At 39.9% G+C, this 57,671-nt stretch carries 52 protein-coding genes and 1 riboswitch (1 of these 53 running past the window's edge); of the genes, 41 read left to right on the top strand and 11 right to left on the bottom strand.

Going from position 1 to position 57,671, the window contains the following annotated elements:
* The 3 genes in view from lpxK to kdsB are tightly spaced (each overlapping or abutting the next) and all read left to right on the top strand, a layout consistent with a single transcriptional unit that may run on beyond the window.
* A protein-coding gene (gene lpxK / locus A923_RS0113655) for a tetraacyldisaccharide 4'-kinase (RefSeq protein WP_017222236.1) crosses the window boundary here: on the top strand, positions 1-424 show its final stretch. 569 nt of this gene lie to the left of the window's left edge; 424 of the gene's 993 nt are visible here — the last part of the coding sequence; its start codon lies beyond the left edge, outside the window; it ends in the stop codon at positions 422-424.
* Positions 408-596 (top strand): Trm112 family protein, encoded by a 189-nt coding sequence (locus tag A923_RS0113650; RefSeq protein ID WP_017222235.1) that lies wholly within the window; start codon positions 408-410, stop codon positions 594-596. The genes lpxK and A923_RS0113650 overlap by 17 nt, the downstream gene beginning before the upstream one ends.
* Positions 593-1,351 (top strand): 3-deoxy-manno-octulosonate cytidylyltransferase, encoded by a 759-nt coding sequence (kdsB, locus tag A923_RS0113645; RefSeq protein WP_017222234.1) that lies wholly within the window; start codon positions 593-595, stop codon positions 1,349-1,351. Before A923_RS0113650 ends, kdsB begins: the two co-directional genes overlap by 4 nt.
* A gap of 201 nt (positions 1,352-1,552) precedes the next feature.
* On the opposite strand, the gene A923_RS0113640 is transcribed toward kdsB, so the two are convergent.
* Positions 1,553-3,289, bottom strand: coding sequence for a sodium:solute symporter family protein (locus tag A923_RS0113640; protein WP_017222233.1), 1,737 nt, complete (start codon positions 3,287-3,289; stop codon positions 1,553-1,555).
* Positions 3,290-3,541, bottom strand: a complete 252-nt coding sequence (locus A923_RS0113635) for a DUF4212 domain-containing protein (protein WP_017222232.1) — start codon at positions 3,539-3,541, stop codon at positions 3,290-3,292. It abuts the gene before it with no gap.
* A gap of 313 nt (positions 3,542-3,854) precedes the next feature.
* Between A923_RS0113635 and A923_RS0113630 the strand changes: the two genes are divergently transcribed.
* The 5 genes from A923_RS0113630 to A923_RS0113610 all read left to right on the top strand — a co-directional run bounded on the left by A923_RS0113630 (position 3,855) and on the right by A923_RS0113610 (position 11,137).
* A complete protein-coding gene (locus A923_RS0113630) occupies positions 3,855-5,699 on the top strand; it encodes a DUF294 nucleotidyltransferase-like domain-containing protein (protein ID WP_017222231.1) in 1,845 nt (614 codons plus the stop codon).
* 70 nt (positions 5,700-5,769) lie between these two features.
* Complete coding sequence (locus A923_RS0113625) at positions 5,770-6,474, top strand: exonuclease domain-containing protein (RefSeq protein ID WP_017222230.1); 705 nt, start codon at positions 5,770-5,772, stop codon at positions 6,472-6,474.
* Positions 6,475-6,578: 104 nt separating this feature from the next.
* A complete protein-coding gene (locus A923_RS0113620) occupies positions 6,579-7,241 on the top strand; it encodes a response regulator transcription factor (protein ID WP_017222229.1) in 663 nt (220 codons plus the stop codon).
* A 4-nt stretch (positions 7,242-7,245) separates the two neighbouring features.
* Positions 7,246-7,677 carry a hypothetical protein gene (locus A923_RS0113615; RefSeq protein WP_017222228.1) on the top strand — a complete coding sequence of 144 codons (432 nt, stop codon included), beginning with the start codon at positions 7,246-7,248 and terminating at the stop codon, positions 7,675-7,677.
* 19 nt (positions 7,678-7,696) lie between these two features.
* Complete coding sequence (locus A923_RS0113610) at positions 7,697-11,137, top strand: PAS domain-containing hybrid sensor histidine kinase/response regulator (protein WP_017222227.1); 3,441 nt, start codon at positions 7,697-7,699, stop codon at positions 11,135-11,137.
* 220 nt (positions 11,138-11,357) lie between these two features.
* On the opposite strand, the gene A923_RS0113605 is transcribed toward A923_RS0113610, so the two are convergent.
* Positions 11,358-12,647 carry a citrate synthase gene (locus A923_RS0113605; protein ID WP_017222226.1) on the bottom strand — a complete coding sequence of 430 codons (1,290 nt, stop codon included), beginning with the start codon at positions 12,645-12,647 and terminating at the stop codon, positions 11,358-11,360.
* 383 nt (positions 12,648-13,030) lie between these two features.
* Between A923_RS0113605 and sdhC the strand changes: the two genes are divergently transcribed.
* From sdhC to A923_RS0113535, 14 genes are all read left to right on the top strand, one after another.
* On the top strand, positions 13,031-13,417 hold the full coding sequence (gene sdhC, locus A923_RS0113600; RefSeq protein WP_017222225.1) for a succinate dehydrogenase cytochrome b556 subunit: 387 nt from the start codon (positions 13,031-13,033) through the stop codon (positions 13,415-13,417).
* Positions 13,411-13,755 (top strand): succinate dehydrogenase, hydrophobic membrane anchor protein, encoded by a 345-nt coding sequence (sdhD, locus tag A923_RS0113595; RefSeq protein ID WP_017222224.1) that lies wholly within the window; start codon positions 13,411-13,413, stop codon positions 13,753-13,755. The genes sdhC and sdhD overlap by 7 nt, the downstream gene beginning before the upstream one ends.
* On the top strand, positions 13,756-15,537 hold the full coding sequence (gene sdhA, locus A923_RS0113590; protein WP_017222223.1) for a succinate dehydrogenase flavoprotein subunit: 1,782 nt from the start codon (positions 13,756-13,758) through the stop codon (positions 15,535-15,537).
* Positions 15,538-15,551: 14 nt separating this feature from the next.
* A complete protein-coding gene (locus A923_RS0113585; RefSeq protein WP_017222222.1) occupies positions 15,552-16,268 on the top strand; it encodes a succinate dehydrogenase iron-sulfur subunit in 717 nt (238 codons plus the stop codon).
* A 117-nt stretch (positions 16,269-16,385) separates the two neighbouring features.
* Positions 16,386-19,202, top strand: a complete 2,817-nt coding sequence (gene sucA / locus A923_RS0113580; protein WP_017222221.1) for a 2-oxoglutarate dehydrogenase E1 component — start codon at positions 16,386-16,388, stop codon at positions 19,200-19,202.
* Positions 19,203-19,223: 21 nt separating this feature from the next.
* Positions 19,224-20,411 (top strand): 2-oxoglutarate dehydrogenase complex dihydrolipoyllysine-residue succinyltransferase, encoded by a 1,188-nt coding sequence (gene odhB / locus A923_RS0113575; RefSeq protein ID WP_017222220.1) that lies wholly within the window; start codon positions 19,224-19,226, stop codon positions 20,409-20,411.
* A gap of 92 nt (positions 20,412-20,503) precedes the next feature.
* The gene (gene sucC / locus A923_RS0113570) at positions 20,504-21,670 is read left to right on the top strand and encodes an ADP-forming succinate--CoA ligase subunit beta (protein ID WP_017222219.1); all 1,167 of its coding nucleotides are present in this window, start codon (positions 20,504-20,506) and stop codon (positions 21,668-21,670) included.
* Positions 21,671-22,540, top strand: coding sequence for a succinate--CoA ligase subunit alpha (gene sucD / locus A923_RS0113565; protein ID WP_017222218.1), 870 nt, complete (start codon positions 21,671-21,673; stop codon positions 22,538-22,540).
* Between the two features lie 162 nt (positions 22,541-22,702).
* Positions 22,703-23,038, top strand: a complete 336-nt coding sequence (locus A923_RS0113560) for an STAS domain-containing protein (protein ID WP_017222217.1) — start codon at positions 22,703-22,705, stop codon at positions 23,036-23,038.
* 22 nt (positions 23,039-23,060) lie between these two features.
* On the top strand, positions 23,061-24,194 hold the full coding sequence (locus A923_RS0113555; RefSeq protein WP_017222216.1) for a hypothetical protein: 1,134 nt from the start codon (positions 23,061-23,063) through the stop codon (positions 24,192-24,194).
* Positions 24,191-26,311: an SLBB domain-containing protein gene (locus A923_RS0113550; RefSeq protein ID WP_017222215.1), complete on the top strand. Its 2,121-nt coding sequence runs from the start codon at positions 24,191-24,193 to the stop codon at positions 26,309-26,311. The genes A923_RS0113555 and A923_RS0113550 overlap by 4 nt, the downstream gene beginning before the upstream one ends.
* Entirely contained in the window at positions 26,308-27,027 is a 720-nt protein-coding gene (locus A923_RS0113545; protein WP_017222214.1) for a tyrosine-protein kinase family protein, read from the top strand. Before A923_RS0113550 ends, A923_RS0113545 begins: the two co-directional genes overlap by 4 nt.
* Positions 27,027-28,514 (top strand): SpoIIE family protein phosphatase, encoded by a 1,488-nt coding sequence (locus tag A923_RS0113540; protein WP_017222213.1) that lies wholly within the window; start codon positions 27,027-27,029, stop codon positions 28,512-28,514. The genes A923_RS0113545 and A923_RS0113540 overlap by 1 nt, the downstream gene beginning before the upstream one ends.
* Before the next feature lie 57 nt (positions 28,515-28,571).
* On the top strand, positions 28,572-28,916 hold the full coding sequence (locus A923_RS0113535) for an Hpt domain-containing protein (RefSeq protein WP_017222212.1): 345 nt from the start codon (positions 28,572-28,574) through the stop codon (positions 28,914-28,916).
* Here A923_RS0113535 and A923_RS0113530 read toward each other — a convergent pair.
* From A923_RS0113530 to narQ, 4 genes are all read right to left on the bottom strand, one after another.
* The gene (locus A923_RS0113530) at positions 28,888-29,799 is read right to left on the bottom strand and encodes a gluconeogenesis factor YvcK family protein (RefSeq protein ID WP_017222211.1); all 912 of its coding nucleotides are present in this window, start codon (positions 29,797-29,799) and stop codon (positions 28,888-28,890) included. The genes A923_RS0113535 and A923_RS0113530 overlap by 29 nt on opposite strands.
* Positions 29,800-29,951: 152 nt before the next feature.
* Positions 29,952-30,527, bottom strand: coding sequence for an LON peptidase substrate-binding domain-containing protein (locus A923_RS0113525; protein WP_017222210.1), 576 nt, complete (start codon positions 30,525-30,527; stop codon positions 29,952-29,954).
* Between the two features lie 155 nt (positions 30,528-30,682).
* Positions 30,683-31,330: a two-component system response regulator NarL gene (gene narL / locus A923_RS0113520; RefSeq protein WP_017222209.1), complete on the bottom strand. Its 648-nt coding sequence runs from the start codon at positions 31,328-31,330 to the stop codon at positions 30,683-30,685.
* On the bottom strand, positions 31,323-33,041 hold the full coding sequence (gene narQ, locus A923_RS0113515) for a nitrate/nitrite two-component system sensor histidine kinase NarQ (RefSeq protein ID WP_017222208.1): 1,719 nt from the start codon (positions 33,039-33,041) through the stop codon (positions 31,323-31,325). Before narQ ends, narL begins: the two co-directional genes overlap by 8 nt.
* Before the next feature lie 159 nt (positions 33,042-33,200).
* Positions 33,201-33,347, top strand: a riboswitch (molybdenum cofactor riboswitch).
* Between narQ and moaA the strand changes: the two genes are divergently transcribed.
* The 12 genes from moaA (at position 33,335) to moaE (ending at position 41,844) form a co-directional block, all read left to right on the top strand.
* Positions 33,335-34,312 carry a GTP 3',8-cyclase MoaA gene (gene moaA / locus A923_RS0113510; protein ID WP_017222207.1) on the top strand — a complete coding sequence of 326 codons (978 nt, stop codon included), beginning with the start codon at positions 33,335-33,337 and terminating at the stop codon, positions 34,310-34,312. It overlaps the preceding riboswitch by 13 nt.
* A 401-nt stretch (positions 34,313-34,713) precedes the next feature.
* Complete coding sequence (napF, locus tag A923_RS0113505) at positions 34,714-35,196, top strand: ferredoxin-type protein NapF (RefSeq protein ID WP_017222206.1); 483 nt, start codon at positions 34,714-34,716, stop codon at positions 35,194-35,196.
* A 55-nt stretch (positions 35,197-35,251) separates the two neighbouring features.
* A complete protein-coding gene (locus A923_RS0113500; protein WP_017222205.1) occupies positions 35,252-35,524 on the top strand; it encodes a chaperone NapD in 273 nt (90 codons plus the stop codon).
* Complete coding sequence (napA, locus tag A923_RS0113495) at positions 35,521-38,007, top strand: periplasmic nitrate reductase subunit alpha (protein ID WP_017222204.1); 2,487 nt, start codon at positions 35,521-35,523, stop codon at positions 38,005-38,007. Before A923_RS0113500 ends, napA begins: the two co-directional genes overlap by 4 nt.
* An 88-nt stretch (positions 38,008-38,095) precedes the next feature.
* Positions 38,096-38,563, top strand: a complete 468-nt coding sequence (locus A923_RS0113490; RefSeq protein WP_017222203.1) for a nitrate reductase cytochrome c-type subunit — start codon at positions 38,096-38,098, stop codon at positions 38,561-38,563.
* Positions 38,564-38,581: 18 nt separating this feature from the next.
* Positions 38,582-39,154: a NapC/NirT family cytochrome c gene (locus tag A923_RS0113485; protein WP_017222202.1), complete on the top strand. Its 573-nt coding sequence runs from the start codon at positions 38,582-38,584 to the stop codon at positions 39,152-39,154.
* A 21-nt stretch (positions 39,155-39,175) separates the two neighbouring features.
* Positions 39,176-39,313 (top strand): TIGR02808 family protein, encoded by a 138-nt coding sequence (locus A923_RS22805; RefSeq protein ID WP_017222201.1) that lies wholly within the window; start codon positions 39,176-39,178, stop codon positions 39,311-39,313.
* Positions 39,314-39,504: 191 nt separating this feature from the next.
* Positions 39,505-40,020 (top strand): RNA methyltransferase, encoded by a 516-nt coding sequence (locus A923_RS0113475; RefSeq protein WP_017222200.1) that lies wholly within the window; start codon positions 39,505-39,507, stop codon positions 40,018-40,020.
* Between the two features lie 88 nt (positions 40,021-40,108).
* Positions 40,109-40,615 carry a molybdenum cofactor biosynthesis protein B gene (gene moaB / locus A923_RS0113470; protein WP_017222199.1) on the top strand — a complete coding sequence of 169 codons (507 nt, stop codon included), beginning with the start codon at positions 40,109-40,111 and terminating at the stop codon, positions 40,613-40,615.
* Between the two features lie 30 nt (positions 40,616-40,645).
* Positions 40,646-41,122 (top strand): cyclic pyranopterin monophosphate synthase MoaC, encoded by a 477-nt coding sequence (moaC, locus tag A923_RS0113465; RefSeq protein ID WP_017222198.1) that lies wholly within the window; start codon positions 40,646-40,648, stop codon positions 41,120-41,122.
* 17 nt (positions 41,123-41,139) lie between these two features.
* Complete coding sequence (moaD, locus tag A923_RS0113460; RefSeq protein ID WP_017222197.1) at positions 41,140-41,385, top strand: molybdopterin synthase sulfur carrier subunit; 246 nt, start codon at positions 41,140-41,142, stop codon at positions 41,383-41,385.
* Positions 41,386-41,388: 3 nt separating this feature from the next.
* Complete coding sequence (gene moaE, locus A923_RS0113455) at positions 41,389-41,844, top strand: molybdopterin synthase catalytic subunit MoaE (protein WP_017222196.1); 456 nt, start codon at positions 41,389-41,391, stop codon at positions 41,842-41,844.
* Positions 41,845-41,962: 118 nt separating this feature from the next.
* Here moaE and A923_RS0113450 read toward each other — a convergent pair whose 3' ends face one another.
* Positions 41,963-43,942, bottom strand: a complete 1,980-nt coding sequence (locus tag A923_RS0113450; RefSeq protein WP_017222195.1) for a flavohemoglobin expression-modulating QEGLA motif protein — start codon at positions 43,940-43,942, stop codon at positions 41,963-41,965.
* Positions 43,926-44,954, bottom strand: a complete 1,029-nt coding sequence (gshB, locus tag A923_RS0113445; protein WP_017222194.1) for a glutathione synthase — start codon at positions 44,952-44,954, stop codon at positions 43,926-43,928. The genes A923_RS0113450 and gshB overlap by 17 nt, the downstream gene beginning before the upstream one ends.
* Positions 44,955-45,123: 169 nt before the next feature.
* On the opposite strand from gshB, the gene A923_RS0113440 reads away from it, so the two are divergent.
* Positions 45,124-45,987: a LysR family transcriptional regulator gene (locus A923_RS0113440; RefSeq protein ID WP_017222193.1), complete on the top strand. Its 864-nt coding sequence runs from the start codon at positions 45,124-45,126 to the stop codon at positions 45,985-45,987.
* 155 nt (positions 45,988-46,142) lie between these two features.
* Here A923_RS0113440 and A923_RS0113435 read toward each other — a convergent pair whose 3' ends face one another.
* Entirely contained in the window at positions 46,143-47,462 is a 1,320-nt protein-coding gene (locus A923_RS0113435; RefSeq protein ID WP_017222192.1) for a DEAD/DEAH box helicase, read from the bottom strand.
* Between the two features lie 207 nt (positions 47,463-47,669).
* On the opposite strand from A923_RS0113435, the gene A923_RS0113430 reads away from it, so the two are divergent.
* From A923_RS0113430 to tamB, 3 genes are all read left to right on the top strand, one after another.
* Entirely contained in the window at positions 47,670-48,308 is a 639-nt protein-coding gene (locus A923_RS0113430; protein ID WP_017222191.1) for a deoxynucleoside kinase, read from the top strand.
* Positions 48,309-48,443: 135 nt separating this feature from the next.
* The gene (locus A923_RS0113425) at positions 48,444-50,177 is read left to right on the top strand and encodes an autotransporter assembly complex protein TamA (protein WP_017222190.1); all 1,734 of its coding nucleotides are present in this window, start codon (positions 48,444-48,446) and stop codon (positions 50,175-50,177) included.
* Positions 50,177-53,974, top strand: a complete 3,798-nt coding sequence (gene tamB, locus A923_RS0113420) for an autotransporter assembly complex protein TamB (protein ID WP_017222189.1) — start codon at positions 50,177-50,179, stop codon at positions 53,972-53,974. The genes A923_RS0113425 and tamB overlap by 1 nt, the downstream gene beginning before the upstream one ends.
* A gap of 64 nt (positions 53,975-54,038) precedes the next feature.
* On the opposite strand, the gene cspD is transcribed toward tamB, so the two are convergent.
* Complete coding sequence (gene cspD, locus A923_RS0113415; RefSeq protein ID WP_017222188.1) at positions 54,039-54,260, bottom strand: cold shock domain-containing protein CspD; 222 nt, start codon at positions 54,258-54,260, stop codon at positions 54,039-54,041.
* Between the two features lie 265 nt (positions 54,261-54,525).
* On the opposite strand from cspD, the gene clpS reads away from it, so the two are divergent.
* From clpS to A923_RS0113400, 3 genes are all read left to right on the top strand, one after another.
* Positions 54,526-54,840 (top strand): ATP-dependent Clp protease adapter ClpS, encoded by a 315-nt coding sequence (gene clpS, locus A923_RS0113410; protein WP_017222187.1) that lies wholly within the window; start codon positions 54,526-54,528, stop codon positions 54,838-54,840.
* A 48-nt stretch (positions 54,841-54,888) separates the two neighbouring features.
* Positions 54,889-57,162 carry an ATP-dependent Clp protease ATP-binding subunit ClpA gene (clpA, locus tag A923_RS0113405; protein WP_017222186.1) on the top strand — a complete coding sequence of 758 codons (2,274 nt, stop codon included), beginning with the start codon at positions 54,889-54,891 and terminating at the stop codon, positions 57,160-57,162.
* An 83-nt stretch (positions 57,163-57,245) separates the two neighbouring features.
* Positions 57,246-57,611, top strand: coding sequence for a hypothetical protein (locus tag A923_RS0113400; RefSeq protein WP_017222185.1), 366 nt, complete (start codon positions 57,246-57,248; stop codon positions 57,609-57,611).
* Positions 57,612-57,671 lie beyond the last annotated feature (60 nt).

The following is a 57,671-nucleotide window of genomic DNA, read 5'->3' as shown; positions in this document are numbered from 1 at the left end:
AACGGCTGATTTTGTTATTTGTAATGGAGGTAATGGTTTAGCTGGTGAGGCTAATATGCACTTAGTTGCCGCGCCATTACGTAAAGTGATTAATAACGACATTGCCACGCTAAATACTGACGTCGCCTATGTTGCGATTGCCGGTATTGGTAATCCACAGCGGTTTTATAACACATTAGAAAAACACCATTATGTGATTGAAGAACATCTTTCATTTCCCGATCATCATGCTTTTACTGCCGCAGACATTACGCAGTTTGCAGCGGGGCGAACCGTTATTATGACTGAAAAAGATGCTGTTAAGTGTCAGTCTTTCGCTCAGGATAATTGGTATTATTTACCGGTAAACGCAAGTTTAGATAGCGATTTTTTACCGCAGTTATTATTAACATTAAAGGAATTAAACCATGACTTTGGATCATAACTTACTTGAAATTATTGCTTGCCCTGTATGCAAAGGTAAATTACATTTTGATAAAAGTAATAATGAACTTATCTGTAATGCAGACCGTCTTGCGTATCCAATCACGGAAGGTATCCCGGTATTACTAGAAGTGAAAGCACGTTTGTTAACGTCTGAAGAATTAGCTAAATGAGTTTTATCGTTGTGATCCCATCACGCTATCAGTCAAGCCGTTTACCGGGTAAGCCGTTAGTTGATATTTGTGGTAAAACAATGATCCAACGTGTTGCCGAACAAGCATTACAAAGTGGCGCATCACGGGTAGTGATTGCGACTGATGATGCTCGTATCGAACAAGCGGTGACGGCATTAGGCTATGAAGTGTGTATGACCTCACCGGACCATAATTCGGGTACTGAACGTTTAGCTGAAGTATGTACTAAGCTCGGTTTTAATGACGATGATATCATTGTTAACGTACAAGGTGATGAACCATTAATTCCACCGCGTATTATTGAGCAAGTTGCCACAAATCTTGGCAAGCAAAGTGAAGCACGTATGGCGACATTATCAGTTGCTATTACCGATGTGGAAGAGGTTTTTAACCCGAACGCGGTTAAAGTTGTGACGGATAAACAAGGTTATGCTTTGTATTTTAGTCGTGCACCGATCCCTTATCACCGTGATAACTTTATGCACGAGCCTGTGACTGAGATTAAACCTGTTTATCAACGTCATGTTGGTATCTACGCATACCGTGCTGGTTTTATTCTTGATTACGTGCAGTGGGCAGAGACTGAACTTGAACAGATCGAATCACTAGAGCAACTACGTGTACTTTGGCATGGTGAGAAAATTCACGTTGAAGAAGCGCTTGAAGCACCCGCTGCCGGTGTTGATACACCAGAAGATCTTGTTGTGGTACGTAATATTGTTAGTGCTCAGTAAGTCATCACTGCTTAGCCGAACAGTGGATAGTAACAAGTTATCAAATTGCTATACTAGTTTGAGTTAAAATGTAAATACAAAAATGCCGTTCATCAATTGATGAACGGCATTTTTATTATCTACGATTTACTTACAATCAATAGTCTAACCGACAGTCTAAATAGCGCGATTGGATTGTTTCAATCGCGATGTAGTGGGTTATTAGTGGTCTGCTGCTGCACCTGCGCCACGTGGGTAACGTAAGTTTTCAACTAGCTGTTGGATATGCAATGGCGCATCACCGGTTACTTTGGTGACAACAAATGCCACGGTAAAGTTAACAAGTGCACCTACAGAACCAAATGCGTTAGGTGAGATACCAAAGAACCAGTTTTCTTCCATGCCGCCTAGGAACGAAGTACCTGGGATAAACATGATGCCTTTATGTTGGAATACATACAGCATAGTAATACCTAAACCTGCACACATACCCGATACGGCAGCTGTACCATTAATTTTCTTCGAAAAGATACCCATCATTAACGCTGGGAATAACGATGAACCTGCTAAACCAAAGGCGAGGGCAACGGTACCGGCGGCGAATCCAGGCGGATTTAAACCAAGGTAGCCAGCGATGATGATAGAAATAGTCATCACGATACGGCCTGCTTTGAGTTCGGCTTTCTCGGTCATGTTTGGTGTTAGTATACCTTTCATTAAATCATGTGAAATAGCGGATGAAATGGCCAGTAGTAAACCTGCGGCAGTTGAGAGTGCAGCGGCTAGACCACCTGCGGCAACCAATGCAATCACCCAGTTTGGTAGGTTTGCAATTGCAGGATTCGCTAATACCATGATGTCACGGTCAACTTTAACCATTTCATTTTTAACAGGGTCAGCAACATAATTAATTTTGCCATCACCATTTTTATCTTCAAATTTTAATAGACCTGTACCTTCCCAGTCTTTAAACCATTGTGGACGTTTCTCATACTCAAGTTGTTGACCTGCAGATGGCTCAATCGTGTTGATAAGATTGAAGCGAGCCATTGCACCAACAGCTGGTGCGACTGTATAAAGTAAGGCAATAAATACTAATGCATAACCTGCCGATGCACGAGCCGCTTTCACTGTTGGAACAGTAAAGAAGCGCATAATAACGTGTGGTAAACCCGCTGTACCAATCATTAATGACAGCGTGTAAGCGAACATGTTTAATGTGCCGCCCATGTTATCAGTTGTGTATTGGTTAAAGCCGAGGTCGGTGACAACCATATCGATTTTATCAAGCAGATAAACACCGCTACCATCGGCAAGGGTACTACCCAAACCAAGTTGTGGAATTGGATTACCTGTTAGTTGTAACGAAATGAATACTGCTGGGATAGTATAAGCAAAGATAAGTACACAGTACTGTGCGATCTGCGTGTAAGTAATACCTTTCATACCACCAAGTACAGCATAAACCCATACCACAACCATACCTATGCCTAGACCTAGGTCATAATCAACTTCTAAGAAGCGAGAGAAGGCAACACCAACACCTTTCATTTGGCCAATAATATAGGTCACAGAAGCGACAATTAAGCAGACAATTGCCACCACACGCGCTGTTTTTGAGTCATAGCGGTCGGCAATGAATTCTGGCACGGTAAACTTACCGTGTTTACGCATATAGGGGGCCAGTAAGGTCGCTAGCAGTACAAAACCACCCGTCCACCCCATTAAGAACACTGAACCACCGTAACCAAGAAAGGCAATAAGACCAGCCATTGATAAGAACGACGCGGCGCTCATCCAATCGGCGCCGATCGCCATCCCGTTTTGTAATGGGGTAATACCACCGCCAGCGGCATAGAAGTCACTGGTTGTTTTAGCGCGAGCAAACCAAGCAATGGCAAAATATAAAGTAAACGAACCGAATACGGCGATATAGGTATAGAGTTTTAATTCGGTCATTTATTCTTCCTCAACATTGTGTTTTTTGTCCAGCTTATTCATCTGTACGGCATACCAAAAAACTAAACCAACGAAGGTATAAATAGACCCTTGTTGTGCGAACCAGAAACCAAGCTTATATCCACCGAGTCGAAACTCATTCAATTGTTCGACGAATAAAATGCCACAGCCAAATGACACTACAAACCAAATTACTAAACAGGTTAATATAAGTCGTATATTGGTTTGCCAATAGGCGTTTTCTTGTTCCATATCCTTTCTCCCAAAAAAAACGATTAAATCTTAATAAGTAAAATTAGTTAGTTATTGATCACCGACATAAGTTGTCCTTAACTTGCATGACAAGTCGTTGGCGTTCGCACTAGCATGTTGTAAATTTAGCAACCTTTAAAAAATAACCCTATACAACTTTCGTCTATATATTATTTTATGATGTTGACGATTTAGAGGTATAGGGTTAAAACTGAAGATACAAAGTGAATTATCAATACAAGGTGATTTACGACTATTAGTATCGATACAAGCACAGATTCAAGTGCAGAACAGTAGAGGCTAGAGTGAACATATGAATGCAGCGTTAAATGATATTGTTGATTTTATTAAAGTCATTCCACCATTTAATTTATTAAATGATCAGGATTGTCATCTTATTGCCAAACGAACTTCAATCGGTTATTACCGCAATGAAACCATTTTGAATGTTCATCAAAACGACCAGGTTATGCTGTATATCGTTAAAAAAGGTGTCATTGCCTATTACGATAACGCGGGTGAATTACAGGGTAAATTCTCAGAAGGGGATTTATGCAGTGTACTATGCCGACCAGATACCGAAAGGTTACAGATAAGCTTACGTGTTGAAGAAGATTGTTTGCTATATGCTATTGATTTTAATGAGTTAGAAGAGTTACTTACTGAGCAGCCCACTGCCTTACAGTTTTTGTTACAAACCGCACCACAGCGACTGCAGAATACCATGGGCGCGATAACGGAATCGGCATTAATCGCGTCGAGTTTAACCAATGCGCCGATAACTGATTATTACAACAGCCCAGCTATCACAATCACCACGCAAGCGAGTATTAAAGATGCCGCTAAATACATGACCGAAAAAGGCGTCTCGTGTCTGGTTATCATGGCAGATGAACAGCCGGCCGGTATTGTTACGGATAAAGACATTCGCCGACGTTGCGTTGCTGAAGGATTAAATATTCAACACGCGGTGACAGATATTATGACCGCCAATATGGCGACAATTGATATCAATCTTTGTGGTCATGATGCGCTCGCGTTAATGATAAGTCAGCGTATACACCACTTACCTGTGACGAAATATGGGGCATTGGTTGGCATGCTGACGGCGACGGACTTAATGAATCAAGAAGGTCATCATGCGGTTAATTTAAGTTCGGTGATCCATAAAGCCAGTTCTGTCGATGTCTTGGTTGAGTTAAGTTTGATGTTACCCAAACTACAAGTAAGCATGGCCAAGTTGGGGGCCAGTGCGGATTATTTAGGTAAAAACATCAGTGCACTGACCATGGCATTTACCATTCGCTTAATTGAGTTAGCAGAGCAAAAATTGGGTAATGCACCTGTTGGTTACGCTTGGTTATGTGCCGGTTCACAAGCGCGGCAAGAGCAGTTAGTTTATTCGGATCAAGATAATGCCCTGATCATTGATGATAGTGCGACCCCCGAGCAAGAAGCGTGGTTTGAAGCATTTGCGCATTTTGTTTGTGATGGTCTAGCGGCTTGTGGTTATATTTATTGTCCGGGTAATATTATGGCGACTAACACCCAATGGCGGCAGAAAAAGCGCGTATGGCAAGGTTATTTTAATGATTGGGTCACACAGCCAGATCCGCAAGCATTGTTAAACAGTAGCGTGTTTTTTGATCTTGCTACCGTCTATGGTGACAGTTCTTTGTTGCAAGATGTGCGTCGTAATATGTTAGCGAAAACGCAAAAGAATACCTTGTTTCAAGCGCATCTATCACGCAATGCGTTGTTACAGAAACCGCCATTAGGATTCTTTCGTGATTTTGTTTTGATCCAAGATGGTAACAACAAAAAAGGCTTGGATCTTAAGCATAATGGCTTAGCGCCGATCATTAATCTTGCGCGTATTTATGCTTTGGCTGAAGGTATCGAAGATGTAAATACTATTATGCGCTTAAGACTCGCGGCGGGCACGCCATCGCTGAGTCGTACTGAATCTGCTAATTTGATTGATGCATTTGAGCTGTTAGGCATGTTACGTGCCGAGCATCAAGCCAAGCAATTAATCAAAGGTGAAGAGGCTGATAGCTATCTGTTACCAAAAGAGATCTCTCGATTGGAACGTGAACATTTAAAAGATGCGTTTAAGGTAATTAAAGCCATGCAAAGTTATCGACAGATGGTGTAGTTGGTCGTTAATTTGTAGTTTGTAATAGATAGAAGTAGACACTGGATAAACTGATGAGTAAGGACATAGTATGAATCTTATAAAATCGTTTTTTAGTTTAGAGAAACAACGTAAACGCTTGCTGAGTAAAGCGCCTGAAGGGGCGTTGAAACAATATTTAAGTGTGCCGATTATCGATCTTGAACAACCTATTATGGACAGTGATATTTTAGCTGTGGATTTTGAAACAACCGGGTTGAATGCGAAACAAGATAATATTTTGAGTATTGGTTACGTCGCGCTGGCTGCTAGCCAAATTAGATTGGATAGTTGTTATCATCAAATTGTCGCTGCGCACTGCCAACTTGAAGATGATAATGTGACTATTCACACCATCACAGATCAGGAAAAAGCCAGCGGACGACCCTTGGCAAGCGTCGTCGAGGACTTGTTAACGGCATTAGCGGGAAAAGCTATGCTGGTTCATTATGCTCAGATAGAAAAAAACTTTCTCGAACAAGCTTGTATTAAGTTGTATGGCATGGCGCCTGTATTTCCGATCATTGATACATTAGCCTTGGCTAAAAAGCGGCACGACAGGTGTAGTCAGGCTTACTCGCCATCGACGCTGCATTTGACGAGCTTGCGTGATGAGTATGGATTACCACACTATGCAGCGCACAATGCATTAAACGATGCGATTGCCACTGCTGAGTTGTTTATGGCTAAAATACAACATTCAGAATTAAAGGGTGATACAAAACTTAAGTCTTTGATCACAAGTGCTTTCAGTTAGCTAAGTCGCATGTTGTGCGTGAACCGAGTTAACTTGGTCACAGTTTGGCAACATGGTGTCATGTATAGTAGGGGTTAATTATTTGTAGTCATACATGGATGAATATGCACGTAATGCCAGAAAAAATCATCATTGCTGATGATCACCCTCTTTTTCGCCAAGCATTGTTGATTGCCTTAAAAGAACAATTTAATACTACACAATGGCTTGAGGCCGAAACGGTTGAAAGCCTTAGTGATTGTTTAGTTAAAAATACCGATGTTGATTTGTTATTACTGGATCTTAATATTCCCGGTGCGCATGGCTTTGATCATCTCATTCGTATTCGTAAGCAATACCCAGACATTCCGGTTGTGGTTATCTCTGCCTACAGTGACGAGACCATTATCGGTAAAGCGATGCAGCACGGTGCATCAGGTTTTGTGCCCAAGTCAGAATCTGTGCCGACAATTATTACCGCTATCAATAAAGTATTATCTGGACAGTTGTGGGTACCAGGTTCGTTTGAAAAAGCGCAAGAAACAGTGAGCAATGTTGCTGACGAGGCGATAGCTAAATTAACCGTACAAGAATATCGCATATTAATGATGTTTTCTGAAGGCCTGTTGAATAAACAAATTGGTGACAAACTTTGTGTTGCTGAGGCGACAGTTAAAGCCCATGCAAGCGCTATTTTTCGTAAATTGAATGTGCGTAATAGAACGCAAGCTGCAATGATGTTGGGGCAACTCGATGTAGCGGATTACAGTGATAATTTAAAGGAATAAATTAATGAATAAGCATACTAAAGTTGCCGTACTGGTCGCGCCATTATTAGCCGTATTTGGCTATATTGCATCGGATTACTTTATTGAAAATGATGCAGACGAAACTAAATTAATCACCTTAATACCTGAATCTTCTTGTGCAGTACTTGCAGGCGAGTGCGTATTGGTAAGCGGTGATTTTAAAGTTAATGTATTTGATAAAGCCGGTTCAACGGTTATTAATTCTACCTTTCCACTTGATGAAGCAGTGTTATTTTTGGTCGATGGCAATAATAATGCGACGCCATACCCTCTGACTCAAGTTCAAAGTAACTATTATTGGCAAGCGCAAACACCACTGCGTGAGTTAGCCGCTACCTCGGCAAGTTATAAATTAAGATTGATCGCTTCGATTAAAGGCGGTAATTACATCAGCGAATTTGAAACGTTGCTCTAGTTTTTTAGTAGGTTATATTATGTTCGCTAATTGGCAGTTAATGCTATTAAGTTTTTTTTATATCGCGTTATTATTTTTGATTGCTTATTTAGGCGATAAATATCGTCATCTTATTCAAGGAAAACGGCAAGCGTTAATTTATGCGTTTGCCGTTTCTGTTTATTGTACCTCATGGAGTTTTCTCGGTACCACGGGGCAGGCTGCAACCAGTGTTTATTCGTACTTGCCCATTTATTTAGGTCCTATCTTACTGCTTGTCTTCGCATGGCCTTTTCTACAACGTATTATTCAGACCAGTATTAGTTTTAATTTAACCTCTATCGCCGATTTACTTGCGGCGCGCTTTGGTAAATCACATGCCTTGGCTATCTTGGTGACGATGGTCTCGTTACTTGGGACTATGCCTTATATCGCCTTACAAATTAAAGCGATTGTTTATTCCTTCCAGCAATTACAAATCCAACAAGATTTTATGCCATGGCAACTGGGGCTAGTGACTAGTTTTGTACTGGCTGGTTTTAGTATTCTATTTGGTATTCGAAATATTGATGTCACAGAACGTCATCCCGGTATTATGCTGGCGATTGCGTTTGAGGCCTTGGTTAAAATCATTGCTTTTGCCAGTGTCGGTATTTTCATTTGTTATATTGTCTTTGATTCACCACAGGATATCTGGCAACAAGCCAGTGCCAATGCTGACTTAGCCAGTGCATTGCAATTTCCAGATCTAAGCGCGATGTTTGGTATGATCATTATTGTGATGGCCGCATTTTTTGTGTTACCGCGGCAATTCCACGTCATGATTGTGGAGTTACGTGATGAACAAGATGCTTGGTTGAGTCGTCGTATTTTTCCCTTGTACCTACTGGTGTTTGCGTTTTTCTCTGCACCACTGGGGCTAGCGGGTTATTTACTACTCGGTAACAGCGTACCTGCGGATATGTATGTATTGGTGTTACCTTGGTATCAAGATCAAATGTGGTTAACACTGTTTGCATTTTTAGGCGCGATCTCAGCAGCAAGCTCTATGGTTATCGTTTCAACGATTGCCTTGAGTACCATGCTCAGTAATGAGATCGTATTCCCGTTTCTATTCAAGAAAAATAAACATCCCACGCAATACCATGCGTTTAGATTAAAGCTGCTTAACATTCGTAAAGTGTTAGTGATGTTTGTTATTTTTCTGAGTTACTTGGTGTTCTTGTTTATTCCTCCGACGGCATTGGCTAGCTTAGGTGCGACGGCATTAGGTGCATTAGCACAACTTACACCCGCCTTAATTGCGTCTTTTTATTGGCGTCGCGCTACATTGAAAGGGGTGTTTACTGGTATCAGTCTGGGCTTTTCATTGTGGACTATATTCAACTTTTTACCGCAGTTGGGTTTATATCAAGGGCCACTCGAAGGCACTTTTTTTGCAAGTTCAACGGCAATCAACTTACTTTGCTTGACCATTAATATTGTCGCGATGATCCTAATATCCTTAGTCACCCGTTCGAGTATTCAAGAACGGATACAGGGGGCGTTGTTTTTAAAGCGCCAGTTAACGCCATCATTAGTGGAAAGTAAGCGCAAAGCGAAGTCAAAACGACAAGCGATATCAATCGATGAGTTACTGTTATTGACCGCGCAGTTTGTCGGTGACGATAAAGCATCTAAAAGCTTCCAGGCTTTTGAACAGGTCGCGATTACTTTAGGCTATTCCGCCAAGGAAAAATCGGAATATGCACTTGAGCATGCCGAGAAAGTCTTATCTAGTGTGATGGGCTCGTCATCTGCACGCTTAGTACTCAATTCAGCATTGGATGGACATGATTTTGCGTTGGATGAACTCGCTACATTAGTCGGTAACGCATCAAGTCATCGCCAAGAATTTAGTCAGAATTTGTTAAAAAGTGCGATAGAAAATACCAGAGATGGGATCTCGATTGTAAATGATGAACTCGAACTGGTTGCTTGGAACAAGCAATATGCGATGTTGTTTGATTATCCTGATGATATTCTGAGTGTGGGTTGTTCGGTTGAGTCATTAATTCGCTTTAATGCCGAACGCGGTTTGTGTGGTGCAGGTGATACTGAGTTTCATGTAAAAAAACGTCTCGATTTTCTACGTTTAAGACAGTCGCATAACTCCGAACGCTTACGTGAAGACGGTAAGGTTATTAGAATTGAAGGCAACCCATTACCTGATGGTGGCTTCTTGATGGTTTTTTCCGATATTACCGTATTTAGACAAGCAGAGCAGGTATTAAAAGAAGCTAATCAAGATCTAGAAACCAGAGTTACTGAGCGCACCAATAAACTCGAAAAAGCCAATAAAGAGTTAGCCAAGGCGAGGGTAGTTGCAGATGAAGCACTGAGTAAGAAAAGTCATTATTTACAAGTGTGTAGTCATGACTTATTGCAGCCACTAGAAGCGGCACGTTTGTTCACATCGGCACTGGCAAGCCAGTCAACGTTAAATGAACATCAGCAGCGCCAAGTGAAGAGTATCGACTTGTCGTTAAAAGTCGCGAATGAAATGATTGTTAATTTAGCCGAAGTTGCTCGTATTGAGAGTGGCAGTATTAAACCGCATATTGAAACATTCGCGCTAAATGATCTCTTTAGCCAACTTGCTAACGAGTTTTCTGCAGCGGCGAAACAACATGGGGTGAGTTTTACTATTATGCCGACAAAGCATTGGGTTAATACCGATAAACACCTGCTACGTCGCATATTACAAAATTTAATTGGTAATGCCTTTCGCTATGCCAGTCCTGGACGAGTATTGCTCGGTTGTCGCCGGAAAAGTGGTCAGATCAGTATTCAGTTATTAGACAATGGACCCGGTATTGCGGCAAAAAATCAAGCTAAGGTATTCGAACAATTCAGTCAATTAGAGGACAATAATGGTTCGAATGATGGCTTGGGGTTAGGACTTAGTATTTGTAATAGCCTATCGGTATTACTGCAGCATCAATTGAGTCTTGATTCTATTGAAGGTCGAGGTTGTCGTTTTAGTCTACAACTGTGCGAGGCGACCGCGTTACAGCAAGATAATATTGTACCGATTCTTGCTCCGACGGACCTGACTGGGACCGCTGTACTGTGTATCGATAACAATCCGGCTATTTTGGAAGGCATGTTAGAGCTGATGAGCAGTTGGGACTGTGAGGTTTACGGTGCTAATTCAATCACCACGGCGAAAGCATTATTTAAGCAGTGTGATTTCGATATTTTGTTAGTGGATTATCAATTAGATAATGGTGAGGATGGATTAACGTTAATTTCAGCGTTAAGAGCAATTAATCCCACTACGCCTGCAATCCTTATTACCGCGACGACTGAAGCTGGCATTGCAGATAAGGCCGCTGCGGCTAACGTAGGTTTATTACGTAAACTGGTTAAGCCTGCTGCGCTCAGAGCGATGATGAGTGCGCAATTAACTGAATCACTACAAACACAGTTTAGTCGTTAATCTTCATTATGGGGCGATTTACGACTGTGCTCGTGAGTAATTAGAATCAGGAGTACGAGTAGGGAAGTGTCTTGTAAGCTTATCCTAAAATAGCTGTGATTTGCGAATGCCGAACTATATTGTAGTGATTGAGTGATTGTAGAAATAATGATCGTAATAAAAAAGGCTTCTGAATAAATCCAGAAGCCTTTTTGCTATATACATAAAACGTTTATATTAGTTAGTCGCGGTCAGCAAGTGACTCAAACGGACGGTGCGCTTCACCAGTATATAACTGACGAGGACGACCAATTTTCTGTCCAGGTTGACTTAACATTTCGTTCCAGTGAGCGATCCAGCCTACAGTACGGCCTAATGCAAAAATAACCGTGAACATAGAAACAGGGATACCAATAGCACGTAACGTAATGCCTGAGTAGAAATCTACATTTGGATATAGTTTCTTCTCGATGAAGTAAGGGTCTTCAAGCGCAATACGCTCAAGTTCCATTGCTACATCTAATAGTGGATCAGAAATGTTTAATTCACTAAGCACTTCGTGACAACTCTTACGCATTACTGTTGCACGTGGATCTTTGTTTTTGTAAACACGATGACCAAAGCCCATTAGACGGAACGGGTCATCTTTGTCTTTCGCACGAGCGATAAATTCAGGAATACGATCAACGCTGCCAATCTCTTCAAGCATTGTTAGACAAGCTTCGTTTGCACCACCGTGAGCAGGCCCCCAAAGTGACGCAATACCTGCAGCAATACATGCAAATGGGTTAGCACCTGATGAACCAGCAAGACGAACAGTAGATGTTGATGCATTTTGTTCATGATCAGCATGTAGTGTAAAGATACGGTCCATCGCTGTTTCAACAACAGGATTAACAACATATTCTTCACATGGTACTGAGAACATCATTTTTAAGAAGTTACCAGCATACGACAAGCTGTTGTCTGGATATACAAACGGTTGACCGATTGAATATTTGTAACACATAGCAGCAATTGTTGGCATTTTTGATAATAAACGGAATGCCGAGATTTCACGGTGACGTTGGTTAGTAACATCAAGTGAATCATGATAAAAGGCTGCTAGTGCGCCAGATACACCACAAAGAATAGACATTGGGTGAGAATCGCGACGGAAACCTTTAAAGAATGATGCGAATTGCTCATGCACCATTGTATGCTTGTGTACAGTTGCTTTAAATTGCTCGTATTGTTCTTTAGTTGGTGCATCACCATAAAGAATAATATAACAAACTTCTAAATAATCTGCATTAAATGCTAAATCATCAATAGCGTAACCGCGATGTAGTAGGATACCTTCTACACCATCAATATAAGTAATTTTAGACTCACACGATGACGTTGCCATAAAACCTGGATCATGGGTGAAATATCCTTTACTACCTAGGGTACGAATGTCGATAACATCGTGACCAGCTGTACCAGATAAAATTGGAAGTTCAACTGGCTCTTGACCGGGTAGGTTTAACGTGGCTTTTTGATTAGCCATAGCACGTCTCCTTTGCTTATTTATAGTTAGATTTCTTCATGAAATTCGAAGCTAAAGCTACCTTTAATATTTACTAATGTCAATTTTGTTACAGAATAATCAAAGAAAAAACACTAAAAGGTTAACCTATGTTTCAATTTTAACGTAAATGTTGCGAGAAGACCTTTTATAATTGTAAATAAATTGTGATATAGGTATACTTATACGCGGATTAAGAGTCCTTGTTTTAATTTTGTTCAAATGATGTAAGTGCTTATAATCGTTATTTTATTTGAACTTTGAACAAGAAATAAACAAGGGCTTTCATTTGAAAGGAATTTGTTATGAAAATAATACAATTCTGTGATCCGAATCATAATAATAATAATGCTCAATGGAGCTGAGTGAGCGATATCGTGAAAAAGCAAAGACCTGTAAATTTAGATCTGCAGACTATCAACATGCCAATCACAGCAATCGCATCGATTCTACACCGTATCTCTGGTGTAATAATGCTGTTTGCTGTGGGTATCCTGTTGTGGTTACTAGCAGAATCATTATCTTCTGAACAAGGTTTCCAAAACGCCCAAGAAATTGTGTCTGGTTTCTTTGGTACATTCATTCTTTGGGGAATCCTAACAGCACTTGCATATCATATTGCAGGTGGTATCCGTCATCTATTGATGGACATGGGTTACTTTGAAGAACTTGAATCGGGTGCATTAAGTGCGAAAGTATCTTTTGTTGCAACCGTTGTTTTATCAATCCTAGCGGGGATAATGGTATGGTAACTAACGCAGCAAGTTATGGCCGCAGTGGTACACATGATTTTATCATGATCCGTGCAACCGCCATCATTATGGCACTTTATACATTTTATTTTGTTGGTTTTGTAGCATTTAATGATCTTACATATCAAGTATGGACAGATTTTTTTGCAAGCACTGGCAATAAAGTATTCACCCTTCTTACCCTTATCGCTCTCGTCATCCACGCGTGGATTGGTGTATGGCAGGTATTAACTGACTATGTTAAATCAACCGGTTTACGTGGTGCATTACAGTTTGTTCTAACAACCACTGCATTTATTTATGCGCTTGTTGGTTTTGTTGTTCTTTGGGGGTTATAAGTGAGTATTCCAGTTCGCGAATTTGATGCAGTAGTTATTGGCGCCGGTGGTGCTGGTATGCGTGCTGCGCTATCAATATCTAAGTCAGGTAAAAGTTGTGCACTTTTATCTAAAGTTTTTCCAACTCGTTCACATACCGTATCTGCTCAAGGTGGTATTACCGTTGCTTTAGGTAATTCACACGAAGACGATTGGACGTGGCACATGTACGATACTGTTAAAGGTTCTGATTATATCGGTGACCAAGACGCTATCGAATTTATGTGTAAAACGGGTCCAGAAGCAATTTTAGAACTTGAGCATATGGGTCTACCATTCTCTCGTTTTGAAGATGGTACTATTTACCAACGTCCATTTGGTGGTCAGTCACTTGCATACGGTGGCGCACAAGCGGCTCGTACTGCTGCTGCTGCCGATCGTACTGGTCATGCATTACTTCATCTTCTGTATCAACAAAACATTAAGAATGAAACGAAAGTTTTCTCTGAATGGTATGCGTTAGACCTCGTTAAAAATGACGAAGGTATCATCACTGGTTGTACAGCGATGGACATTGAAACAGGTGAAATTTGCTACTTCAAGTCTAAAGCGACTGTATTTGCTACAGGTGGCGCAGGTCGTATCTATTCTTCTACAACGAATGCACACATTAATACTGGTGACGGTGTTGGTATGGCTATTCGTGCTGGTATCCCAGTACAAGATATGGAAATGTGGCAGTTCCACCCGACCGGTATTGCAGGTGCAGGTGTACTTGTAACTGAAGGTTGTCGTGGTGAAGGCGGTTACTTACTAAATAAAGATGGCGAACGTTTCATGGAACGTTATGCGCCAAACGCAAAAGATCTTGCTGGTCGTGACGTTGTTGCTCGTTCAATGATGACTGAAATTCGTGAAGGTCGTGCGTGTGATGGTCCTTGGGGTCCACACCTTAAATTGAAACTTGATCACCTTGGTGAAGACGTACTTGAATCTCGTCTACCAGGTATTTGTGAGCTATCTCGTACGTTCGCTCACGTTGATCCAGTTAAAGAACCAATTCCAGTAATTCCAACGTGTCACTACATGATGGGCGGTTTACCTGCGAATGTTAACGGTGAAGTACTAACACGTAATGAAGAAGGTAACATGGAAGTTGTTGCTGGTTTATTTGCTGTTGGTGAAATCGCTTGTGTATCAGTACATGGCGCGAACCGTTTAGGTGGTAATTCACTGCTTGATTTGGTTGTATTTGGTCGTGCTGCTGGTAACTATCTTGGTACTGCGCTGGATACTATTCCAGAGCCACAAGAAGCAACTGACGCAAACGTAGATGCATCACTTGAACGTTTAAACCGTTGGGAAAATAATCAAGACGGTGAAGATCCTGCGCAAATCCGTAAAGATTTACAACAATGTATGCAACTTAACTTCTCGGTATTCCGTGAAGGTGATTCAATGGCCGAAGGTCTTGAAGAGTTACGTACAATTCGTAAACGTTTACAAAATGCACGCTTAGATGACACATCTACAGAATTCAATACTCAACGTATTGAATGTCTAGAGCTGGATAACCTGATGGAAACTGCATATGCAACTGCGCATGCTGCAAACTTCCGTACAGAAAGCCGTGGTGCGCACAGTCGTTTTGATTACCCAGATCGTGATGATGTGAACTGGTTATGCCATTCACTGTATCAACCTGAATCAGAAACAATGGTTACGCGTGAAGTGAACTTATCACCTAACTTATTGACTGAAGAACAGTTGAAACACTTTGTGCCGAAAGCACGTGTTTATTAACCTAAGGGATACCTATGCAAGTTAAATTTTCAATTTATCGCTATAACCCTGATGTTGATAGCAAACCTAAAATGAAAGAAATGAGCCTTGAAGTACCTGAAGGTTCTGACATGATGGTGCTTGATGCGCTAATTCTGTTAAAAGAAAAAGATGCATCATTATCTTTCCGTCGTTCTTGTCGTGAAGGTGTGTGTGGATCTGACGGTGTTAACATGAATGGCAAGAATGGCCTAGCATGTATCACGCCTTTGTCTGATTTAAATATGAACAATACGATCGTTATTCGCCCGCTTCCTGGTTTACCAGTGGTCCGAGATCTCGTGATTGATATGTCGCAGTTTTATGATAACTACGCACGTATTAAACCGTTCTTAATTACAGACGAAAGTGCTATTCCACCGTCTCGCGAAAACCTTCAGTCACCTGAAGATCGTGAGAAGTTAGATGGTTTATATGAGTGTATCTTATGTGCATGTTGTTCAACATCATGCCCATCATTCTGGTGGAACCCTGATAAGTTCGTGGGTCCTGCTGGTTTATTAGCGGCTTATCGTTTCTTAGTTGATAGTCGTGACACAGCAACAGACCAACGTTTATCAGAATTAGACGATGCGTTTAGTGTATTCCGTTGTCACGGTATTATGAACTGTGTAAACGTGTGTCCTAAAGGTCTAAATCCTACAAAAGCAATCGGTAATATTAAATCTATGTTACTACAACGTGCGGTGTAGCAATGTTTTTTGTTAGTTTTTAGTTACAATGGTCATTCCGTTGGGAATGGCCTAGTAATTTGAAATCTTTGCTACCATCTCTGGCGCGGTGGACATTTAAAGTAAAAAGGGCAGAGAATGCAGAATAACGTCATGAAAGCCTGGTTAGAATCCTCTCATCTAGCCGGTGCGAACCAGACATATATTGAAGATTTATATGAGCAATTTTTAGCAGATCCTGATTCAGTTGGCGAAGAATGGCAAACTGTATTTTTAGGTCTACCTAAAGTTGATAATGCGACTAAAGAAGTTCCACATGGTCCAGTTAAGGACTATTTCATTCGTCTTGCGAAAGACACCTCTCGCTATGCAGCGCAAGTCAGCGACCCGCATAACGATGCGAAACAAGTTAGAGTATTACAATTAATTAATGCTTTCCGTTTCCGTGGTCACCAGCATGCCAACTTAGACCCATTAGGTTTATGGGCACGCGATCGTGTACAAGACCTAGACCCTGCATATCACACTCTTTCTGATGCCGATTTTGATGCCAATTTTAATGTTGGTTCATACGCGATTGGTCAAGAAAGCATGAAACTAAGTGACCTTTATGCTTCGCTACAAAAAACTTACTGTGGTTCAATTGCTGCTGAATATATGCACATTGTCTCTACAGAAGAAAAGCGTTGGATTCAAAGTCGTTTAGAGTCTGTTGAAAGCAGTCCAGAATTTGAAAAAGAAGATAAATTACGATTTTTAGACAGCTTAACCGCTGCCGAAGGTCTTGAAAAATATCTTGGTGCTAAGTTCCCTGGTGCAAAACGTTTCTCCCTCGAGGGTGGTGATGCACTAATTCCAATGATGAAAGAATTAATTCGTCGTAGTGGTGAACAAGGTATCAAAGAAGCAGTTATTGGTATGGCGCATCGCGGCAGACTGAATATGCTGGTTAACGTACTTGGTAAAAAACCAGCTGATCTGTTTGATGAATTTGCCGGTAAACACAGTGACGTATGGGGAGCGGGTGACGTTAAATATCACCAAGGTTTCAGCTCAGATTTTAATACCCCAGGCGGTAATGTACATTTAGCTCTTGCGTTTAATCCATCGCATTTAGAAATTGTTAACCCAGTAGTCATGGGATCTGTTCGTGCACGTCAAGAACGTCTTGGTAGCACAAATGGTGACGAAGTACTGGCTATCACAATTCATGGTGATTCTGCAATTGCTGGTCAAGGTGTTGTGGCTGAGACATTTAATATGTCGCAAACACGCGCTTATGGTATCGGTGGTACTGTACGTATTGTTGTTAATAACCAAGTTGGTTTTACAACGTCGAATCCAAAAGATATGCGCTCTACAGAATACTGTACGGATATCGCAAAAATGGTTCAGGCTCCCATCTTCCATGTAAATGCAGATGATCCTGAAGCTGTTGTATTGGTTACTCAAATTGCGCTTGATTACCGTAATACATTTAAGCGTGATGTGGTTATCGATTTAGTTTGTTATCGCCGCCACGGCCATAATGAAGCCGATGAGCCGAGTGCAACACAGCCATTAATGTACAAAAAAATTAAGCAACACCCAACGCCACGTAAGATCTACGCTGAGCAGTTAGTCAATGAAAACGTGATTGATGCCGCTGAAGCGACAGGTTTCATTAACGAATATCGTGATCTGCTTGACGGTGGTGAATGTGTCGTTAAAGAATGGCGTCCAATGCAGCAGCACTCAGTTGATTGGAACCCATACTTAAAACACGAATGGGATATGCCTTATCAATCACAAGTGCCTCAAGATAAACTTGCTGCGCTTGCATTGAAAATGACAGTTGTACCTGAAGGACATAAGATTCAATCTCGTGTGCAGAAAATTTACAACGATCGTATTTCAATGGCAAACGGTGAGAAACCGTGTGATTGGGGTTTTGCTGAAACATTGGCATATGCAACATTGCTTGATGATAACTATAAAGTACGTATTACTGGGCAAGATGTTGGCCGTGGTACTTTCTTCCATCGTCATGCTGTTGTACACAACCAAGAAAACGCAAGTACGTATACACCATTAGCCAATTTAAAACCTGATCAAGGTGAGTTAACTATCCACGATTCAGTATTATCTGAAGAAGCGGTATTAGCGTTTGAATATGGTTATGCGACAACTGAACCAAGTGGTTTGACTATTTGGGAAGCACAATTCGGTGATTTCGCCAATGGTGCACAAGTTGTATTTGATCAATTCCTTTCTTCTGGTGAACAGAAATGGGGTCGTATGTGTGGTCTAACAGTGATGTTACCACATGGTTATGAAGGACAAGGTCCTGAGCATTCATCTGCACGTCTAGAACGTTATATGCAAATGTGTGCTGAGCATAACTGGCAGGTGTGTGTACCGAGTACACCAGCGCAAGTTTATCATATGCTTCGTCGCCAAACTGTACGTCCTATGCGTCGTCCATTAATCGTTATGACACCTAAATCATTGTTACGTCATCCACTCGCTATTTCCGACTTGTCTGAGCTAGCTGACGGTACGTTCCAAAATATCATTGGTGAAATTGATGTACTTGACTCAACGCAAGTTAAACGTGTTGTGATGTGTAGCGGTAAAGTGTATTTCGATTTACTCGAAACACGTCGTAAAACAGGTCAAACTGATGTTGCTATTGTGCGTATTGAACAGCTTTATCCTTTCCCACATGCGGAAATTGCAGCTGTCTTCGCTGAATATCAACATGTTGAACAGTTTGTTTGGTGTCAGGAAGAACCTCAGAACCAGGGTGCTTGGTATTCAAGTCAGCATCACTTCTGGGAAGCTATCCCGCAAGGCGCTAAGCTAAGTTACGCTGGACGTGCTGCATCAGCATCACCAGCAGTCGGTTATATGTCTGTACATACAAAACAACAGCAAGCACTTATTGAAGATGCTCTTACTGTTGCGCAGAAATAGTTTATTAAAGGAATTATGAAAATGACAATTGAAATTGTGGTACCTGTACTACCAGAATCAGTAGCGGACGCAGCGGTAGCAACTTGGCACAAACGCCCTGGCGATGCTGTTGAACGTGATGAAGTAATTGTAGAGATTGAAACCGATAAAGTTATTCTAGAAGTTCCAGCAGTTGAATCTGGTGTTCTTGTTGAAATTCTTGAAGAAGAAGGCGCAACGGTTCTTGGTCAGCAAGTGATTGGTCGATTAAAAGTTGGCGCTGTCGCTGGTGAAGAAACAAAAGATAAACCTGCTGCAGCAAGCGAAGAACCAGTAGACGCAAGTCCTGCTGTTCGTCGTCTTATTGCAGAGAACGGTTTAGACGCTGCGAAGATCACTGGTACTGGCAAAAATGGCTTAATCACCAAAGAAGATGTTGAAAAAGCATTAGCAGCACCAGCTGTAGCGCCAGTTGCAAAAGCCGCTGCGCCAGCACCTGTTGTTACTGCACCAGTAGAACTTCAAGCGGGCCGTAGTGAAAAACGTGTTGCGATGACACGTCTTCGCAAGCGTATCGCTGAGCGTTTATTAGAAGCTAAAAACTCAACGGCAATGCTAACAACGTTTAACGAAATCAACATGAAACCTATCATGGATATTCGTAAACAGTATAAAGACGTATTTGAAGAACGTCACGGCATCCGTTTAGGCTTCATGTCTTTCTATGTGAAAGCCGTTGTTGAAGCACTAAAACGTTACCCTGAAGTGAACGCGTCAATCGATGGTACTGACATCGTTTATCACAACTACTTTGATGTGAGCATCGCTATTTCAACACCACGTGGTCTAGTTACACCGGTATTACGTGATTGCGATACGATGAGTCTTGCTGATATCGAAAAGAACATTCGTCAATTAGCCCTTAAAGGTCGTGACGGTAAACTGTCAATTGAAGATCTTACTGGTGGTAACTTTACGGTTACAAACGGTGGTGTATTTGGTTCATTGATGTCTACACCTATCATCAACCCACCACAAAGCGCAATCTTAGGTATGCACAAAATCCAAGATCGCCCAATGGCCGTTGATGGTCAAGTTGTTATTCAACCTATGATGTACCTAGCACTTTCTTACGATCACCGCCTAGTTGATGGTAAAGAGTCTGTTGGTTTCTTAGTAACAATCAAAAACTTATTAGAAGACCCAACTCGTCTTCTTTTAGATGTATAATTTTTAGTTTACTTATTTAGTTGCTTACGCCTTATCTTGAGGCGTAAGTTCTTAGGACAAGCCCTTGTGGCTATTAACATGGATATACGAGCATGAATCTGCATGAATATCAGGCAAAACAACTTTTTGCTGAATATGGTTTGCCAGTTCCAGAAGGTTACGCTACAAACGTACCTCATGAAGCTGCAGCTTTCGCTGACAAAATTGGTGGCGATAAATGGGTTGTTAAATGTCAAGTGCACGCGGGTGGCCGTGGTAAAGCAGGTGGCGTTAAGCTTGTAACATCGAAAGATGAAATTACTGCATTTGCTGAACATTGGTTAGGTAAGAACTTAGTTACTTTTCAAACTGATGAACATGGCCAACCAGTTTCACAAATTTTAGTTGAAGCTGCGGGTGATATCGCTAATGAACTTTACCTTGGCGCGGTTATCGACCGTGGTTCACGTAGAGTTGTATTTATGGCATCAACTGAAGGTGGTGTTGATATCGAGACTGTTGCTGAAGAAACTCCTGAGTTAATTCACAAAGCAGCAATTGATCCACTTGTTGGCGCTCAACCTTATCAAGCACGTGAACTTGCATTCAAACTTGGTTTACAAGGTGCTCAAATCAAACAGTTTACACAGATCTTTATGGGTCTAGCTAAAATGTTCACTGATTCAGATATGGCACTGCTTGAAATCAACCCACTGATCGTTACTGGTGCCGGTGATCTAGTTTGTTTAGATGGTAAAATTACTATCGATTCAAATGCACTGTATCGCCAACCTAAACTACGTTTAATGCAAGATATTACTCAAGAAGATGCACGTGAAGCTCACGCTGCTAAATTTGAGTTAAACTATGTTGCTTTAGACGGCAGTATTGGTTGCATGGTAAATGGCGCTGGTTTAGCTATGGGTACAATGGATATTGTTAACATCCATGGTGGCAAACCTGCTAACTTCCTAGATGTAGGCGGCGGCGCGACAAAAGAACGTGTTGCTGAAGCATTTAAAATCATTCTTTCTGATGAAAATGTTAAAGCTGTACTAGTAAACATCTTTGGTGGCATCGTTCGTTGTGACATGATTGCTGAAGGTATTGTTGGTGCTGTACAAGAAGTTGGCGTAAAAGTGCCAGTTGTTGTACGTCTAGAAGGTAACAATGCAGAATTAGGCCGTGAAGTTCTAGCTAAATCTGGATTAAATATTATCGCAGCATCTAGCCTAACGGATGCAGCGCAACAAGTTGTTGCAGCAGCTGAGGGCAAATAAATGAGCGTTTTAATTAATAAAGATACGAAAGTAATCTGTCAAGGTTTCACTGGTGGTCAAGGTACTTTCCACTCAGAGCAAGCTGCTGAATACGGCACACAAATGGTTGGCGGTGTTTCTCCTGGTAAAGGTGGCACTACACATTTAGGTCTGCCTGTGTTCAATACAGTACGTGATGCAGTAGAAACAACTGGCGCAACTGCGTCGGTTATCTATGTTCCAGCACCGTTCTGTAAAGATGCTATCTTAGAAGCTATTGATGCAGGTATTGAACTTATCGTTTGTATTACAGAAGGTATTCCGACTGTAGATATGATCGAAGTTAAAGTTAAGCTTGATCAACAAAACGTTCGTATGATCGGTCCTAACTGTCCGGGTGTTATCACTCCGGGTGAATGTAAGATTGGTATCATGCCAGGTCACATTCACAAGCCAGGTAAAATCGGTATTGTTTCACGCTCTGGTACGTTAACGTATGAAGCTGTAAAACAAACTACGGATGAAGGCTACGGTCAATCAACTTGTGTTGGTATCGGTGGTGATCCAATCCCAGGTACTAACTTTATTGACGTACTTGAATTGTTTGAAAAAGATCCACAAACTGAAGCAATCGTAATGATTGGTGAAATTGGTGGTACTGCAGAAGAAGAAGCTGCTGCTTATATTAAAGCACATGTAACTAAACCTGTTGTTTCTTACATTGCAGGTGTTACAGCACCTGCTGGTAAACGTATGGGTCATGCTGGCGCGATTATCGCTGGCGGTAAAGGTACTGCAGACGAGAAATTTGCAGCCCTTGAAGACGCAGGCGTATCAACAGTGCGTTCATTAGCTGATATTGGCGCTGCATTACGTGCTAAATTAGGTTAATACCTGTTTTTATTATAATAAACCACCTTCGGGTGGTTTTTTTATTTGTGCATTTTATAGTTTTAAGGTCTATATTATTTACTATGAGCTTGAAAAATATTAATGTTTTTTAAACGTTATTTTTCCTCTGAGTTAACTTTGTATTCTTTAGGAGAATTTATAATGGACATATTAAGACCTCATGACGGAATCATAATCTTACCTATCGCTACAGATCTCGATACCGAGCACGTAGTTAGTATTCAGCCTAGCTTAGAGGCGTTGGTTGATGATCATGCTGAAAACATTATCTTAGATTTTACTCATGTTACTTTTATTGACTCAACGGGTATTGGCGCTATTGTTTTTTTATTCAAAAGACTCACTTCACAACGTCGTACTCTTTCTCTTCTTAAAGTCTCTGGCCAACCGCATAAATTGATGACGATGTTACGAGTCGAAAACGCAATCCCTTTTATTGAAGATATTCCTGAATCTAGTGCAGATCACTCGGCATAACTAAATCGCCGTAAGGTATTGAATGAATAGATTATTGCTATGGACAGCTATATGTATTTTCCTTTCTAGTTGCACAAACTGGCCTAGTGTTGGCTACTTTGAGAATACAACAAAACATACTGAAGAAAGAATTCAATTCAAACAACATTATGACTATTTGAATTTACATTTTTCAGTCGCCAATCTACGCGGTGCACAAACGTGTACACCTGCCTACGTAAAAACGGTTGAAAATATTAATAGCCGTGTTGAGAAAGCCATTGCCGTTGAAGACCCGCGAGATGTAAAAATAGAAATCGCCATTCTAGAAAAAAACATTACCAACTTAATTGTTCACCTCAATCGAGTCTCGAGTAACACTAACTGTGCTCAACCACCACGTTTATTCACGTCTAGCTTTGTTCACCCGTTAATTTATCAGCTCGATCTCTTGCTGTACTGTGCGCCACAATTTGAAGAGGGTAATGCTACTTTGACTGAAGAGTACAAAGTGTGTCTTCGCCAAGTAAGCTTTTTGCTGTTAGATAATCCAGAAATTATAATTGAATACACTAAATACCGATTGTTTGAAAATAGCATTAGTCCAAAAAAGTCACAATCAAATATCAATTATACCAACAATATAGTGACTCATAATGTCACGACCATTGTTGATAAAGAAAGTGAAAATTTAGCGGTTACAGTTAATCAAAATGATGAAGATTATAATGACATCATGCGCCAATATTTACTCTTTGAACAAGTGCCTGGTGTGAGTGTGCAGCAAATTTCTCGATCACAGCTAGACCTAGATCAAGTGCATAATCCCGTTCAAATTCATGAGATAGCTGCAACAGACGCGCGTCAGAATCAACCTCAGTTATCTACAGTCGATGATTATGCGACAAGCCTAAAGGATGTTGAGTTACTTAATTTACGTACAGATGTGATCTTGGATTATGTTTTGAACATCACCGCTGACCCACAGCGTCACAAGGTTATCTATGAAGACTTACGACTCAGTTCTGCCACTTCAATAACGCCAGTGATTAGCACGTTATTGTGGCAATCAAAGCATAATCAAGATGTCGACCATAAAGTAAAAAATTGGCGGTTTTTGTTGAACGAAGACGAGCTTTTTTCCGATGCGTCACTGCCAAAAGGAGTCGCATTATGAAATTTTCATTACTGTGTTGTACTTTCTGTTTAACACTGTGTTTTACTTTGATATCAACGTCATCAATAGCTTATGCAGAAAGCGATCTTGTTGATTCTGGCGACCAACTGTTTATTTTTATGCCAGGTGAAAGCGATTTCGAAGAACCGTTTCAAGTTGATGCAAGCGGTTACATTCAAATACCTGAAATAGGGCGAATACAAGTAAAAGGTAAAACCCTAGCGGCAGTACTTAAAGAATTAAAAACCGCATTGAGTGTGGTGTTTCGTGATATATCGAAACTGTACATTGAGTTTAGAGCGCGCGAGAAGTTAGTGACCGTACTCGGCTATGTTAATGATCCACATGAAGTTGTACTGCCTGAATTTGGTAATGTACAGATGGCATTGAATAAAGCTGGGGGCATGCTTGCAGGCGCTCAACTGGACAATATGCAATTGCAACGAGGCGCTAAAGTGATCATTTTCGACTTTAAGCGTTACTTGGAAACGGGTGATGACAACGTATTGCCAGTGCTTAAATCGGGCGATGTTATTTTTGTGCCTTCATCGCCGCTGACTGGCAATGTACAAATGACTTTTGATGCGACAACGTTAAAATCGGGCGGTGATGCAAGTGATACCCAAAAAGCGGTGACTGTTTTTGGTGAGGTTAATGCACCGGGCACGTTCTCTTATGTCCCGGGTATGACGGTGATAGAAAGTTTAATGAAGGCTAATGGCGTTACCCGTTATGGTAATGTAAGTAAGATTCGAGTCATGGGGTTGAAAGAACCACAAACATTCGATTTAAAGCTTTATCTAGATACCGGTGATGTTTCTAAATTACCGAAAATACGACCAGGCACCACTATTTTTGTACCTATTCAAGTCGCAGATATTAAAGTCGGCTTACAAGTTGTTTATGTCATGGGGCAAGTGAATAACCCCGGAGCTTTTGAAGGCCGGGAAGGCATTACGTTTATGGATATGCTTGCCAATGCCGGTGGTCCTAATCGATATGCTGATACGCAACAAATCCGCGTGTTGAAAGTGTCTGGTGACACAATCCAGTTTAATTTAAAGAAATATACCGATGATCCTGTAAATAACCCTTATCCTAAAATCACCGGTGGCGATGTCATTTTCTTACCTGAAAAAGCCGATATGATTGAGAAATCCTGGTTAATTGAAGCGCATAACGAGGCCATTAAAATCATCGGTGCAGTGAAGAATCCAGGCCGCTATCAATGGGACGATGATATGACATTCCTTGATTTGTTAGGGCATGCCGAAGGACCGACTGAAAAAGCCGATTTAGCCAAAATAATTATCGTTGGTAACGATGGTTTAGGTGAGCGGCAGTCTTTTGATTTAGAAAAATTCATGAAAGAGGGTGGTGATTATTTAATACTACCGCAGTTATCTGCTGGTGATACTGTGATGTTCAACGAACTACCTGATGATCCAACAGACAATAAATCTAAATGGATTAAGCAAGAATCTGAGTCTTCAATTTATATACTTGGTGCGGTTGGATCACCAGGGCGTTATGCTTTTAATAGCCGATTAGACTTTTTAGACTTGTTATCTGCTGCTGATGGACCGACGAATGAAGCTGATATCAAACACATTAAGGTCACGCATCGTAATAGACGTTATGCGAAAACCTCCACCCTTGATCTCGATATGTACTTTGAGACGGGTGATGAAAGTCTGTTACCGCAAATACTACCTGGTGATACCATTTACATTCCAGCGAAGACAGATCAAGGGATATTGAACAATACCGCTAATATCGTTCAAGTATTAGGAGCTGTTCACAACCCTGGGCGTTACAAATATGATTCCTCATTGGATGTGGTGGGTATATTAACAATGGCTGGAGGCCCAACGTCAGAGGCTTACATTGACCGTATTGTCATCGTGACTAAACGTGGTGAAATGGAACACACAGCAAGGTCGTTCAACATGAAGCATTATTTCACCCAACCAGACTATCGCGATATACCGATTATACATGCGGGGGATACCATTTATGTACCTAACGAAAAAGACTCAAACTGGAGCCAGCTAATGGATATATTAGGCAGTGCACTGAGTATCGTAACACTCTTTATTGTCGGCTCTTCCCTATGAATATATTACCGGAAACATTTATAGAAATAGACCAAATTTATCAGCTAATTATGAATGAAAATATTAAGTCGTTAGCGATCAACTGCGCTCAAGGAGGGGAAGGTACTACTGAGTTGGTTTTAGCGCTTGCTCGGCGTCATAAAGCGGCTGGAAGTCGAGTCCTTATTGTAGATCTCAATACATTCAAACCAGCAATCACCAATGAATATGTTCAGGAAAAGCAGTCATGGTCTCTTGATGATACTGATTTACAAACCGCCTCCATGACTCAATTTTCTGAAATGATTGATATTTTACCAGCCCCACAAGGTGAGCAAGATCAAAATATTAGCTTCCGAGACGAAAAGAAGATCAAAAATGCGATCGACTTTTGGTTACAACACTATAATTTTATTATATTTGATACATGTGCAATTACGCTAACCAATTTTTCAAATATACCAGGTGAAGTGATTGCTAGGGGTTGTGATGCCAGTTTACTTATTATCGCACCCGGTATTTCACTCGAGAGTCGGGTATTAAAGACACTCGAGATGCTTAAGCAAAATAATGTGACATTACTTGGTACTGTTATTAATGATGTTAAGTGCCCACCGCTCGATATGCAGCTTAGAAACTCAGTACGTAGACGACTCAAGCGCTTACCGATACTGAAGCAATGGTTACTTAATCGAATTTCGAATATTGAATTATTAAAAGGAAGAATCGGCCGTTGATGAAAACACAACTTTTTGCCAAGCAATATCCGTTAAAACTTGATTCAATCAGTGAGGTTCGACGTTTACTGACTACATTATGCCATCAGTTAGCGCTTGAACAAGCTGAAATAGATCGGGTCACAATCGTATTGGCTGAATATTTGTCTAATTTGTATTTTCATAATTCCGACGCTGTTCACTGGTTTAGTATTGAACTGGCTGGTAGAAATGCTGATTGGTATTTTGCAGTGTTCGATAATGGTGATACTTTCAATCCTTATGACGTTGATACAAAAGATATATTTAATGGTGAGTTACTTACTGGTGGCATGGGGTTAGCGTTAATTCAAAAAAATAATCCTGATGGTTGTTATGTCAGTGAGAATGGCATTAATAAATTAACTTGCCCATTGAGGAAACTGGAACAAAAGCTAAACGTTGTCATTGTTGATGATGATCGTATTTTATTATCTGCGTATCACGCTTATCTTAAAAATGATTTTGTCGTACACATTTTTTCTGATGCATCTTTAGCGCTTAAATTTATTGCTCACGAAGGTTGTGATCTTATTATTGCCGATATACATATGCCTGAGATGTCTGGATTTGAATTCAGAAAAAAAGTGGAAGACCTTGATAAAGGCGCATTAACACCGTTTGTATTCTTAACTGGCGATGAGAATTTATCGGTGCAAGAACAAGCTGCAGAAGTGTCTATTGACGGTTACTTAATTAAACCTATTACCAAAACATCATTACTCGCTGTTTGTAACCGGGTAATACGCAGAACTAACCAGTTAGCGCTACATTATCAACAACGAATAGTAGAGTCTTTGAGTAGACCGTTTAAACCTTCACTACCCGCAAGTTGTGGACAATGGAATTTTGCGTTAGCACATACACCTGCGACTGAAGGAGGAGGTGACTTTGCGTTTTTTCATGATTTTGGAGAGAGTCAAATTATCGTTTTGGGCGATATTATGGGGCATGGTCCTGTTGCTAAATTTCATAGTTTTGCCATCATGGGGTATTTGGAAGGGGTTGTAACGTCTGCAGAAACATCCCCCTCGACCTTGCTTGCTGGATTATCCAATAGACTCTTTTCAAATCAGTTGTTAGAAACCAGTATGCTCACCTGTATGGTGATCAAACTGACCGATAACCAATGTGAAATCGCCACTGCAGGTCATCCTCAACCTTACTTATTGCAAGATTCTGGTTATCAAGCCATTGACTGCAAAGGAACCGTATTAGGCTTGTTACCTGATGAGCAATATTCATCGGTGATTCTGCAATTAACACCAGAGGATAAGATTTTTTGTTATTCAGACGGCATTTTTGAAAATATTGACCGCCATTGTGACTGTATTGATAATATACTTGTTGATATCAAAGGGAAAACAGCTCAAAGTACGTTAGATAAACTGTGGTTGCGGTTTGAATCACTATCGCCTGAACAGTTACAAGATGATGTCACTGCGCTTATTATAGATTTCAATATTTAACGGGCTGCAACAAGTAACGATTAGTTAAGATTATAATTTACGGTATGAGGTAACGAAATGGAAAACACAGTTATAAATGAAACGGTATTCACGCAATTACTGGTTGATGTCGGAGACGAAATGTTACCGGCATTAGTTGAAGTTTTTAATGAAGAAACAACAGAGCGGATTTCAGATCTACAAGCTCTAATGACTAACCTGGACAATGATAAAGTTGCGCAAAATTGTCACAGTATAAAAAGTAGTGCAGGAACGTATGGGGCGTTAATTGTGCAGCAACATGCTGAGGAGTTGGAAGTGATGGCAAAATCAAATAACACGGCTGACGTTCAAGTGAAATTACCATTATTAATAAAAAGTTTAGAAGATGCGATTAGTGCGCTGACGTTAAAATGTCATTAACGACAGATTCGATTGCTGTTTTTAGCTTTTGTCTATCGTGATAGTTTTTATTTATATCTTCACGTAAATCATGGGAGTAGGTCGGATAAGTTAAATCAGATTGTTTATCTATATCCTGTATCACTGCATTAATCAGCGGAAAGCCGAGCGTATCCTCACACCATTGTAAGCGTTCTTGCAGTGGAATCGTTGATGCAGGCCCCACCTCATGCTGTAAGTTACCTAAGTAAATTACTTTTGCGTTGGTTCTACGTAAGGCTTTTTGTATATCTTTAAGTAGAAGAGGTGGCATGATACTGGTTAGGAATGAACCAGGACCTAATAGTATTAGTTCTGCTTTTTCAATTGCCTCTACAGCTTCAAGTGTTGCTGCAACATTTGGTTGAACCGTTAATTGATTTGGAAACTCATGCATCTTATCGACGGATACTTCGCCGTGTACATCACTGCCACAAGGCGTTACTGCAATTAAGTCACTAGGCTCTTCTGACATCGGAATAAGCTGGCATTCGACGTGTAACATATTACGAATAAGATTTACTGCATCTAACGGGCGCACACAAAGATTATCTAATGCCACAAGCATGAGATTACCTAAGTTATGATTCTTCAGCTCACCTTCATTTTGAAAGCGATATTCAAACAGTAAAGAGCCAATGTCTGGTTGAGTAACTAACTGATTGATACAATTTCGAATATCACCCCAAGCAATACAATTCTCAGAATTTCTTAGCCGACCTGTTGAACCACCATTGTCGGTTGTTGTTACAATACCCGTTAATCTTGGCCCTAAAAAGGAAAGTGAAGACAGCACTCGTCCGAGTCCATGACCACCGCCAATAGCGACAACTTTGTTAAGATCTGAAAGTGATTTTTGCAACATAGGATGAATCAAAATTAAGTAAAGTAGATAACATCATCATATCTTGAAATAAATTATTTTGATAATTAAGTTAGCTTTATTTGACGAATTAATAAGCAAAATTTAAATGATTTCGTTGTTTTGAGTTATCAGACAGCTATTTATCAAAATGTTTATATGGGCATTAACTCTTTAAGTATTGCAACAGTGCTATTGCAATCAGGCTGTTGCAATAAAAGTTGTTTTTCTGAGACAGAAAGTGGTAATAATTCTATCCAACGTTGTGAAACCCAACTTATATTAGCCATTTCTTTTAATGTATAAAGTTGATTTATATCTGCGTGTTGGAAATATATTTCTTCTAATTTTTCAGCTAAATAATATTCTTTTGGAGTTATTTTTTGATCGGGCCAGTTGCTGATGTAGTGGACGTTAGCCTTTTTTAAACCATCAGACTCAGTGGTTATATCGTCGATAATAAAACGCCGACTACCTTCAACATTAATGCCAAGAAAACCATCATCTAGGGTATAAAAATCAATAATTTCAACGTGAGTGCCAATCGATGATATACGTCCAAAGGGTCCGTTTTGGTTAGGGTCGATCATGACAACACCAAATCCACTCATTGCTTTAGTACTCTCTTTGATCATGCGAATATAGCGTTCTTCTATGATGCGTAAAGGTAGTCTACCATGAGGTAAAATATGGGATGTTAATGGCAGTAATGCGAGTTGGGTAGTTTGCAAGAGCAAGCCTTAGTCATTGGAAGTATAACTAATGATAGCCTTGTTTAAAGAGTCTGCACTGCGGAATGAAGTTGATCTAAGATTGGATTAGAAAATAGAAGTGAAAATATGACGAGATCACTATTTTCACTTCTATTAATTGATTGTGTAGTTGATTATGCGCTTGTTTTATTGAACTCAAGATACATAACAGCAGCTTCAACACGTGAGCTTGCTTCTAATTTTTTCAATAGACTCTTCACGTGAACCTTCACTGTACCTTCTGAAATGTGTAAGTTACTTGCAACATGCTTGTTGCTATAACCTTTTGAAATTTCTAGTAAGATTTGGTTTTCACGTTTAGTTAGCTTAGCCAACTTTTCTGCAAAGTTATTATCTTCATGCAGACAGTCTAAATAGCCAAGTAAGCTTTCTGAAAGCGCTTGCTGCCCAGATAATACATCTTGAAGTTGTGCTAATAAAAGATCAGGTTCTGAATCTTTTAATAAGTAACCATCAGCACCCGCATTGATTAAACGGATCACATCTTGTTTGTTATCAGACACAGTTAAAATAACAACGCGCGAGCTTAATTCTTCTGCTCGAAGTGCTTTTAACGTATCGAGTCCTGACATACCTTTCATGTTCAAATCAAGTAATACCAGATCCGGTTCATGTTGTTTAGCAAGAGTGATAGCTTCCACACCATCGCTGGCTTCACCAATCACATTGAACTTTTCTTCTAGTGAAAGTAGTTGAACAATGCCTTTACGCATTAGTGGGTGATCATCAACAACTAATATTGTGTAACTATTCTCATGCATGTTTGTTTTCCCTGTCGAAGGTGAGTAATACCAAGGTGCCATTTGTTATATTATTTTTAATTTCTAGTTTAGCACCTAGTTTTGAAGCGCGTTCACCCATTATGCTTAAACCATAATGGTTGGATTTTACTGGATTGGCTGGAATGCCGTTTCCATTATCCGAAATAGATACTTCAATAGTACCATTTTTATTCGTGCCACAGTCAATTATTATTTCATCTGAATCGGCATGTTTGATGGAATTTAATACAGCTTCTCGTATGATTTGGAGAATATGTATATGTTGGTTGGGTTTAAATAAATGTTCTTCTAATTCATAGCTTAGATGAATTTTGGTCGGAGTGCGCTGACGTAACTGTGCCAACATGATCGAGATCGCTTCAGATAAGTTGGCATCGTCGAGTGTTAACCTAAAGGTATTTAGTAATTCTCTTAATTGTGTATAAGACAACCTTAGGTTGGTATCTATTTCTTCGACAATTTCATTCGTTGTTGTGGAGATCTCTTGATTCTTTAAATGTCGTTTCAGTAACGCCACCTGAATTTTTAAATAGGACAGGGCTTGGGCAAGTGAATCATGTAATTCACGGGCAATAACGGCGCGTTCTTCCATTAATAATGAGCGCTGGGCTTCTAAATTACTTTGAGAACGATGTTGGGCACGCGAAATAATACGGCAATAACTGCTTAGATGATCTTGGTCGGTCGCTTCTCGTTGTAAGACCGTTAATGTACCAAAAGATTGTTCTTCGAGTTCCAACCTTAAATCAATTGTTTGTTCACCGTTATCTGAGCCCGCATTGAGGTAGATGGTCTCTACTTCTGAACCCGTTAGTACCAGTTTATAAAAGCTAAGGCCATTGAGCGCTGAAACACTCTGTAGTGTTTGTTCTAACATGTCGGCGTTGAGGTGGGTAACATGTAGTTTTTGCGATGTGGTATATAAAAAATTAATCTTATCTTTGGCTTCTTTCAACTGTTTTGTTTTCGCGTCAACTTGTTGTTCTAGCGTGCTGTATAGCTGATTTAAGTCATTCGCCATGTGCGAAATGTTACTCGCCAATGAACCAATTTCATTTTCATAAACAAAATCAAACGAGACATCAAATTCACCGCGTCTAATTTGATTTGATGCGGTGAATATTTGTTGTAATGGCTTTAAAACCTGCACTTGCATTAGGCGAATGGTGATAATACAGACCGCGAAAATAAGACCGATACCCAGTCCTTTAATAAGGGTGATAATTTTAACTTTATATTCGGAGTGGTTTTGTAGATTTTGCACAAAAGTATCAATTTGTAATACAAACTCATCAACATTGCTCAAGAATAGGTCAGGGTTATCACTGTGTAGAATGTCAGACTGTATTTGCCAGTCGGTCTCCACTGTCATGAATTCTTGTTTTAACTTTGAGGTGATGTCCCAATTATCGACTATATTATTTTTAATGTGAGCCAGTGATTGATTAAAAGTATCAATATGAACCTGACGTTTGACCTCTGACTCATCGATGGATAAATTATAAGCAATTTGATAACTTTGCATTCTTAATGCGCCGGCTTTATTGATTGACGCTGCATCGGACAGGCTGAGTGATAACGCGACTAATGAGATAAAGGTTAATAATGAAGCAAGAGCGAGTATACTAAACATACCACGGCCGATTAAAATGATAATAGACTGATGGGAAGGGATTATATTTTTTATCATAGAAGTCTTACTATTTAGTTAATTAAGCTGTGGATTAGCCTATAATTTACAGGGCAATTTAATTTCGATCAATGATTTATCATTTTCTACTATAATTACCTGTACCTATCCCTTTAAATTTACTAAAAAATAGTTTAAGTTTAACGACCATAAAATTTAATATAACTCAAACTCCGATCCTTAATGATCTAAATTTATAAATTTAAATATGATCTTAAGGACTCATAGCATTCGCAATTGCTATAAGGGTTTAATCAGAAATGATTAGGCCTCCCGTATTTGGAAAGGTGTTTATGCAACTTCAAGATCAGTTTTCGCGTAAATTTTATTATTTACGCCTATCAATTACAGACGTCTGTAATTTCAAATGTAACTATTGCTTACCAGATGGCTATAAAGCCGACGGTAAACCTGAATTTTTAGGGCGTGATGAATTACGTCGTATTGTTACCGGGTTTGCTGAAATGGGCACTGAAAAAGTCCGTATTACTGGTGGTGAACCTTCATTAAGAAAAGACTTCACGGATATCATCTCAGACATTGCTGCGATCCCTAAAATTAATAAGGTCGCCACAACAACAAACGGCTTTAATCTTGAAAAGTATGCGCAACAATGGCGTGATGCTGGACTTGATGCAATAAATGTCAGTATCGACAGTTTAGATGCACGCATGTTTCGCCAGATTACCGGTAAGAATATGTTCCACAAAGTGATGGCCGGTCTTGATGCTGCTTTTACTGCTGGATTTGAGACCGTTAAGGTCAATACGGTATTGATGCGCAACTTAAATGATATTGAATTAGATGATTTTTTAAACTGGATCAAAACCAGACCCATTCAATTACGTTTTATTGAGTTAATGCAGACTGGTGATAATCAGGCATTGTTTGATAAACACCACGTATCCGGTGCAAGTATTCGTGACAAGTTGATATTACAAGGTTGGGTAAGTAAAGTCAGAGGTAAGGCCGATGGGCCTGCGCAAGTCTTTATTCATCCTGACTATGTCGGTGAAATTGGCTTGATTATGCCTTATGAGAAGAACTTTTGTTCGACCTGTAACCGTTTACGTGTATCCACTAAAGGGCGCTTACATCTGTGTTTATTTGGTGAGGCGGGTGTTGAGTTACGTGATCTAGTGCAAGATGATAATCAACAGCAAGCATTGATAAATAGGGTTGTTGAGCATATGTCAGATAAAAAATCGACTCATTTTCTACAAGATGGTTTCACCGCGAATACACCTCATTTAGCATCAATTGGTGGTTAATCATCCAAATAGATAAGTAGTTATCCTTCCCGTATCTCTTTTTTTTATTTTTCTATTTTTAAATAATATAGCGTAATACAAGCTTACGCTATATTAAATCCCCACAATTAAGGCACATATTGCAACCGTGAGCTATAATTTTAAGCATTTATTGTCACAATTTGTCACATTTAGCCTTTGCTTATCATAAATAGCCATAAAGCGTCATAAGTTACATTTGTAAATACGTAAATTGTATTTAAGGACCATTTGTTGATCTAAATTATGTTTTTAGTCGCTTATCTATTAAGGAGTATTTTCGGCTGACACTATATGTATCATCATGAAACAAATATCTTTTAGACCGATGTGCGCTTTTAAATTTCACATTTAGAGATGAATTATTTTCACAAGGTAGTTTTATGAGTATTAATCTGGCGCGACGTTCGTTATTTCGTCGTAAAGAACAAAGTGATGTTGTACGCCTACCTTGGTTAAAAGCAGATTTAGACTTTACAGAAAAGTGTACACGTTGTGGTGATTGTACCGCCGCTTGCCCAGAGCAAATAATAATTGTCGGTGATGGTGGTTTTCCTGAAATTGATTTTAGCGTATCTGAATGCAACTTTTGTAAAGAATGTGTAAATCACTGTAAAGAAGATTTGTTTGATTTAACGCAAGCTCAAGCATGGGGAAATAAGGCTACTATTTCAAATAGCTGCTTAAATCTTGAGTCAGTTTATTGCCGAAGTTGTGCAGAATCATGCGAAACTGAAGCGCTGGTATTTAATTTTACTAGTACTACATTTGTCAGCCCCGATGTTGTATTAGATGATTGTAACGGTTGTGGCGCTTGCGTGTCCATTTGTCCTGTAAATGCAATTTCAGTGACAGCTAATCGTTAAATTTAGTTATTAAGAATACGTTTTATAAAAATTATAATAATTATAAGGTCATAAAATGGCAGAACAAGAAGTACATATCTCAAGTTTAATTATTCACGTGAAACCAGAACATTTGGTTGAAGTGAAGAATAAAATCTCAGCTTTCCCTGATGCTGAAATTTACGGTGATAGTGAAGAGGGTAAAATTATTGTCGTATTAGAAACGAGTAATCAAAAATTTGTTACCGATATTATTGATAAAATCAATAATCTGGAACATGTCTTAAGTACTTCTCTTGTTTTTCATCAAATTGAAACTATCGATCCATCATGTGAGGATGATCTATGAAATTAACCAGACGTGCGTTTGTTAAAGCAAATGCTGCAATATCTGCAGCGGCTATTGCTGGCGTTACGCTTCCTGCAAGTGCAACTAATCTTATTGCAGTGAGCGATGAAACAAAAATTAAATGGGATAAAGCCCCATGTCGTTTCTGTGGTACAGGTTGTTCTGTACTTGTTGGTACACAAGGTGGCAAAGTTGTTGCTACTCAAGGTGACCCAGAAGCACCAGTAAATAAAGGTCTTAACTGTGTTAAGGGTTATTTCCTGTCTAAAATCATGTACGGTAAAGATCGTTTAACGACACCTTTACTGCGTATGAAAGACGGTAAGTTTGCTAAAGACGGTGAGTTTGCACCAATTTCATGGGATCAAGCTTTCGATATCATGGCTGAAAAGTGGAAAACATCACTTAAAGCAAACGGTCCTACATCAGTTGGTATGTTTGGTTCTGGTCAATGGACAGTGATGGAAGGTTATGCCGCTGTTAAATTGATGAAAGCCGGTTTCCGTTCAAACAATATCGATCCGAATGCGCGTCACTGTATGGCTTCTGCTGTTGGTGGCTTCATGCGTACGTTTGGTATTGATGAGCCAATGGGTTGTTATGATGACTTTGAAGAATCAGATGCGTTCGTTCTTTGGGGTTCAAACATGGCTGAAATGCATCCGATCCTATGGACGCGTATCACAGACCGACGTTTAAGTAATCCACACGTTAGAGTTAATGTATTATCAACGTATAAGCATCGTTCTTTTGAACTTGCTGATACCGGTGTTATTTTCAATCCGCAATCAGATCTAGCAATGGCTAACTTTATTGCTAACTACATCATCCAAAACGATGCTGTAAACTGGGATTTCGTTAATAAGCATACACACTTTAAACGTACAGCAACGGATATCGGTTACGGTTTACGTGACGAACATCCAATGCAAGCTAAAGCTAAAAACCCTAACTCGGGCAAAATGACAGCAATGACATTTGAAGAGTATAAAGCGTCTGTTGCTGAATATACTGTTGAGAAAGCATCTGAAATCTCAGGTGTATCAGTAGAAAAACTGATTATTCTTGCTAAACAATATGCCGATCCAAATATCAAAGTAATGTCGTTATGGACTATGGGTATGAATCAACACACACGTGGTGTGTGGATGAACAGCCTAGTATATAACATTCATTTACTTGTGGGCAAAATCTCACAACCAGGTAATGGTCCATTCTCGCTTACGGGTCAACCTTCAGCTTGTGGTACTGCACGTGAAGTGGGAACATTCTCACACCGTCTACCTGCCGATATGGTTGTTGCGAATCCAAAACATCGCGCGATTGCTGAAAAAATATGGAAACTACCAGAAGGTACTATTCCACCTAAACCTGGTCTACATGCTGTTGCACAAAATCGCGCATTAAAAGACGGTACATTGAACGCGTACTGGACTATGTGTAATAACAACATGCAAGCAGCGCCAAACATGATGGAAGAAGGTTTACCGGGTTACCGTAATCCAGCTAACTTCATCGTTTGTTCTGACCCGTACCCAACAGTCACTGCACAAGCATCTGATCTTATTTTACCAACAGCAATGTGGGTAGAAAAAGAGGGTGCATACGGTAACGCTGAGCGTCGTACACAAGCATGGTATCAACAAGTTAAACCTATCGAAGGTGCAAAATCAGATCTTTGGCAGTTAATGGAATTTGCTAAACGCTTCAAGATTGAAGAAGTGTGGGGCGAAGACCTACTAGCTAAGATGCCTGAGCATCGTGGCAAAACTATGTACGATGTATTGTACAAAAACGGTAATGTTGATGCATTCCCAATTAGCGAAGCACAAGAGCTAAATGATGATGCTCATGATCAAGGTTACTACGTACAAAAAGGCTTATTCGAAGAGTACGCTACATTTGGCCGTGGTCACGGACATGATCTAGCCCCTTATGATATGTACCATAAAGTACGTGGCTTACGTTGGCCTGTAGTGAACGGCGTTGAAACTAAATGGCGTTTTGCTGAAGGTAGTGATCCGTATGTTGGTAAAGGTAAAGGCTTCGAGTTCTATGGTAAGCCAGACGGTAAAGCAAATATTATCTTTGCACCGTATGAAGCGCCACCAGAAGTACCAAACGAAGAGTACGACATGTGGTTATGTACTGGGCGTGTACTAGAGCATTGGCATTCAGGTTCGATGACAGCGCGTGTACCTGAGTTGTACCGTGCAATGCCAGATGCACTTTGTTATATCCACCCTGATGATGCGAAGAAACGGAATGTGCGTCGTGGTGATGAAGTTATTATTGAATCTCTTCGTGGTGAAGTACGTTGTCGTGTGGAAACACGTGGCCGTAACCGTCCACCGGTAGGCTTAGTATTTGTACCTTGGTTTGATGCGCGCGTATTAATCAACAAGGTATGTCTAGATGCTACCGATCCGTTATCAAAACAAACGGATTATAAAAAGTGTGCGATTAAAATTACCAAAGCGTAATCTTAACGAATTGCTTTTTAATTGATTTTTGCCAGCCAAGTGCGCTGGCAAATAACGGATTTATTTGCCGATAGGTGGAGAACATAATATGAGAAAATTATTGGCTGTGCTGCTAACTGCAGGGACTTTATTCTCTGTGTCAGCGCAAAGTAACGAGACGGCTGTAATCGAAAATGTAAACAATGGTGGCGTAGCATCACTGCGCGGTATTACGGAACTAGACATAACGCGTAAAGCGGATGAGTTGAAACGTGTCATTAAGGATCGTAGTCCAATCGATCGTGACTATGTATACCAACCGCCGTTGATTCCACATCAAACGCGTCATTACGAAGTGTCTTTAAATGCGAACAAATGTTTGTCGTGTCACAGCTGGAAATATGCTGGTGAAATGGGTGCGACTAAAATTAGTGTGACGCATTATCAGTCACGTGAAGGCGAAGTATTATCTGATGTGTCACCACGTCGTTATTTCTGCCTACAGTGCCATGTAACGCAAGCAGATGCATCCCCGTTAATCGACAATGACTTTAAACGTGTAGATTCATTACGCTAACGAAAAAGAGGCGATAAAATGAAATTTATTTTAAATTTTTGGCGAAAATTAACGGCACCAAGTAAAGCCGCTGTAGGTACTGTACTTGCAATGGGTTTCCTTGGCGGTATTATTTTCTGGGGTGCCTTTAACATGGGGATGGAAGCGACAAATACAGAAGAGTTTTGTTCTGCTTGTCACGCGCCGATTGTTAAAGAACTAAAAGAAACAATTCACTATTCGAATCGTTCTGGTGTGCGTGCAATCTGTTCTGATTGTCATGTACCGCATAACTGGACAGATAAAATTGTACGTAAAGTGCAAGCGAGTAATGAAATTGTGGCATTCTTGATGGGTAAAATTTCGACTCAAGAAAAATTCGAAGCTCGTCGTAAGCATTTAGCCGTGCGTGAATGGCAACGCATGAAAGAAAATGATTCACAGGAATGTCGTAACTGTCATAACTTTGAATACATGGACTTCTCAGAGCAAGGCCCACGTAGTCGTAAACAACATTCTACAGCACTAGCAAGTGGTGAGAAAACATGTGTTGATTGCCACAAAGGTATTGCCCATCAACTACCAGATATGTCTGACGTACCTGGTTGGTAGATTGAAAAAGGAAACACGATTATGAGTACGGTTGAATACGTTATTTGGCATATTTTAGGATATGCAGCAATACCCACTATTCTAATCGCAGGATTTGTAGCAGTTGCTGGCGTTTCAGTATTTGCGTTATCATTTACTGCTGATAAAGATAAAGCGTAATAAACACTTAATACGTGACTTAATACGTGAATAAATAATAGGAAGGCCGCGTTCGTGTAATGCGGCCTTTTTTTCTCTATTTTACGACCTTGAGCTAGCCTCAATATCCCTGTATTATAAAGCCTCTTAATATCCCGCCTGTTTTAACGAATAACTATTTATAAAACAGCGTTAACGAAATAAAGCATTGAATGAAAAATAAAAATGTATCAATTGGTTTAACCAATCCTAAAAGTCCTACTAATGTCGGTGCGGTAATGCGTGCAGCTGGCTGTTACCAAGCTGATGCGGTTTATTACACGGGTAAAAGATATGCTCGCGCTGCAGCTTTCCAAACAGATACCAAAAATGTAGCCGCTTCAACGCCATTAACTGGGGTTGATAACTGGTTAGATAGTATTCCTGAATCAACCAATATTGTATGTGTCGAGCTCGCAGAGGGCGCTATACCGCTACCTGCGTTTGAACATCCAGATAATGTCATCTATATCTTTGGCCCTGAAGACGGCACCATAGATCAAAAAGTAATAGATCGCGCAATGGCTGTTGTTTACGTGCCGACGGTCGGTTGTATGAATCTTGCAGCGACAGTCAATGTATTACTCTATGATCGCCTTGCCAAGTCTGTGGATACCATCGCCAATGATGCATTAATCCGTGAAAGTCGTGACAACAACAATAAAGTAAAAGTTATAAGCATAAAGTAAAAGTCACAAGCTGATCAAGATCAACGACCGACAAGCGTAATCTCTTATAATTACTGCGCTTACATGACCGAATTTAAAAGGAAAAATAATGAGCCATGCTGAATCAGGGTTTAAAGCTGCGAAACTGGCAGTATTGACCGTATCCGATACCCGTAATGAAGAAACAGATACTTCAGGGCGCTTTCTTGCAGAAGCTCTTGTTGCTGACGGTCATATTTTAATGGATAAAAAGATCGTTATTGATGATAAGTATAAGATCCGTGCCATCGTATCTCAGTGGATTGCGGACGAAGATATCCAAGGCGTACTCATCACTGGCGGTACGGGTTTTACTGCGCGTGATATGACACCTGAAGCGGTACTGCCATTATTTGATAAAGCGATTGAAGGTTTTGGTGAATTATTCCGCGCTGTGTCATACGATGAAATCGGTACATCAACAATTCAAAGCCGTGCTGTTGGCGGCTTTGCTAACAAAACAGTTATCTTCTGTATGCCAGGATCAACCGGTGCATGCAAAACCGGTTGGAATAAGATCTTACGTGAGCAATTGAATAATTCTCATCGTCCATGTAATTTCATGCCACATATTTAAGCTATTGTATTTAAGTTATAGGAATTATAAATGTCTCAACAATTTACGCATGTGAACGCTTCTGGTGAAGCAAATATGGTTGATGTAACAGAAAAAACCATCACCCAACGTGAAGCAAGAGCGGAAGCGATTGTTCGTATGTCTGCAGAAACACTGGCGCTTATTATGTCGGGTGATCACCATAAAGGCGATGTATTCGCAACGGCGCGTATAGCTGGTATTCAAGCCGCGAAGAAAACCTCTGATATTATCCCACTTTGTCATCCACTTATGTTGACTAAAGTGACGGTAGAATTAACGCCAGAGCCACAGAACAACCTTGTTCGAATCGAAACTTGTTGTAAGCTTTCGGGTAAGACAGGCGTCGAAATGGAAGCGTTAACAGCGGCATCAGTCGCTGCATTAACAATTTATGATATGTGTAAAGCTGTACAAAAAGATATCATTATTGATGGCGTGAAGTTGCTTGAGAAAACAGGCGGTAAATCAGGTCATTTCAAAGTTTAGATTGCGCAGGGTATATCATGATTAAAGTATTATTTTTTGCACAAATTAGAGAATTGGTTGACTGCGCAGAAATGGAAGTGACAGGTCCGTTTGAATCAGTTAATGCTTTACGTGCTGAGTTAGCCGCTAAAGGCGGAAAGTGGGCTTTAGCACTGGATTCAGACAAGTTGTTAGTGGCTGTTGATCAAGATATTTGTAGCCTTGATTCACCCGTTGCTGATGGTGTGGAAGTTGCATTTTTCCCACCTGTAACTGGGGGGTAAGTTATGTCTGCTGATTCAATTCAAATTCAAACAGAAGATTTTGATCTGGCAACGGAATACGCTGCTTTAGGCCAAAGTCATAGCACTGGTGCGATTGTTACTTTTATCGGTAAAGTACGCGATTTTAACCAAGGTGATAATGTGTCGGGTTTAACACTTGAACATTATCCGGGTATGACAGAAAAATCGCTGGCGAAAATATTAGTGGAAGCTGAAACACGTTGGTCAATCCAAGGTGTTAAAGTAATTCATCGTATTGGTGAATTAGCCTTGGGTGATCAGATTGTTTTTGTTGGTGTTGCAAGTATGCACCGTGGTGATGCGTTCCAAGCCTGCGAATTCATTATGGATTACTTGAAAACTCAAGCGCCATTCTGGAAAAAAGAAGCAACTGAAGACGGTTCACATTGGGTTGATGCCCGTGAGACCGATACGACAGCGGCAGATCGCTGGAAATAATATTTTGCTAGATGAATGAACATCGCCGCCAATATATAGTTGATAATGCTATATATTGGCGGGATATTTATCGTGATTAGTACACTCGTTAAGTCATTGTTGACAAGGACAATGCTAACTAAATAGAATCGAGAATGAATGTCATAATGGCATCTTCTTTGCTCTCCATATCCAGCGCTTTGGGTATGTAGTGCGGCGCTTTCAATATGCCTCTCGCAATTAATTCATCCAATAATCCTTTTGACTCAAAGCCGGTTTTACCGATAAATAAGCTTGATATATCACCTTGCTTATATATCTGCAGGGCTTCTTTAAGTCCACGTAAATACAAATAATCTTTGGTAAAACCACCGCCGCGATAGGCTCTTAACGTGATGGTAAAGGCATCGTCACTGGCGACGGTATAGTCATTGATTAAATCCAGATAACATTGATTAAACGACTCACCAGCCACCATTTTTGACACGGCAATAACACGTAATGCCAGCGTCTTTAAACGGTGTAATGGTAAATTCCCTGACAAATACTCACATAAAATGGCTAAGCCTTCTTGTGCATGGGTATTACCGGGTAAACCTAATTTAAAAATGTGTAATGGCTGTACTTCCGCGTTGGCGGTTGTTAATAAATGTACGCCGAGTTCATGGTGAATAAGCGCGTTAAGATCGGTTTGGTTAAATCGACACTCGTTATTCACCTTGATCGTACGACCACTTACCATCGCTCTGGCAATCATATTTTTAGCTTCGACAACCTTACATTTAACCCCGTATTCAACCGCCGCTTGTTGAAATGCCACCACAGCGTCTGCAGCATCCATACTGGTATCAATAACAGGCAAGTATTCACACGCGTGCAAAATGAACTTGGCGTTACTGATGTCTTCTTTATTTGGCTCACCGTAATAGCGCAGTGAGTTATATAAGAATTGCTCGGTGCCAATACTGGCTAACAAATCAATGCGCATTGCCAATTGTTCAATGACAGTGCGGTACAATTTTTGAATGTCAGCATCTAAAATCGTTTCGACCGGTAATCGATATAAATTTTCCTTAAACTTATAAGGGTCTATATCTAACTGTCGATAAGTAAAATTAGGCAAATAGGAAAATGGATTATGTAAGAATCGTTTCTTTTCCTGTTTCAAATTTTTAGGCGTAATATAATTGAGCGTATTGATACCGCGGGCTAGGGCGTATAACTCTTTATCTAGTTTCACGACTTCTGTCGGTAAGCTAGAAGATAATACATGCCGTAACGGTTTTCGTTTACCTTTGCTGTAATGGGTGATTGTTGCTGCAGCATGTTCGTTTATTGCTGTTTTCATGCCTTCTTTTAGCTTTTCGATGACCAGTGGAAAAGATTCTCCACCCACTTCATTCATGTAAACCTTTTTAACTTCAATCGGCATGATTAAGGTATTACGAAAATGCTCAGTAACAAAACTAGCTTGGTAACCGAGACCTTTAAATACGTCATTTTCAGCCACTGATACCGTAATGTTAGGTAGCTCAATGTGCTTTAATTTACGTTGTAGGTTATCGAGTACTTTACGCCAGTGACGGCTATTTAATTGCTGTGTACCAATATTAAATGTCGGCGTATTAGCGTCGATACGCTGATAATTATAAGCGTGAATATCATAAAGCAAACATAAACCAAACTTTGCCTCTAAGGTGCTAATCAGACACTTTAAAATACGATAATAGCGGCTGTGTTTTGCTTTGCTTAACGCTATCTCGCTTGCAGGTAAAGCCGCTGACCAGACATCTTTACCCCAGGCTGTTTGGTATACACAATCCGTTAACGGCCTGTTTAAATCATATTCATAACGCGAGTCTTCAACTTGCAAGACGATCGGTTGTGAAGAGATGAAGTCGCCGGTAAAGGGATCTTCTTCAAAATAACGTTCTTGTTCCGTCAACGCTATATGTTGGCTCAATGATGCTCGTAATTGATGCCCGTGATGAATCGCAGTTGCTATATGTGGCTGATACTCACTGATCCGTAGTGTTAAACTTCCGTCCTCTAACTGCGCAGAGAAAGGGATTTGTTTACGAATATTATTGAGTATCGCCTTTTCAGTAAGCCGCTGCATCTGCGATCACTTGGCGAAATTCATTTTTACGTGAAATACTGATATTTTTTGCGTGCACAACGCTTTCTACAAAATCAATGATCTCAACTTGTAATTTAGTGCGATTCAAACGGTTAATACGGGTGATACCACCTGGGCTTAACACATTCACTTCGACTAACTTACCGTTAATGACATCGAGGCCAACAAGATATAAACCATCTCTGACTAACTTAGGACCAATGTGTTTACACAAACGTAATTCTTGTTTTGTCAGTACATGCTTTACTTCTTTACCGCCAGCGTGAATATTTGAACGCACATCCCCGTCTGCTGGTATACGTTTCATTGCACCAATCGGTTGTCCGTTTAACATCATAATACGAACGTCACCTTCTTCAGCACCTTCAATATAGTCTTGCAGGATGACGTAGTTTTGATTGTCACCAATATAAAAATCAAGCAAGGATTTAACACTCGATTTAGCTTTCTTATCTAATAAGATGACACCTGAACCACCATAACCGTTTAATGGCTTAAGGATCATGCAGTCTTTGGTGTTTTCGGCTAGCACTGATTCGAGGTAATCACGTTGCTTTGATACATGCGTTACTGGAATGAATTCTTTATTCAAATCAGACATTGACGCCGTATACAATTTATTGTTCGCGACACGTAAACCATCAATGTCATTCATGATAAATGTATCATCACGCACCGAGTCTAAAAAATTCAACGCCATGGTATCGAGCGGCGGATTAGAACGCATAATAATGGCGTCAAAACCGGCTAAAGGTAACTGTGCTTCTCTAAATTCTGCCTTGCGATAAAAACCAGGAATATTTGCTGATACAGCCCCTTTTTTAAGCACTTTGCAAAAAGCGATCGACATGCTGTCACGCATTGTTAAATTATTTGGTGTCGTAATAGCAACAGTGTGACCGCGACTCGCCACTTCATGGATCATGCGAAGTGTAGAATCATTTTCTGGTTCAACACTTTCCCACGGGTACATAACAAAACAAATTTTCATAGCATTCTACCAAGGTGTATAGGGGTTATTTTTCGGCGATGGTAGGGCCAGAATAGATTTGTGTAAAACGAACAATTTTGCTGCTGACGATAAGAATATTTTGTTATTGAAAATTCAATCTATATTGTATTATATGGTTATTTATTTTTATTGAATGAAGAGTAAACCCGTGGATACAGAACTACTTAAAACATTTTTGGAAGTCACTAGAACAAGACATTTTGGTCGTGCGGCAGATAATTTATTTTTAACGCAATCTGCGGTAAGTTTTAGGATCCGTCATTTAGAGTCGCAGTTAGGTAACCCGTTGTTTTCACGACAGCGTGGTAATTTACAGCTAACAAGCGCAGGTGACCGTTTATTGCCGTATGCCGAATCCATTTTACAAATGTGGGGACGAGCGAAGCATGATATTGCCTTATCTGACGAGTTATCAGTCCAAATAACATTGGGCGCCTCAGCAATATTCTGGGAGTTCGACGGTATTTCCGATTGGATTAACCGTATTTCCAGCGCGGATCCTGGCCTTGCTTTACGATTGGAATCTGTTCCGCGCCAGCATATGTCTAAGCGATTGCTTGATAAGAGTATTGATCTGTCAATTACCAGCGAGCCACCGGTTAACGACGATTTTAATATTGTTAAAGTGCGTGATTATCAACTGCAACTCGTCACCCATAAACCGTACTGTGATATGAATAATATTAGCGAATTACCTTTGGTCTATTTGGATTGGAGTACGCGATTTTCTATTCAACATAATAAAATAGCAGCGCTACAACGGACGGCTGTTATCCATACCGACTCATGCCGAGTTGCCTTGGATCATATTATCGGTAACGGTGGGGTAGGCTATTTGCCCTCTCCGGTGATTGCACAGAGTGTGGAAGCGGGTTTATTGCATCTCGTACAGGATGCGCCAGTGATGGATCAAGCGTTATATCTTGTGTGCCGCGCTGATCATGAAAAACAAAGCATGATTGATAGTTTACTTGCGGTGCCGTTTAATAAAATTATCGAAAGTATTGATTAATATTACGGATATAAACCGCGAGTGAAATAGTACTGAAACGAGTACTAGAACTGAAACAAATAAAAAAGCCCCATTAAATAAATCGTTAGGGAAATTTAATGGGGCTTTAAAGATATTTTAATCAGTTAAAAAATCATTAGATTAATGACGCTGATTTAGTTACCTTTACGGTGAAGTTTAGCACTGGTCTTACGGTGCTTACCTTTACCGGCTTTTTTCGTTGGTGCAGTTGTTTTTGGTTTGTGCTCAACTTTTTCTTCACCAACGGCTTTATTACGACGAGGTTGACGACGCTCATGCGAAGCACGGCCACTAATGTCTGCAATAAGGCGTTCACGGTTACTTACTTCATAACCCTTAACCATTTCACGATCAATTTTATAACCAATCAGCGTTTCGATATCCGCTAGGCCATGTTCTTCTTCACGACATACAAATGATACTGCATTACCAGTTTCGCCAGCACGACCAGTACGGCCGATACGGTGAACGTAATCTTCCGCTAGGAATGGTAGGTCAAAGTTAACTACAAATTTAAGACCTTGAACATCAAGACCACGCGCAGCAACATCTGTCGCTACAAGTGCGCGGATTTTACCTTCTTTAAATTCAGCTAGAGCACGACGACGTGCGCCTTGGCCTTTATCACCGTGACAAACATCAGCTTTAATACCGTCAAGTTTTAATTCTTTAACGATGTTGTCTGCCGCTTCTTTAGTGTTAACAAAAACTAAAACTTGTTTCCAATTTTTAGTACCGATTAACTCAGACAGTAACTCTTGCTTACGACGTTGCTCAACAGGATGAATGATGTGCTTGATTGTTGATGCAGTTGAATTCTCTTTTGAAGCAGAAACGATTACTGGGTTAGACAGTAATTCATTTGCTAAATGCTTCATTTGTTGAGAAAGCGTTGCCGAGAATAGCATTGTTTGGAACTTGTTAGACATTGATTCTAAGATCTTACGGATGTCAGTAATGAAACCCATATCGAGCATACGATCGGCTTCATCAAGTACCAAGTGTTCAACGTTAGCAAGGTTAGTATTGCAAAGTTGTAGGTGTTCTAATAAACGACCTGGCGTTGCAACTAAAACATCAACACCTTGTTTAAGTTGTTTAGTTTGCGTTTCCATTTTAGCGCCGCCATATACACTCATTACGCTAAGTGACATGAATTGGCTATACGCTTGGATGTTCTCTGTTACTTGCGCTGCAAGTTCACGGGTTGGCACTAAGATTAGCGCACGTACGTTACCAGAGTGGATGTCTTTTGGCGTATCTGCGATTTGTTGCAAGATAGGTAAAGCAAACGCGGCTGTTTTACCAGTACCTGTTTGTGCATTTGCTAGAATATCTTTACCGCGACCAGCTGCTGGAATAGCTTGCTGTTGTACAGGCGTCATTTGGTCATAATTACAAGCATCTAGCGCGCGTAAAATTTCGGGAGTAAAACTATATGATGAAAATTTCATTGAATATCCTAGCAGTTAGGCAATATGCCTCATTAGGCGGCATATTATACAGGAATAAATAACTTAGGTGAATGTATGATTTACGTTAACAGATAAAATTTTACCGTTAAATCTCATAAATTGTTTAGATGTTAAACAAGTTTGAGGTTGGAACACACAATCAATATGCTATAATCCTGCGCTTATATTAGCATCATAGGTTTTATAATGAGTAATGAGCAAACGTTTAAACTAGTCGCAATTGAAGGTAACATCGGTGTTGGTAAGTCAACATTATTGCCTTTACTGGCTAAAGAATTAACAGAAAATGACAATGCTAACTGGCAGTTAATTTTAGAAGATGTTGATTCAGACCCTGAATTTCAACGCTTATTACAAGCGTTTACGGTTGACGCTACACGCCGCATTGAATTTCAACGCTACATTACCAATAAAAGATCGGATATCTGTAAAGACTTAGATCCTACGTTCAATTACATTATTGAGCGTTCATTATTTTCTGATCTTGTGTTTTGCCAAGCAAATCTAGCAGAAGCTTGCCGCCCGGATGGCAAAGATCTTGATTATTATTATGATATTCAAACAAAATTGAAAGATTACCCACGCGTATCTGCTGTGGTCTATCTACGTTGTGAAGCTGAAACTGCATACACGCGTATGCTTTCACGTGCTCGTGATGCGGAACAAGGTACGCCACGTGATTACCTGCAGTTAATTTCTGATTGTCATGATACATTCTTACCGCATATTTGCCGTAAGTACGACACCGTATTATTGACTGAAGACTGGACTGATTTTGGTTGTCCAGCAACATTAGCTAAACGCATCATTAGCGAAGGTCTTTAGTTTTAATTCAATGGTGTAGTAAATACTACACCATTGTTATTTTATGGTAATTAGACTAATCTGTAACTCATCATTTTCCTTCGCATGGAAAGTACGATTCTATATTTGAACTGTGCTAAGTTAAGGTCTCAGTTAGTGAAATTATCAGCGTTACTCGCATTTTTTCTTGTTTTATGTTCTTCAACTTTCTCTCCTTCTGCGTTTGCAGTCTCAAGTGTTGATTTCGACATTAAAGGTGTCTCTGGTGATATCGAAGATAATATCGATTCATACCTATCCACAATTGCAGTTCCTAAAGGTAATAATTACACTTTCTTTGAATCAAAGGTTCGAAAAAATATTACCGAATCTATTCAAGTCTTTGGTTTTTATACGCCAGAAATAACGATTAACCTGACCTTGGATGATGATGAATTACTTGCATTTATCAATATTAAGCTCGGTCCAAGAGTGAAACTTGCTCACGTTAATATTCAGGTTAACGGTGAAGCGGGCGATGACCCCCTATTTGTGAAGTTACTTAACACTAAGCCGCTTATCTCTGGTACCAATTTATCGCATAAAGATTACGAAAAATTGAAAGCGGATATCACTAAGCTTGCTCTCGCACGTGGTTATTTTGATGGTAAGTGGCAAAAAAGTGAAATCCGAGTCAGTATTAAAAAACACCTAGCAGACATAGATCTTATCTTTGATAGTAAAACGCGTTATACATTTGGTGAATCAGTTTTATCTAATCAAACTAAATCGGCGTCAATTATCTCTGAGTTAGCGACTTTTAACGTTGGGCAAGAATTCGAATCAAATTTGGTTGCTGAATACAGTTTAGCATTATTTAACAGTCGTTATTTCCAGTCTGCGTCTGTCGCGCCTGATCTAAATGCCAGGAAAGACGGTAAGGTGCCGATAATTATTACGGTGGTTAACCACCCGAGTAATACCTATGAAGTCGGTGTTGGTTTTTTGAGTGATGTTGGTTTTAGGGGGTCGTTAGGTTGGAAGAAGCCTTGGATAAATAGTCGTGGAGATAGTATTTCTGCGGATATTGAATATTCGACAATACAGCAAGAATTTACATTAAACTATGACATACCCATTGAAGATCCAATTACCAATCTCGCGAAAATTCAGTTAGGTTTTCAACGTAAAGATAATAAAGATACCTACAGTAAATTATTTACGTTTCAATTACAGCGTCAGTTTGAGCTAGAGTCAAAATGGTTACGTACTTGGTTTATCAAATTTGAACAAGAGGATTATACCCAAGCCAGTCAATCGGATAGTACTGTGATGGTGTTACCGGGGGTAAGCTTTGCGCGAACCAAACAACGTGGTGGTGTCGACCCTTATTGGGGGAATCAACAATTGTTTAGTTTTGAAACGGCGAGTAAATACTGGGGCGCAGATACTGACATGCTCAAAATACAGAGCAGAACTAAATATTTACGTTCTATTAATAGAACGCATTTCTTCACTAGCCGTGTCGATCTTGGTGCTATATATGTAGACGAAATTGAAAGTGTACCGGCTTCAATGCGTTTCTTTGCTGGTGGTAGTCAGAGTATTCGTGGCTATGATTATGAAACGGTGACGCCAGTGGATGATGCCAATGCCTATATCGGTGGTCGCTACTTAACGGTTGGCTCGCTAGAATACGGTTATCAATTTGCTGAAAAGTGGCGTATTGGACTTTTTGCCGATGCCGGTACTTCAACCAATGATTTCTCCGAACCTATTAGTGTCGGTATCGGTACCGGCATACGCTGGTTGACGCCCATTGGACCTGTTAAACTTGATTTTGCTGTGCCTGTTAATTCAGATACAGATACTAAGTATACTTTTCACCTGTACATCGGACCGGAATTGTAATGCGTTTTTTTCAAATCATAATTGCCTTACTAATCGTTATTCTTGGTGGCTTTATAGCGTTACTGAGTAGTCATGCTGGTAACCAATACATTATTAATAAATTGAATAAAACCGACTTGCCACTTCATCTGGTTTTAGAGCAGGGCACGGTGTTAAGCCAGGCGCGCTGGAAAGAAATTAATTGGCAAGGTGATTTACTGCAACTGGCGATTACAGATTTAGATTACGATATCGACCTATCTTGTTTATTCAGTGGCGAGGTTTGCATTAATTCAATTAACGCTGCGGCAGTTAGTTATTCGATGGCACTTAAAAAACAACCACAGGTACTTTTAGGCATAGATTTAGGTGATGCTTTAACCCGTATCGCAGCGCTAGATGATCAAATTAGTAATAACGATTGGCAACTTAATATCCCATTATTTATCCGGGCGAAGGGCATCGATATTCATAATCTCAATGTGGTAATTGCCAATACTAGCATCACTGCCGATCGACTCGAAGGTGCGGTCAATTTATCTGGACGTGATATCACCGTTACAACACTTCGTACCACCAATGTGTTTGTTCAAGTCATGACGGGAATAACAGACGATAATACTGTTGATACTACTGTTGAAATTAAGCCGGGAAAAGCTATCGTTGAAAGTAATAAACAGTTAGATATCGTCTCTGAACTATTAAATGAATTTTCACTTTATCAGGTATCTATCCCATTACGTGTCGATGTACACGATGCAAAATTAATACAATCAAAGCTTCAAGTTAATGACTTATTATTGGATTTTAATTCCATCGAGTTAATCGGTTTTATTGATGCTGGCGAGGTTGGCATTGAAAAACTAAATGTTGATATGCCACAGGCTGATACCAGTTTAACAGGACAAATTGTTCTACAACAAGGCTACCCTTTGTTTGTAAATATTAACACGATATTCAAACAACCCGAGTTACTTCGCAAGTTAGTCGTGGATGTGCAAGCCGGTGGTAGCCTTGATAAAATTAATCTCACTGTTAAAACCTCAGGTCCTATCAATAGCAATATTAATGCGTCGTTATCGCCGTTAAAACCTGCGTTACCGTTTTCTGTTGATGCAGATTGGCAACAGTTAGGTTGGCCATTACGGTCTCCTGCCACGATAAAAACGACTGACGGTTCGTTATCGTTACAAGGTGATTTAGACGACTATGATATTGCTATTACTGGCCTACTTGATATTGATAATGCCCCGTTATTCGATCTTGATGCGAAAGGAAAAGGTAATTTTGACGGTCTCTCACTCTCAACTATCAATGCGAAGACTTTAGGCGGTAAAGTGGCCGCTTCAGCTAAGGTGGATTGGGTTGATGGGATTACGGTTACCAGTAAACTATCGACGAGTGGCGTGCAATTAGACAAATACTGGCCTGCAGTAAAGCTAAAACCAAGTGGTGATGCACGCGTTGATTTTAAGCTCGAGTCAGAATCTAATAATAATTGGCTTGTCGATGTGCATGATATTAATGTTGCCGCAGATGTTGAAGGTTATCCACTCACTCTGAAGGGACAGCTTACGTTAAACCAAGATTTGTATTGGCATTTGAATAATTTCTCTCTCTTACGTGGTGACGATTCGATTCAATTGGACGGCATCATTAACGAGCAATTCAAGCTAGGTGGTGAAGTTGATGTAAAATCATTCGCACCTTATCTCGTCGGAAGTGAAGGCAGTGCTTTTGGTTATTTTACTGTTATCGGTCATAAATCTAAGCCTTGGTTAAACTTCGACTTTTTTACGGATAATGTCTCTTTAGAAGACAATGAATTAAAACGTGCAGAATTAAATGGACGCATTAGCTTAACAGAGCGACCAGAAGGCCTGATCTCATTCTCGGGTGAAGAATTAAACATTGGCGATCAGGTTATTAATAATATCGACGTGGATTATAAAGCAGAGAACAATCGTAATAGTATTAGCCTCAATGTTGAAGATGATAAAAACAACGCACAATTAAAGATAGCTGGATCTTGGTTGGGTGATACTTGGCAGGGCAAAGTGACTAAAGGACGGCTTAATACCGACTATGGTAGTTGGATCATCGATCCAAATGTACAATTTTCATATGCAAGTAAAGACAATTACCTTTCTCTTGATCAACATTGTTGGAATGAAAAGCAAGCAACGCTTTGTTTAGGTTTTGATGGCAAGCTTGATCAAGCAGATAAATTAGAATTCCAATTACATGACTATGATATTAATAAGTTGAAATTAGAAACGGCGAATAACCTTGAAATTGAAGGCTTACTGAATATCGAGAGTCAAGTGACTTGGCGTAAAGGCGCTCCATTTAAATTAGACTCTGAAATGAGTATCATCAATGGTTCGGCACTTATTTATAATGAAGAAGAAAGTAATGCGGCTAATTTTGAATCGTTGACAATGAACATTGCTTTAGACGATTCCAGATTATCAGTCAAAGCCGATATTAAGTCTCGGGAGTTAGGTGGCGTTACTGCTGATATCCATATAGATGATGTCTTTGCTACACGGGAACTGAGCGGTGATATAAATATTGTTGATATTGATCTGGCATTCATTGAACCGTTAATTTATCAAATCGATGTACTTAATGGTGTTGTGTCTGGCGCTGGTATCATAGATGGAACGCTAGATAAACCAGAAGTGATTGGCCAATTTAATGTTAACAATGGCTATTTAGCCGGAGACGAATTACCGGTCACATTGGAAAGTTTTCAATTCAATATTGAGTCGAGTGGTCAGCATGCCAGTATTACCGGTACTGCTAATTCAGGCAAAGGGCTAGCCAAAGCCGTTGGTAGTCTCTCTTGGGGGGACTCGTTCAGCTATGAACTGCTTCTTCATGGTGATAATTTTGAATTTGATGATAATAAAGGGGTTAAATTAAATTTCAGCCCAAAAATTAAAATTGCAGGGAATGATGTTGGTGCTAAAATTACCGGTGATATTGTTATACCGTATGCGTTAATTAAAGTTGAGCAATTACCACAGAGTGCGATCCAAGTATCTAATGATGTCATCATTATTGATGCCGATAAATCGGTTGGCAATCAATCCTATCCACTTGATATTAAAGTTAATATTAATCTGTTAGATGATGTTAAAATTGATTCATTTGGTCTGAAGTCTAATATAACTGGTGCGGTAAGCATAGTACTCGATGAAGAGGGTAATTTGTCTTCTGACGGTATGCTGGAGTTTGAAAATGGCCGTTACCGCTCATTTGGACAAGACCTTTCTATTCGTACGGGTCAAGTTGTGTTCTCTGGCTCGATGGATAATCCACTCATTAATGTTGAAGCGATACGCAATACTGAGCTGACGGAAGATAACGTAATTGTCGGGGTCCGCCTTATTGGTCCTGCTAAAAAACCGACATTTACTCTCTTTTCAGAACCAGATATGGAACAGACTCGTATGATTTCATACTTGCTACGTGGTCGCGATGTCGGTTCTGAAGATGAAACCAGCCAGGATGATGTTATTAAGACATTGCTTATTAGCTCAAGTCTCGGTCAAGGTGAGGGGGTTATCGGCTTTGTCGGTGATACATTAGGTGTTAAAGATTTTGCTATTGATACTCAAGGGCAGGGCAGTGATACGCGTGTTGAAATGAGCGGTTATGTATTACCTGGTGTGCAGATCCGGTATGGTATCGGTATATTCTCAGAACTGAGTGAAGTGATTGTGCGATATGAGATCATACCTAAACTTTATATCGAGTTGATGAGTGGTGTTGATAGCGCGGTTGATGTGTATTATAAATTTAGCCGTTAATTTAGCATCATTTAAAATTTGATAAAAAGCAGCCAGGCTGCTTTTTATCACGGTAAGAGACACGTTATTCTATTTCGCTTGCCTCATGCGTTGAAATGGAAATAGCGTGAGAACCTTTCGGCCCTTCATCTATTTCATAATCTACCATTTGTCCCGCTTTTAATGTGCGATATCCATCCATCTGTATGATCGAAAAATGTGCGAACACATCATCACCACCAGATTCAGGGCAAATGAAACCGAATCCTTTTGCATTGTTGAACCATTTAACCGTACCGGTTGCCATACTTCTGCATCCTTTCTGTAATTGCAAATTGTTTGATTACTAAACTGTCTCGCCCCCTTTTTAATCTGAGGGGTTATAGATGTATATAACGATTAACGTAGAAAGTTGCCACAATGTTAATTTTATTATTCATCTTGTTAATAAATTTAGTTTATTCGCGATTATAGTCAAGTTAATATTCCTAAAAATGACTAAAATGGGGTAAACTTAGTCGAAAGGTTGAAACTTATTAGCCCAAATCTGTGATAGGTACTAAGATATAATTATGAGTAAGTTAGATGAACTGATTGATTTCAAAACAAGTATAGAAAGTGAGATAGAACTCAAACCACCTTCATTTTACAAAGTGTTTTTGAATAATGATGACTATACTCCAATGGATTTCGTTGTAGATGTACTACAAAAGTTTTTTTCTATGGATGTAGATAAGGCTAACCAAATCATGTTAACTGTGCATTATCGGGGCAGAGGGGTTTGTGGTGTATTTACGGCTGAGATAGCCGAGACAAAAGTATCACAGGTGATGCAATATGCGAAAGACAACGAACAGTCCTTATTATGTACCATGGAACAAGCATAAGCGTAATGGTAACAATGTTACGCAACACGTAGTTATAGGGAGATGCCTATGTTAAGCAAAGATCTTGAAATTACGCTCAATGAAGCGTTTAAAACTGCACGTGAAAATCGTCATGAATTTATGACGGTTGAACACCTACTGGTTTCACTATTAAGTAACAAATCTGCCTGCGAAGCAATTAAAGGCTGTTCTGGTGATATCGATGCTATTCGTGATGAATTATTGCTGTTTTTAGAACAAACAACACCGATCCTACCTGAGTCAGACGATGACAGAGAAACACAACCTACGCTTGGTTTTCAGCGAGTATTACAACGTGCAGTGTTTCATGTTCAGTCTTCAGGCAACAATGAAGTAACTGGTGCAAATGTACTTGTCGCTATCTTTAGTGAACAAGAATCACAAGCTGCTTATATTTTGAAAAAATCAGGCATGAGCCGCTTAGACGTTATTAATTTTATTTCACACGGTATTCGTAAAAACGATGAAGAACCCGGTGTAGAAGACAGTAATGATGTATCCGAACAAGCAGTTAATGATAGTGACGATCAATCAACACAACTTGAAAACTTTTCATCTAACCTAAATAAATTGGTTGTTGAAGGGCGAATTGACCCGCTTATTGGCCGTGATGAAGAACTTAACCGAACTATTCAAATCCTATGTCGTCGCCGTAAGAATAATCCATTATTAGTGGGTGAAGCTGGTGTGGGTAAAACCGCGATTGCTGAAGGCCTCGCCTATAGAATTGTAAACGAAGAAGTACCTGATGTAATGAAAAATACCCAGGTATTCTCACTCGATCTTGGTGCGCTACTTGCTGGTACTAAGTACCGTGGTGATTTTGAAAAACGTTTCAAGTCGTTACTCAAGCAATTACAAAAACACGATGATGCTATTTTATTTATCGATGAGATCCATACTATCATTGGTGCGGGTGCCGCGTCTGGTGGCCAGCTTGATGCTGCAAACTTAATTAAGCCACTACTCAGTAATGGTACATTGCGCTGTATTGGTTCAACGACGTATTCGGAATACAGCCAAATTTTTGAAAAAGACAGTGCATTAGCACGACGCTTCCAAAAAGTAGACGTTGTAGAGCCATCGATAGATGATACGGTGAAGATCCTGCAAGGGTTGAAGTCACGTTACGAAGAACATCATGATGTACGCTATACCGCGAAAGCGTTACGTGCGGCCACAGAGTTATCTGCAAAGTATATTAATGAACGTCAATTACCTGATAAAGCCATTGATGTAATGGATGAAGCGGGTGCGAAACAGCGTTTATTACCCGTGGGCAAACGTAAAAAAACGATCGGTATTAGTGAAATTGAGTCGATTGTTGCAAAAATGGCTCGAATTCCTGAAAAATCGGTGTCATCAAATGACCGTGATGTACTTAAAAACTTAGAACGAAATCTGAAAATGGTTGTGTTTGGTCAAGACCCTGCGATTGAAGTGCTGACTGATGCGATCCGTTTATCACGTTCTGGTCTAGGTGCTGAGAAAAAACCAATTGGTTCATTCCTGTTTGCTGGTCCTACTGGTGTTGGTAAAACGGAAGTTACACAACGTTTAGCCAAAATTATGGGTGTTGAGCTGATTCGTTTTGATATGTCTGAGTATATGGAGCGTCACACTGTCTCTCGTCTGATCGGTGCGCCTCCTGGTTATGTTGGTTATGACCAAGGCGGTTTGTTAACAGATGCCGTTATAAGACAGCCTCACGCTGTTGTATTATTAGATGAAATCGAAAAAGCGCATCCAGATGTATTTAACTTGTTATTGCAAGTAATGGATAACGGTACGTTAACGGATAACAATGGCCGTAAAGCTGACTTCCGTAATATCATTCTCGTAATGACGACCAATGCGGGTGCTGCTGAAACTGTTCGTCAATCGATTGGTTTTAAAGAGCAAGACAATAACAGCGATGCGTTAGGGGAAGTAAACAAATTGTTTGCACCCGAATTCCGTAATCGTCTTGATAATATTATTTGGTTTAATCACCTAAATATGGATGTTATCCATATGGTTGTTGATAAATTCTTGGTTGAATTAGAAGCACAATTAGATGATAAACAAGTTGCCTTGAATGTGTCTAATGAAGCACGTAAATGGTTAGCGAATAAAGGTTATGATAAAACCATGGGTGCAAGGCCAATGGCACGTGTTATTCAAGATAAAATTAAGCGTAACCTCGCTAATGAAATCTTGTTTGGCAAATTGTCTAATGGTGGCGCCGTTGACATTCAGCTAAAAGATGATGAGTTAACGTTTACCTATACTGATGTTAAAGTGACAGCAACAGAAACTTAATTAATTGAATGTTTCTATACGCTTGTATTTTTTATAATTAGTGTTACTTTGTAACTATGCTTGACTTAAAAAGGGAATGCAATATGGATATTTCCGCATTAACTAGAGTCGAAATTAGTATCCCTGATGGGATTAGTTTTGATTCATTAGGACTTGAACTTGATGATGACGGTAGTATTTCCTTTGACATCGAAACATTGGAAGCTGTGGCATTTGAAAGTGGTATTGACGTAGCGTTATTAGATGAAGACTATGTATTACAAGTATTACTGATTAGTTTTTATCAATGGCACCGTGTACATGACGGCGAATTAAATCGGGTTATGGAAGATATTATCGAACAAGCTAACGACTTGTCTACTTACTCTGATGATGAGTTGATCATGATTCTGGGTTCAGCAGAGATGGATAAGCAAGCTAATGTTGCTATCTCGCAAATTGTTCATTAATCCATTATTAAGCATTAAAATTACAGTGACGTAGAACGAAAAATGGAAGCCAATTGGCTT

The sequence above is a fragment of the Moritella dasanensis ArB 0140 genome (assembly GCF_000276805.1).
In the GTDB taxonomy this organism is placed as follows: Bacteria; Pseudomonadota; Gammaproteobacteria; order Enterobacterales; family Moritellaceae; genus Moritella; species Moritella dasanensis.
Note: the sequence above shows the minus strand (reverse complement) of the source record. Positions and strands in the feature narration are given on the sequence as shown.

What these genes read in the sequence shown, in the direction of transcription:
- A923_RS0113605 (WP_017222226.1), bottom strand. Translation starts at nt 12,647, where the DNA reads ATGGCTAATCAAAAAGCCACGTTAAACCTACCCGGTCAAGAGCCAGTT.
- A923_RS0113620 (WP_017222229.1), top strand. Translation starts at nt 6,579, where the DNA reads ATGCACGTAATGCCAGAAAAAATCATCATTGCTGATGATCACCCTCTT.
- A923_RS0113610 (WP_017222227.1), top strand. Translation starts at nt 7,697, where the DNA reads ATGTTCGCTAATTGGCAGTTAATGCTATTAAGTTTTTTTTATATCGCG.
- A923_RS0113555 (WP_017222216.1), top strand. Translation starts at nt 23,061, where the DNA reads ATGAATAGATTATTGCTATGGACAGCTATATGTATTTTCCTTTCTAGT.
- moaA (WP_017222207.1), top strand. Translation starts at nt 33,335, where the DNA reads ATGCAACTTCAAGATCAGTTTTCGCGTAAATTTTATTATTTACGCCTA.
- A923_RS0113640 (WP_017222233.1), bottom strand. Translation starts at nt 3,289, where the DNA reads ATGACCGAATTAAAACTCTATACCTATATCGCCGTATTCGGTTCGTTT.
- sucA (WP_017222221.1), top strand. Translation starts at nt 16,386, where the DNA reads ATGCAGAATAACGTCATGAAAGCCTGGTTAGAATCCTCTCATCTAGCC.
- moaB (WP_017222199.1), top strand. Translation starts at nt 40,109, where the DNA reads ATGAGCCATGCTGAATCAGGGTTTAAAGCTGCGAAACTGGCAGTATTG.
- A923_RS0113625 (WP_017222230.1), top strand. Translation starts at nt 5,770, where the DNA reads ATGAATCTTATAAAATCGTTTTTTAGTTTAGAGAAACAACGTAAACGC.
- A923_RS0113615 (WP_017222228.1), top strand. Translation starts at nt 7,246, where the DNA reads ATGAATAAGCATACTAAAGTTGCCGTACTGGTCGCGCCATTATTAGCC.
- A923_RS0113540 (WP_017222213.1), top strand. Translation starts at nt 27,027, where the DNA reads ATGAAAACACAACTTTTTGCCAAGCAATATCCGTTAAAACTTGATTCA.
- clpA (WP_017222186.1), top strand. Translation starts at nt 54,889, where the DNA reads ATGTTAAGCAAAGATCTTGAAATTACGCTCAATGAAGCGTTTAAAACT.
- A923_RS0113535 (WP_017222212.1), top strand. Translation starts at nt 28,572, where the DNA reads ATGGAAAACACAGTTATAAATGAAACGGTATTCACGCAATTACTGGTT.
- A923_RS0113430 (WP_017222191.1), top strand. Translation starts at nt 47,670, where the DNA reads ATGAGTAATGAGCAAACGTTTAAACTAGTCGCAATTGAAGGTAACATC.
- A923_RS0113560 (WP_017222217.1), top strand. Translation starts at nt 22,703, where the DNA reads ATGGACATATTAAGACCTCATGACGGAATCATAATCTTACCTATCGCT.
- A923_RS0113585 (WP_017222222.1), top strand. Translation starts at nt 15,552, where the DNA reads ATGCAAGTTAAATTTTCAATTTATCGCTATAACCCTGATGTTGATAGC.
- A923_RS0113635 (WP_017222232.1), bottom strand. Translation starts at nt 3,541, where the DNA reads ATGGAACAAGAAAACGCCTATTGGCAAACCAATATACGACTTATATTA.
- A923_RS0113545 (WP_017222214.1), top strand. Translation starts at nt 26,308, where the DNA reads ATGAATATATTACCGGAAACATTTATAGAAATAGACCAAATTTATCAG.
- narL (WP_017222209.1), bottom strand. Translation starts at nt 31,330, where the DNA reads ATGCATGAGAATAGTTACACAATATTAGTTGTTGATGATCACCCACTA.
- A923_RS0113450 (WP_017222195.1), bottom strand. Translation starts at nt 43,942, where the DNA reads ATGCAGCGGCTTACTGAAAAGGCGATACTCAATAATATTCGTAAACAA.
- A923_RS0113475 (WP_017222200.1), top strand. Translation starts at nt 39,505, where the DNA reads ATGAAAAATAAAAATGTATCAATTGGTTTAACCAATCCTAAAAGTCCT.
- sucC (WP_017222219.1), top strand. Translation starts at nt 20,504, where the DNA reads ATGAATCTGCATGAATATCAGGCAAAACAACTTTTTGCTGAATATGGT.
- moaE (WP_017222196.1), top strand. Translation starts at nt 41,389, where the DNA reads ATGTCTGCTGATTCAATTCAAATTCAAACAGAAGATTTTGATCTGGCA.
- odhB (WP_017222220.1), top strand. Translation starts at nt 19,224, where the DNA reads ATGACAATTGAAATTGTGGTACCTGTACTACCAGAATCAGTAGCGGAC.
- narQ (WP_017222208.1), bottom strand. Translation starts at nt 33,041, where the DNA reads ATGATAAAAAATATAATCCCTTCCCATCAGTCTATTATCATTTTAATC.
- napF (WP_017222206.1), top strand. Translation starts at nt 34,714, where the DNA reads ATGAGTATTAATCTGGCGCGACGTTCGTTATTTCGTCGTAAAGAACAA.
- A923_RS0113400 (WP_017222185.1), top strand. Translation starts at nt 57,246, where the DNA reads ATGGATATTTCCGCATTAACTAGAGTCGAAATTAGTATCCCTGATGGG.
- A923_RS0113650 (WP_017222235.1), top strand. Translation starts at nt 408, where the DNA reads ATGACTTTGGATCATAACTTACTTGAAATTATTGCTTGCCCTGTATGC.
- moaD (WP_017222197.1), top strand. Translation starts at nt 41,140, where the DNA reads ATGATTAAAGTATTATTTTTTGCACAAATTAGAGAATTGGTTGACTGC.
- sdhD (WP_017222224.1), top strand. Translation starts at nt 13,411, where the DNA reads ATGGTAACTAACGCAGCAAGTTATGGCCGCAGTGGTACACATGATTTT.
- A923_RS0113490 (WP_017222203.1), top strand. Translation starts at nt 38,096, where the DNA reads ATGAGAAAATTATTGGCTGTGCTGCTAACTGCAGGGACTTTATTCTCT.
- napA (WP_017222204.1), top strand. Translation starts at nt 35,521, where the DNA reads ATGAAATTAACCAGACGTGCGTTTGTTAAAGCAAATGCTGCAATATCT.
- cspD (WP_017222188.1), bottom strand. Translation starts at nt 54,260, where the DNA reads ATGGCAACCGGTACGGTTAAATGGTTCAACAATGCAAAAGGATTCGGT.
- A923_RS0113485 (WP_017222202.1), top strand. Translation starts at nt 38,582, where the DNA reads ATGAAATTTATTTTAAATTTTTGGCGAAAATTAACGGCACCAAGTAAA.
- A923_RS0113435 (WP_017222192.1), bottom strand. Translation starts at nt 47,462, where the DNA reads ATGAAATTTTCATCATATAGTTTTACTCCCGAAATTTTACGCGCGCTA.
- sucD (WP_017222218.1), top strand. Translation starts at nt 21,671, where the DNA reads ATGAGCGTTTTAATTAATAAAGATACGAAAGTAATCTGTCAAGGTTTC.
- A923_RS0113550 (WP_017222215.1), top strand. Translation starts at nt 24,191, where the DNA reads ATGAAATTTTCATTACTGTGTTGTACTTTCTGTTTAACACTGTGTTTT.
- tamB (WP_017222189.1), top strand. Translation starts at nt 50,177, where the DNA reads ATGCGTTTTTTTCAAATCATAATTGCCTTACTAATCGTTATTCTTGGT.
- kdsB (WP_017222234.1), top strand. Translation starts at nt 593, where the DNA reads ATGAGTTTTATCGTTGTGATCCCATCACGCTATCAGTCAAGCCGTTTA.
- A923_RS22805 (WP_017222201.1), top strand. Translation starts at nt 39,176, where the DNA reads ATGAGTACGGTTGAATACGTTATTTGGCATATTTTAGGATATGCAGCA.
- moaC (WP_017222198.1), top strand. Translation starts at nt 40,646, where the DNA reads ATGTCTCAACAATTTACGCATGTGAACGCTTCTGGTGAAGCAAATATG.
- A923_RS0113500 (WP_017222205.1), top strand. Translation starts at nt 35,252, where the DNA reads ATGGCAGAACAAGAAGTACATATCTCAAGTTTAATTATTCACGTGAAA.
- A923_RS0113630 (WP_017222231.1), top strand. Translation starts at nt 3,855, where the DNA reads ATGAATGCAGCGTTAAATGATATTGTTGATTTTATTAAAGTCATTCCA.
- gshB (WP_017222194.1), bottom strand. Translation starts at nt 44,954, where the DNA reads ATGAAAATTTGTTTTGTTATGTACCCGTGGGAAAGTGTTGAACCAGAA.
- clpS (WP_017222187.1), top strand. Translation starts at nt 54,526, where the DNA reads ATGAGTAAGTTAGATGAACTGATTGATTTCAAAACAAGTATAGAAAGT.
- A923_RS0113530 (WP_017222211.1), bottom strand. Translation starts at nt 29,799, where the DNA reads ATGTTGCAAAAATCACTTTCAGATCTTAACAAAGTTGTCGCTATTGGC.